The organism is Actinotalea lenta (assembly GCF_030586465.1).
Taxonomy (GTDB): domain Bacteria; phylum Actinomycetota; class Actinomycetes; order Actinomycetales; family Cellulomonadaceae; genus Actinotalea; species Actinotalea lenta.
Genome location: NZ_JAUQYP010000001.1, coordinates 342,115 through 398,875 on the forward strand (window position 1 = coordinate 342,115; position 56,761 = coordinate 398,875).

The following is a 56,761-nucleotide window of genomic DNA, read 5'->3' on the forward strand; positions in this document are numbered from 1 at the left end:
ACGTAGAGCCCGCGGTAGCCGCCGGTGCGATGGTCGGCCGTGACCACACCGTCCACCACCACGGTCTGGTCCAGCATGGGGCTGGTGTCGCCGGTGCCCTGCACCTGCGCGATGGTGGTCGTGCTCTCGGCGCCCTGCGCCGGCACGACGACGGCTGCGGTCAGCGCCAACGCGCCGGCAGCTGCGGCGAAGAGACGTCCCGGACGTCCCTGCACGTGTGTCTTCACCCGTTCCCCCTTCTCCGCCCGGGTGCTACGGGCACCCGGGACCGTCGGGGTGCGGACCACACCCCGACGTGTGGTGCGGGGACCGGACGACCCCCGCTCTGCGCACGCTAGGCGCCCACCACCGGCCTGACCAGAGTCCTCCGCACCCTCGCACCGGGCTCGTCGGGTGCTGGGGCGGGACTCCTGCCCTGAGTTGGCTCCCAGGTACGTGAACTACCGTGGCGCCAGCCCCACCGTCGAGGAGGAGACCCGGATGAGCGCAGATGCTCGAGGCGGCCCGCACAGCCACGGCCACGGCCACGGCATCGGTGCGGTACGACCGGAGGGCTTCGTGTACTCACGGGCCCCGATGATCGTCTACTGGGAGGTCACGACGGCCTGTGGCCTCGCGTGCCGGCACTGCCGCGCCACCGCGATGCCCGAGCCGGCACCGGGCCAGCTCAGCACCGACGAGGGACTGCGGCTGCTCGACCAGATCACCGCCTTCGGGGATCCGATGCCGCACGTGGTCCTGACCGGCGGGGACCCGCTGCGCCGGCCCGACCTGGACCTGCTCATCGCCGAGGCGGGAGCCCGCGGGATCGGCGTCTCCCTCGCGCCGGCCGTGACTCCGCTGCTCACGCGCGAGCGCCTCGCCGGAGTCCGGGAGGCCGGTGTGCAGGCCATCTCACTGAGCCTCGACGGCTCGGACGCCGCCCACCACGACGGGGTCCGCGGCGTCGCCGGCACGTTCGACGCCACCGTCCGCGCACTCGACGACGCCGCCGCGCTCGGCATCCCGGTCCAGGTCAACACCCTCGTGGCCGAGCAGACCGTGGACGACCTGCCGGCGGTGTTCGAGCTGCTCACGGGCCACACCCTGATGCGCTGGAGCCTGTTCTTCCTCATCTCCGTGGGCCGTGGCGCGCAGCTGACCGAGCTGGAGCCCGGCGCCGCCGAACGTCTCATGCACTGGCTCGACGGCCTGCGCGGTCAGGCGGACTTCCAGGTCAAGACCGTCGAGGCCATGTCGCACCGCCGGGTCGTGGCCCAGCAGATGCGCCGCGGCGGCATGACCGACGCGCAGATCGAGGCGAGCCCGTTCGGCCGGGGCTTCGGCATCCGGGACGGCAACGGCATCGTGTTCGTGGCCCACGACGGCACCGTGCACCCGTCCGGGTTCATGCCCTCGGGCCTCGGCAACGTCCGCGAGACCAGCCTCGTGGAGATCTACCGCCACCACCCCGGGCTCGTCGCCCTCCGCGACGTGTCGCAGTACAAGGGCCGGTGCGGACGTTGCGAGTATGCGCGGTGGTGCGGAGGCTCCCGCGCCCGAGCGCTCGCGTGGACCGGGGACCCGCTGGAGTCCGACCCGCTGTGCCCGTACGTGCCTCGCGTCCCGCACCGCGAGCGCTCACGGCTCGTGGCCGGCGCCGAGTGAGGCCGGTGGCATGACCCGGCCCTTCCTCGTCGTCGGCGCTGGCATCACGGGCCTGGCGGCGGCCTTCGAGCTCGCCGGTTCCGGGCACGACGTCGTACTCGTCGAACGAGACCGCCTCGGCGGCCGGATCCGCACCGAGCGCATCGACGGTTTCCTCATCGAGCACGGCCCCGACTCGTTCGTCGCCTACCGGCCCGGGGCCGTACGGCTGGCCGACGCGCTCGGGATCGGCGACGACGTGGTCCCCGTGGTCCCGCCACGGTCCGTGCACCTGCGGGTGCACGGACGGATGGAACCGATGCCCGCGGGTATGGGCATGGTCCTGCCCACCCGGATCGGCCCGTTCGCCCGGACGCGCATCCTGAGCTGGCCGCAGAAGCTGCGCGCCGTCGCGGACCTGGTCATGCCCCGCGTCCTGGGGCCGCAGGACATGGCGATCGGCGCGCTGCTGCGGCGCCGGGTGGGCCCCGGTGTGGTCGCCCGGTTCGCCGACCCCCTGGTGGGAGGCATCTACGGCGCGAGCGTCGACGACCTGAGCATCGACGCGGTGCTGCCGATGCTGCGCGACTACGAGCGCAAGCACCGCTCTCTCGTGCTCGCCTCGCTCGCTCAGGGCCGCACCGCGTCACGTCCGGGCGACCCCGAGGGCTCTCCGTTCCGCAGCATGCGAGGTGGCATGGGTCAGCTCGTCGACGCCCTCGTGGCCGCGCTCGACGCGCTCGGGGTGCAGCCGCGCGTCGGGGTGAGCGTGCTGTCGCTGGCCCCGTCCGCGGAGGGCGCCCGCGCGGCCCTCTCGGACGGCACCGAGCTGGAGGTCGCAGGGGTCGTCCTCGCCGGCGGCGCCCCGTCCAGCGCGGACCTGCTCGCCGAGATCGCCCCCGACGCCGCTCGTACGCTGCGCCAGGTGCGGTACGGGTCCACCCGATCCGTTCACCTGGCCTACGACGAAGACGCGTTCGACACCCCGCCGACCGGGCACGGGTACCTCGAGGCCGGTCCCGAGCGGACGCCGGTGACCGGTGTCACGCTGGCATCGCGCAAGTGGCCGGGCCGCGCGCCCGACGGCTCCGTCCTGGTCCGTGCGTTCGTCCCCGACCGGGTGGGGGCGGCCGCCTCGCTCGGTGACGACGACCTGCTGGACACCGTCGCGGCGCACGTGGGTCGAGTGCTCGGTGCCACGCGGAGCCCCCGGCTGCGCCACCTCGTGCGGTGGACCGATGCGATGCCCACGTACACGGTGGGGCACCGGTCCAGGGCCCGGTCCGTCTCCGACGCCCTCGCGCACACCCCGGTCCGCGTCGCGGGCTCGGCGCTCAACGGTGTCGGCGTCCCGGACTGCATCGCGGACGGCCGACGCCTGGCCGCGGAGCTCGCCACGCAGATGGTCGGCGTCGCCTGACCGGCTGACCGGCGACGCACGCCGGTCGGTGCTGACGCTCAGCGCCGGCGCAGGACCGCCTCCACGGCGACCGCCACCAGGCCACCCAGCAGAGCCCCGATCGACGCGAGCCCGAGTCCCACCGCCGCGATCGCCCAGCCGGCACCCGGCGTCGGTCGGTCCGCCGTGAGGATCGCCAGGACGAGGGTGGCGACCAGCCCCACCACGACACCGGTGACGATGAACGCGCGGTACCGCGGCACCCGCCGCACGGTCACCGGGGTCGCGATCCGCTCGAGCTCGGCGAGGTCCGGGACGTCACCGGGCGCACCCTCGGCGCTCTGCGGTCCGCCGGCCGCGGTCCCCGGCTCGTCCTGCTGCGCGGCGTCGTCGGACGGATGCTGCGTGCTCACGGCCGACACCCTACGCAGCAGGTGGCCCCCCGCGCCCGACGGGCGTGGGGGACCACCGCCTGCCGGTCAGCTCAGTGCTCGATGGCGCACTGCTGGCCGTTCAGCTCGACCGTCGCCGGCTCGACGAGCCCGTGCCGGGCCTTGCCCAGCATCAGGAAGGTCGCCGACTCGCCCGGGGACAGGTCGGGGTTCCACCACGGTGCGAGCGCCGTCACGTGCGAGCCGCGCTGCCGCACGGTCGCACCGATGCCGAAGCGCACGCGCTCGTGGTTCGTCCAGTCCCAGGTGAGCTTCCAGCCCTGGACCGTCGCGTCGGTGTCGTTGGTCACCCGGACCGAGCTGAGGAAGGTCCAGCCCGACTGCACCGTCTGGTACTGCACGGTGCAGGGGAACGCGGCGACCGGGATCGTGAACGACGACGTCGTGCCCGTCGACGGCACGCTCACCGCGACCGCGAGCGGACCGGGCTCGGCGTCGGCCGGGACGGTGAGCTCGACGGTGGCGCGGCCGCTCTCGTCGGTCGTGTCGACGATCGACGGGTCGATGGTCGCGGTTCCCACCTGCTGCCCGTCCACGGTCAGCACGACCGTGTCACCCTGCCCCTCGGCGTTCGAGAAGAGCAGGGAGGACAGGTCCACGCTGAGGGTCGACCCCGGCAGGTACCCGTCCGTCGGCGGCTCGGGCAGCACGACGCCGACCGAGCGCTGGGCGAGGTCCGGGCTGACCGGGCTCTTCTCACCGAGGTAGGCCACCATCGCCTGCAGGTCGATCTGACCGGTGTCGGTGACCTCGGACCCGTCGGCCAGGGTGGCGAAGTTGTCGCCCCCGGCGGCCAGGAACGAGTTGGCGATCACCCGGTAGGTCGCCGACGTGTCCAGCGGCTGGTCCCCCACCCATGCCTGGGTGATGTGCGAGCCGGCCGCGGCGGTCGGGTCGTACGTGTAGGTCAGCCCGGCGACCCCGAGCTTGAGGAACGGTCGGCTCGCGCCGTCCGGCTGCCACTGCTCCTCGAGCACCTGGAGCACCTGGGCGCCCGTCAGGTTCTCGGCCACCAGCGTGTTGGCGAACGGCTGGACGTCGGCCGCCTCCCGATAGGTGACGTTGCCGTCGGGATCGCCCTCACCCGAGGACGCGTACAGCAGGTCCTGGCGCAGGCCGCCGGGGTTCATGAACGCGATCTGTCCGCCGGCGGACTGGCCCGCCCACAGCTGCACGTCGGCGACCAGGTTGCCCAGGGTCGACTCGCCACCCCGGTTCTCCGTGCCGCCGGACTGCACCGCGCGCTTGAGGTCGGCCGTGATGTCGCCCAGCGAGACGCTGCCGGGACCTTCGGCCGCAGCCACGGCGTCGTCGACGATCGCCTGGACGGTCGGGTCGGCCGGGTAGTTGCCTGCGAGCGGCAGCACCTCGGAGGAGTTGGACGTCACCGTCTTGGTCACCGGGTCCACCACGAGCTGCACGTGGTCGACGTTCACGCCGTAGGAGCCGGACTGCACCACCGGCCGCGTCAGGCCGGCCGGCCAACCGTCCACCGGGATCTGGTGGGCGAACGCCTGGTGGGTGTGCCCGGAGAACACCGCGTCGACGTTGGTGTCCAGGCCCGCCACCAACGTCCCGAACACCGAGTCGTCGGTGGAGTCGGCCAGGTCGGGCGAGTCGGGGCCCTCGTGCACGAGCAGCACGACGACGTCGGCCTCACCGTTGGCGGTGTCACCGTCGGAGAGCTGGTCGGCCACCGCGTTGACCGAGTCCACGATCGGCGCGACCCGGAGGGTGGAGATCCCGGCCGGGCTGACCAGCTCGGGCAGGTACTCGGTCACGGCACCGACGAACCCGACGCGGACGCCGTCGACGTCGGTCACCCAGTACTGGTCGAAGGCGGGCTCGCCGGTCGCGGCTTCGACGAGGTTCGCCGCCAGGTACGGGAAGTCCGCCCGGGGTGCGAGGTGGTCGTCGACGTCGGTGCGGCCCTTGTCGAACTCGTGGTTGCCCAGTGCGGACACGTCCAGCCCTGCGGCGTTCAGGGCGTCGATGGTCGGGTTGTCGTCCTGGATGAACGACGTGAAGGTGGACGCCCCCACGTTGTCCCCGGCGGAGACGAACAGGGTGTTCGGGTTGGCGGCCCGGAACTGGCCGATCGCCCCGGCAAGGACCGCGGCGCCGGCCACCCCGTAGCTCCCGGCCTCGATGCGGCCGTGGAAGTCGTTGATCCCGTACAGGTCGATCGTGACATCGCCGTCGGCCGCTGATGCGGCAGGGGCGACGCCCGCGGTGAGCGCCAGGGCTCCCGCGGCCGCAACTGGGAGGCGCCATGGACGGCGCCGAGTGGTGAGCATCAGCACGGACCTCCGTGGACGCGGCGCCACCGCTGGGCGGGCGCCGCTCAGTGGTTGGTGGTGGGCGGCGGACCCCGCCCGATCGCAACCTAGACACCGGCGGACGCCTTGACCAGGTTTCTGCACGAACGTCCCGACATGGGTGCTGGACCGTCTCGAAAACGGCGAGCGCCGTGCGGCCGGCAGCCACCCGCCGCCGATGCCTCAGCGGCGCCGAGCAGCCTGGAGGGGCAGGTAGTCACGCAGGTCGGCGCGCTCACCGGACGCCGACACCCGGCCGTCGGCCACCGCGTCGGTCCACGCGACGCCGCCCGTCACGAGGCCCAGCCACGTGGCAGGGTCAGTCTCCACGACGTTCGGAGGCGTGCCGCGCGTGTGCCGCGGGCCCGGCACCGCCTGCACCGCACCGTCCGGCGGTACCCGGACCTCCACGGCGTGCCCGGGCGCCACGTCGGCGAGCTCCTCGAGCGTGAACCGGACCGCGGTGCGCACGGTGCCGCGCGCGCAGGCGTCCGGGTCCTCGACCCAGGCGCGCAGCGCAGCACGCCCCTCGGCGGGGTCGGTACGGCGTCGCGCTGGCACGCCCCGATTCTGCCGCGTGCCGGCACCCGCGCCCACCCGCGAGCGCGGCCCCTCAGGCGAAGTGCGCGGGCAACGTCCTGCGGGACGCCTCGACGAGGTCGGCCAGCGGCACGCGGAACAGACCGTCGACCACCAGGGCCGGGCCGTCCGCGCCGTCGGGGGCGTCGGGGTCCACCTCGTCGGTGACGCCGATCGCGAGCGCCGGCACCCCGCGCGCCGTGCACAGGTCCTGGAAACGCACCTCCTCGGTGCGGGGAACCGCGACCACGGCGCGGGCGGTCGACTCGCTGAACAGTGCCTCGAACGGGGTGATCCGATCCCGGGTGCACAGCTCGGCCAGCCGGATCCGCGCGCCGGTGCCGAACCGGGTGCACGCCTCGGCCAGGGCTATGGCCAGACCGCCCTCGGACAGGTCGTGCGCGGCGTCGACCAGCGTGTCCCGGGCCGCGTTGACCAGCACACCGGCGAGCGCGCGCTCGGCGGCGAGGTCGACCGTCGGCGGGGTGCCGCCCAGGTGGGAGTGCACCACGTCGGCCCAGGCCGAGCCGTCCAGCTCCCCGCGGGTGGTCCCCAGCAGGTAGATCACCTGGCCGGGGGTGCGCCAGCCGGACGGGGTCACGCGCCGCACGTCGTCGACGACGCCCAGGACCCCGACGACCGGCGTCGGGTGGATCGAGGCGTCGACGCCGCCGGGCTCGCCGCTGGTGTTGTAGAGCGAGACGTTGCCGCCCGTCACCGGCACGGCGAGGTCACGGCACGCATCGGCGAGCCCGGTGACGACCTGCACCAGCTGCCACATGGAGTCCGGGTGCTCCGGGGTGCCGAGGTTGAGGCAGTCGGTCACGGCCATCGGCCGGGCACCCACCGTGGCGACGTTGCGGTACGCCTCGGCGAGCGCGAGCTGGGCGCCCGCGTACGGGTCGAGCTTGGCGTACCGGCCGTTGGCGTCCGTCGAGAGCGCGACCCCGAGCCCCGTGGCCTCGTCGACCCGGACCACGCCGGCGTCGTCGGGCTGGGCGAGCGCGGTGTTGCCCTGCACGAACCGGTCGTACTGGTCGGTCACCCACGCCTTCGAGGAGAGGTTGGGCGAGGCGAGGAGGGTGAGCAGCGTCGCGCGCAGGTCCGCCCCGGAGGCTGGTCGCGAGCGACGATCGCGGCCGGCGTCCCCGGAGATCGTGTCCGCCTGGAGATCGTCCTGCCACGCAGGGCGTGCGTACGGACGGTCGTACACCGGGGAGTCGACCGCGACGGTGCGCGGCTCGACGTCCACGATCCGGCGGCCGTGGTGGTCGATGGTGAGGCGTCCGGTGTCGGTCACCTCGCCGATCACGGCGGTCTCCACGTCCCACTTCGCGGTGATCGCGGTGAACTCCTCGAGCCGGTCGGGGCGGACGATCGCCATCATCCGCTCCTGGGACTCCGACATGAGGATCTCGCCGGCCGTCAAGGTCGGGTCGCGCAGCAGCACGTTCTCGAGGTCGACGTGCATGCCGCCGTCACCCGCGGACGCCATCTCGCTCGTCGCGCAGGAGATGCCCGCCGCGCCGAGGTCCTGGATGCCCTCGACCACCCCCGCGGCGTACAGCTCGAGGCAGCACTCGATGAGCACCTTCTCCATGAACGGGTCGCCCACCTGGACGCTCGGCCGCTTGGACGGCTTGGAGTCGTCGAACGTCTCGCTCGCCAGGATCGACGCGCCGCCGATGCCGTCGCCGCCGGTGCGGGCGCCGAACAGGATCACCTTGTTGCCGGCACCGCGTGCGGCGGCAGTCTGCAGCTCGTCGTGCCGCAGCACGCCCAGGCACAGCGCGTTGACCAGCGGGTTGCCCTGGTAGGCCGGGTCGAACACCACCTCGCCGCCGATGTTCGGCAGGCCCAGGCTGTTGCCGTAGCCGCCGACCCCGGAGACCACCCCGTGCACGACGCGCGCCGTGTCCGGGTGGTCGACGGCCCCGAACCGCAGCTGGTCCATCACCGCGACCGGGCGCGCGCCCATCGCCATGATGTCGCGCACGATCCCGCCGACCCCGGTGGCCGCACCCTGGTAGGGCTCGACGAAGCTCGGGTGGTTGTGGGACTCGACCTTGAACGTCACAGCCCAGCCGTCACCGATGTCGACGACGCCGGCGTTCTCGCCCATGCCGGCCAGCAGGTGCTCGCGCATGGCTTCGGTGGTCTTGGTGCCGAACTGGCGCAGGTGCAGCTTGGAGGACTTGTACGAGCAGTGCTCGGACCACATCACGGAGTACATCGCGAGCTCCGCGGTGGTCGGGCGACGACCGAGCAGCCCGACGATGCGCTCGTACTCGTCCGCCTTGAGGCCCAGCTCCGCCCAGGGCATCGCCTGGTCGGACGTGGCCGCGGCGTGCTCGACGGTGTCGTAGGCCTGGTCGGGAGCCGGAGCCTGGTCGGGAGCCTGCTCAGGGGTGCTCATCGGTTGCGGTCGTCCCCAACGTCGCAGTGGCGCTGACGGAGGTCAGGCTACCCGGGCGCGGTCGCCGCCAGTCCCGGCGTCTCGGTACCACCCTCCCCGACTCGCGTCCTGGTCGGAGACTCGGGCATGACCCAGGGCATGGAGGCGTCCCGCCAGCGCCTCGAGAACCCCGGCCTGACGGGCGCCGCGGGTGCGGCACTCGCGCGCGCCCACGGCGGCCAGCACACTGTGACGATGGAGCTGCCGGTGATGCCGCCCGTACGCCCGATGCTGGCCAAGGCGGTCCCCGACATCCCCCCTGGCCAGCACTACGAGCCCAAGTGGGACGGGTTCCGGGCGATCGTCTACCGAGACGGCGGGGAGGTCGAGATCGGCAGCCGGAACACCAAGCCCATCACGCGGTACTTCCCCGAGGTCGTGGCCGCCGTGCTCCGTGAGCTGCCGGATCGCTGCGTCGTGGACGGCGAGATCGTCATCGCCACGCCGGACGCCGCGGCGCTGGACTTCGAGGCGCTGCTGCAGCGCATCCACCCGGCCGAGTCGCGCGTCCGGCTGCTCGCCCAGCGGACCCCGGCCGTCCTGGTGGCGTTCGACCTGCTCGCGCTCGACGACGAGGACTGCACGGTCCTGCCGTACGCCGAGCGCCGCGCACGCCTGGAGGCCGCGGTCCCCGGCACGGGGCCCGGCGTCTACCGCACCCCGATGACCACCGACCTGACCGAGGCGCAGCGCTGGTTCGAGGCGTTCGAGGGTGCCGGCCTGGACGGCGTCGTCGCCAAGCGCGCGGACCTCACCTACCAGCCCGACAAGCGGGTGATGTCCAAGATCAAGCACGAGCGCACCGCGGACTGCGTCGTGGCGGGGTACCGGACGCACAAGACGGACGACCACGCCGTCGGCTCGCTGCTGCTGGGGCTGTACGACGACGCGGGGCACCTGGCGTCGGTCGGGGTCACGTCGAGCTTCCCGATGGCCCGCCGACGCGAGCTGTTCGACGACCTCCAGCCCCTGGTCGCCACCGGGGCGGATCTCGACGCGCACCCGTGGACGGAGGCTGCGCAGGCGTCCGGCTCCCGCACCCCCCGCGAGGCGGAAGGGTCGCGGTGGAACGCCGGGAAGGACCTCTCGTTCACCCCGCTGCGGCCGGAGCGGGTCGTCGAGGTGCGCTACGACCACATGGAGGGTCCCCGCTTCCGGCACACCACCCAGCTGGTGCGGTGGCGCCCGGACCGGGACCCCACGAGCTGCACGTATGCCCAGCTCGAGACTCCGGTCGGCTTCGACCTCGCCCAGGTCCTGGCGGGCTGACCGCGACCCGGCGGCGCGGGTCAGCGACGCTGAGGCTTGGGCTCGGGGCGCGGAGCGGAGCCGCTCGCGCGCTCGGCTCGGGCGTGCGCGCGGGCCTCGTCCTGGCGCGCCGCCTCAGCACCGCTCGCGATCGCGGCACGCACGTGCTCGGGGCCGTACCCGAAGGCGTCCACCAGGTCCTGGGCGTGCGGGCGCAGCCGCTCGAGCAGCCGGTCCACGTAGGGCGCGACCACCCGCGCTCGCCCGGCCGACAGCCGCCCGTGGATGAGGTACCACGCCAGGTTCTGCTCGATCAGGGTGAGGCCGAAGAGGTCCCGCAGCCACGTCAGCACGCGCCGCGTACCGGCGTCCTCGACCTTCGCCAGGCCCGCCGTGAACGCCTCCCACTGCAGCAGGTCGGCGTGCGCCCGGGCGGCGTCGACCATCTGGTGCTGGTGCGCGTTGAGCAGCTCCGCCGCCTCGGAGCGGGACGCCTTGCCCGCCGGGCGGAGCGCACCGGCGAGCTCGGTGACCATGGTCTCGACGCGGTCGGTGAGCAGCTCGCGCTGCGCCTCGGTGGAGCGCAGCTGGCCCACCGAGCGCCGCGCGTCGCCCCCGTCGGCGAGGGTCTGCACGACACGGGTCAGCGGGGTCCGGTGCAGCGCGACGTCGGCGGCACGCTCGGCGACGAGCCGCGCCATGGTCCCGGCGTCGACGTTCGCGAGCTCCTTGGCGACGTCCGCGAGCAGCCGCTTGGCCACCAGCTGGAGCAGGACGGTGTTGTCGCCCTCGAAGGTGACGTACACGTCCAGGTCCGCGCGCAGCGAGGTGAGCCGGTTCTCGGTGAGGTAGCCCGCGCCGCCGCACGCCTCGCGGGCAGCCTGCAGCGTGTCCAGCGCGTGCCAGGTCGACGCGGACTTCAGGGCTGCCGCGATCGTCTCCAGGTCCTGGCGGTCCTCGTCGGTGTCGGCGCGTCCGGAGAACACGTCGTCGAACGTGGCCAGCAGCCGCTCGTGCGCGAACGCCTGGGCGTAGGTCTGGGCCAGCCTCGGCAGCAGGCGGCGCTGGTGCTCCTGACGGTCCAGCAGCACGACCTCGTCGGTGTCCGAGGCCGCGGTGAACTGGCGACGCTGGTTGGCGTACGTGACCGCGATGATCAGTGCGAGCTTGCTCGCGTTGACCGCGGCGCCGTCCAGCGACACCCGGCCCTGGACGAGGGTCGACAGCATCGTGAAGAAGCGCCTGCCCGGGCTCGCGATCGGCGAGGAGTAGCTTCCGTCGGCGGCGACGTCGCCGTACCTGTTCAGCAGGTCCCGACGGGGCACCCGGACATGGTCGAAGTGCAGCCGGCCGTTGTCGATGCCGTTGAGCCCACCCTTGAGCCCGTCGTCGTCACCGCCGACGCCCGGGAGGAACCCCCCGGTCCGCGGGTCGCGGATCGGCACGTAGAACGCGTGCACGCCGTGGTTGACCGGCCCGCCGTCCGCCGGTGTGACGAGCTGGGCGAACACCACGGCGGCGTGCCCGTGCAGGGCAGCGTTTCCCAGGTAGTCCTTCCACGCCGCCCGGAACGGGGTGTGGAGGACGAACTCCTCGGTCGCGGGGTCGTAGGTCGCGGTGGTCGCGATGCTCGCGACGTCCGAGCCGTGCCCGGTCTCGGTCATCGCGAACGCTCCCGGCACCTCCAGCGACATCGCCCCCGGCAGCAGCCGGTGGTGGTGGTCCTGCGTGCCCAGGTGCAGCAGCGCGGAGGCGAACAGCCCCCACTGCACCCCGGACTTGATCTGCAGCGAGGGGTCCGCGGCGACCAGCTCCTCGAACCGCGCGAGCGAACCCCCGTGGTCGTCGGCACCCCCGAGCTCGGTCGGGAACGCGCGCAGCACCTCTCCCTCGGCGACCAGCAGCCTGAGCTGGTCCAGTACCCGTTCGCGGTGCTCGGTGAGCGAGAGGCCATCCACCTTGTGGAACCGCGGATCGGTGATCAGGTCCCGGGTCGCACGGCGCAGGTCACCCCATCGTCCGAGCACGACCCGCTCGAGCGCGGCGACGTCCACGGCCGCCTCGGGCGCGGTGGCCTGCGCGCGGTCTGTCACGGGTGCGGTCATGACGGCTCCTCGTCCTCGAGAGCCGGGGTGCCCGGCGACATCCCCGGCAGGTTTCGTGCGAGCGCGCTGACCGGTCCGGTCCACAGCCAGGCGGTCACGCGCTCGGCGAGCTCCTCGCGGCTCGGCGCGTCCTGTTCGCTGCGGTGCCCGAGCCACCACTCGCCCGCACCGCGGACGAAGCCCACGGCTCCGCTGCCCCACAGGTCCGCCATGGCGGCGGGCTCGTCGCCGTCGGCGCCCGCCACCAGCCGGGCGAACGGTTGGGCGACGAGCGTCGCCACCGCGTCCATGAAGTGTCCCAGCGGGGCCGACGCGCTCTCGCCGCCCGGCCGGGTGACGAACCAGTAGACGTTCGGGGATGCCTCGATCATCGCCAGGTACGCGTCGATCATGGCGCGCAGCGCTCCGCGGGGCGTCGAGGCCTCCCGGCTCGCGACGTCGAGCGCCGCGTGGATGTCGGTGACCACGGCCTGCCCGACGGCGGCCTGCAGGCCGGGCTTGTCGATGAAGTAGCGGTACACGATCGACTTGGAGGTCCCGGCCGCGGCAGCGATCTCCTCCATGGACACGTCGGGCCCCAGTCGGTGGACCGCCCGTCGTGCCGCGCGGGCGAGCTCGGAGCGGCGGGCGGACCGGTGCTCGGCCCACCGGGTCGAGCGCCCGTCCGAACCGATTCGAGGCGCGTCGGACCCCCGCTCCCGCGGGGCTCCCTCGGTCGTCCGCTCTGATCGACTCACAGTACCGACGGTATCAAGTACCCGTAGTTTCGGGCACACCCTCCCGGCCGTCGCCGTGATGGGAGCGGTCCCATCGCCGTGGCTGCAATCGCTTGCAATCGTTACCGAAGCGTGTCCTGACCGCCTTGCCCAGCCCGAGTGGGCGGGCAATGATCGGGAATGTTCACCCCCGTGCGGACTCGTCCGCGTCGGGACAACGAAGTCAGACGAGGAGAGAACATGAGGTCAAACGGTCGTCGGCGCGTGATGCTCGCCGGCTCCGCCGTGGCAGCGGCAGGCTTGCTGCTCACGGCCTGTTCGAGCAACGGCTCGAGCAGCTCGTCCAGCTCGGACACCGGCTCCAGCAGCCCCAGTGCCTCGCTCAGCGCAGAGTGCCAGCCCTACGCCAACTACATGGGCCATGACGGCACGACGGTGACGATGTTCGGCTCCATCCTCAGCCCGGAGTCCGACTCGCTCGAGAAGTCCTGGGCAGACTTCTCCAAGTGCACCGGCATCACGATCCAGTACGAGGGCACGAACGAGTTCGAGTCCCAGCTGCCGGTGCGCGTCCAGGGCGGCCAGGCACCCGACCTCGCGATCATCCCGCAGCCGGGTCTGCTGGCCCGCCTCGCGGCGAGCGCCAAGCCCGCCCCGCAGGCCGTGTCGGACAACGTGGACAAGTACTGGGCCGCTGGCTGGAAGGGCTACGCCACGGTCGACGGCAAGTTCTACGGCGCCCCGATGAGCGCGAACATGAAGTCGTTCGTCTGGTACTCGCCCAAGATGTTCTCGGACAAGGGCTACCAGGTTCCCAGCACGTGGGACGACATGATGAAGCTCTCCGACACCATCGCCAACAACGGTGACGGCATCAAGCCGTGGTGCGGTGGCATCGGGTCCGGTACGGCGACCGGTTGGCCGGCCACCGACTGGCTCGAGGAGATCGTCATGCGCAACTCCGGGCCGGACGTCTACGACCAGTGGGTCAACCACGACGTGAAGTTCGACTCCCCGCAGATCAAGGACGCCATGGGCATCCTCGAGAAGTGGATGAAGAACCCGAACTACGTCAACGGTGGCTACGGTGACGTCTCGTCGATCGCGACCACGACGTTCCAGGACGCCGGTCTGCCGATCCTCAAGGGCCAGTGCTACATGCTGCAGCAGGCGTCGTTCTACGCCGCCCAGTGGCCCGACGGCACCAAGGTCGGCCCGGACGGCGACGTGTGGGCCTTCTACCTGCCTCAGATGAACGACAAGTACGGCGTCCCGGTCGAGGGTGGTGGCGAGTTCCTCACCGCGTTCGCCGACCGTCCCGAGGTCCAGGCCGTGCAGACCTACCTGTCGACCCCTGAGTGGGCGACCAGCCGGGTCAAGGTGGCGAGCGGCTGGGTGTCCGCGAACAACGGCGTTCCCGCCGACGCGTACACGAGCCCGATCGACCAGCTCTCCGCGAAGTACCTGACGGACCCGAAGGCGACCTTCCGGTTCGACGCCTCCGACCTGATGCCGGCTGCTGTCGGTGCGGGCGAGGAGTGGAGCCAGTTCACCTCCTGGTTCGCCGGCACCACGTCGACCGACGCGATGCTGAAGGCGATCGACGCCGCCTGGCCGACCAGCTGATCGTGCCCACGGCCTAGCGCACAATCGCCCGGGTCCGACTAGTCGGGCCCGGGCGATTGTGCTGTGCTGACCCTGAGACATCCCCGGCCGACGCTGCAGCGTTGCAGCTCGGCGCTTCCCGAAGGAGGGACGCGTGTCCGACCTACTCTCCTCGACGCTGGCCAAGCTCGGCCAAGGGGGTCTGGCGATCCTCGTGGTGTTCGCCGTGATCCTCATCGTCTTCTTCGCCGCCGGACGAGCCACCGGCCGACTCAGCAAACCCCTCGGCATCGTCGTCTTCCTCGGCCCCGCCGCCGTCCTCATGATCGTCGGACTGGTGATCCCGGCCATCCGCACGTTCTTCTACAGCTTCTACGGCCCCGTCGGCACCAAGTACGTCGGGACGGACAACTACAGCTGGGCGTTCACCAACCCGGGGATGCGCACGGTGCTGATCAACACGGTGCTGTGGATCATCCTCGCCCCCCTGGTCTCCACCGCGTTCGGGCTCGTGCTGGCCCTCCTCGCCGACCGGATGGGCGCGACCAGCGAGAAGGTCACGAAGTCGCTGATCTTCATGCCGATGGCGATCTCGTTCGTCGGCGCGAGCGTGATCTGGAAGTTCGTCTACCAGTACGTCCAGCCGGGCCAGCCCCAGATCGGCCTGCTGGAGCAGGTCGCGCTCTGGCTCGGCTGGAGCAACCCCCCCAACTGGTTGCTGTCCGCGCCGCTGAACACCTTCCTGCTGATCGTCATCATGATCTGGGTGCAGACCGGGTTCGCCATGGTCGTCCTCTCCGCGGCGATCAAGGCGATCCCCGGTGACGTCCTCGAAGCGGCCGCCCTGGACGGCGCGAGCGGCTTCAAGATGTTCACCCGCGTGACGATCCCGATGATTCGCGGAACCCTCGTCGTGGTCCTCACCACGATCATGATCGCGGTCCTGAAGATCTTCGACATCGTCCGGACGATGACCGGGGGCAACTTCAAGACCAGCGTGCTCGCCAACGAGATGTACTCCCAGACGTTCGTCCAAGGGGACAACGGCCACGGCTCCGCACTCGCCGTGATCCTGTTCATCGGCGTGGTCCCCCTGATCATCTACAACGTCCGGCAGCTGCGAAAGGAGCACGCGGTCCGATGAGCACCGTCGAGGCACCGGAAGTCGTCCCGGTCAAGACGCCCATTCGCGGCGACAAGGCGACCCGCATCCGCAAGTCCTTCTCCAGCCGGCTGGCATCCCTGCTCGTGGTGCTGCTCACCATCCTGTGGACCATCCCGACCTTCGGGCTGCTCGTCACGTCGCTGCGCCCGCAGGCCGACGTCGGCACCTCCGGGTGGTGGGAGGTCTTCACCCACCCGAGCTTCACCCTGGAGAACTACCAGACCGTGCTCTTCTCGGGTGGGTACAACGTGCAGGGCGGCCTGATGCCGTTCGTCGTCAACTCGCTCGTGGTGTCGATCCCCGGGACGCTCTTCCCGCTCGCGATCGCGGCCATGGCGGCCTACGCGCTGGCCTGGGTCCCGTTCCGCGGGTCGAACTTCCTGTTCTTCACGATCTTCGCGCTCCAGGTCGTGCCGCTCCAGCTCGCGCTCGTCCCACTGCTGCGGCTGTTCAACACCGGGGTCCACATCGGCAGCGTGCCGGTGTTCCCGGCGCTGGGGATCACCGGCAACTTCGCCTCCCTGTGGGTGACGCACACGATCTTCGCCATGCCGCTGGCGATCTTCCTGCTGCACAACTTCATGGCGCAGCTCCCGCGCGACGTCATGGAGGCTGCCACGGTCGACGGGGCGAACGTCTTCCTGACGTTCCGCCGGATCGTGCTCCCCCTGTCGATGCCGTCGATCGCGGCATTCGCGATCTTCCAGTTCCTGTGGGTCTGGAACGACCTGCTGATCAGCCTGACGTTCGTCGGTGCGGGCAAGGACTCCGTGTCCCCGCTGACCACCCGGCTGTCTCAGCTGGTCGGCAACTTCGGTTCGCACTGGGAGCTGCTGGCGCCGTCGGCGTTCGTCGCGATCGTCATCCCGCTCATCGTGTTCTTCGCGTTGCAGCGGTACTTCGTGCGAGGACTGCTGGCCGGTTCCGTCAAGGGCTGATCCCGGCCGGGATCGAAGGGGCGTCGCGTCACGCGGCGCCCCTTCGTCGTGCCCGGGACGGGCAGTCTCGTGGCCCCCGTGCAGAACGCGGCTGCCAACCACCTGTGCGGTACCGCAGGTATCAGGTACCGTGGGTTCCAGGCATTACCACGCGGAGGCGTCCTGCACCTGAGGCGGACGTCCCGGAGAGCGAGGAGGCTCCCTTGGCACCTGGACGTCCCGTCGTCGTCGGCGGAAACCGGACCCCGTTCGCACGCGCGGGCGGCCACTACGCGCACGCCTCGAACCTCGACCTGCTCACCGCGGCCCTCGACGGCCTGGTGGCCCGGTTCGGGCTCGCGGGCGAGCGCCTCGGAGAGGTCGCCGCGGGCGCGGTGCTCAAGCACAGCCGTGACTTCAACCTCACCCGGGAGACCGTCCTGGGCTCCGCCCTGGCGAACGACACACCCGCCTACGACGTGCAGATGGCGTGCGCGACGGGCATGGAGACGGTGATGTCCCTCGCGGACAAGATCCGACTGGGCCGCGTGGAGGCGGCCGTGGCCGGTGGCGTGGACTCCGCGTCCGACGCGCCGATCGTGGTCTCCGAGCAGCTGCGCGCCGCACTCCTCGAGGCGAACCGCGCCCGGTCCACCGCAGCGCGCCTCAAGGCGTTGAGCCGCATCCGCCCCTCGCACCTGGCCCCGGTCGCCCCCGACGTCGCCGAGCCCCGCACCGGGCTGTCCATGGGCGAGCACCAGGCGCTGACCACCGCGGAGTGGGGCATCGGCCGCGAGGAGCAGGACGCGCTCACGCTGGCCAGCCACCAGCGCCTGGCCGCCGCCTACGACGCCGGCTTCTTCGACGACCTCATCACGCCGTACCGCGGACTGGTCCGGGACGCGAACCTCCGACCGGACACCTCCATGGAGAAGCTGGGCGCTCTCAAGCCCGTGTTCGGCAAGCGCCTGGACACCCCCGCGACCATGACCGCCGGGAACTCGACGCCGCTCAGCGACGGCGCCTCGACCGTGCTGCTCGCCGAGCAGGCGTGGGCGGCGGCGCGGGGCCTGCCCGCCCTGGCCGAGGTGGTCGACGCCGAGGCCGGCGCGGTCGACTTCGTGCACGGCAAGGACGGCCTGCTGATGGCCCCGGTGTACGCCGTACCACGCCTGCTCGCCCGGCACGGCATGAGCCTGGCCGACTTCGAGATCGTCGAGATCCATGAGGCGTTCGCCGCGACCGTGCTGGCCACCCTCAAGGCGTGGGAGGACGAGGACTTCGGCCGCACCCGCCTGGGGCTGGACGGCGCGTTCGGGTCGGTGCACCGTGACCGCCTCAACGTGCACGGCTCGTCCCTCGCGGCGGGGCACCCGTTCGCCGCGACCGGCGGGCGGATCGTGGCGACCGCGGCCAAGGAGCTCGCGAACCGCGGCTCCGGGGCGCGGGCGCTGGTGTCGGTGTGCGCTGCCGGGGGGCAGGGCGTCGTGGCGATCCTGGAGGCGGTGTGAGCGACACGTACCTCGAGCTGGTCAACTCGGGCTTCACCGCGCAGCTCGCCAAGCGACTCGGGCTGCCCCGCCCGGCCCGGCTGCGCCGCTACGCGCCGGACGAACAGCTGGCGCCCGGACCGATCCTGGTGCTGGCCGACGCCGCCGCCGGGGCCGACGCCGACCGGGTCGCCCAGGCGCTGCTCGGCTGGGACCTGGACGTGCGGCGCCAGCCCGAGCCCGAGCAGCGCTGGGGCGCGGTCGTCGTGGTGCTGACCGGCGTGACGGCACCCGCGGATCTCGCGGCACCCGCGCTCGAGCTCGGCGGCGTGCTGCGGCGGCTCGTACCCGGTGGCCGGGTCGTCACCGTGTCGCGGACGGTCGAGGAGGGGCTGGCCCCTCCGCTGGCCGCCGCGCGCCAGGGCGTCGACGGGTTCCTGCGGTCGCTCGCCAAGGAGCTGCGCGGCGGGGCGACCGGCAACGGCGTGCTGCTCCACGACGGCGTCGGTGTGGAGTCGCCGTCCGCGCTGGGCGCGCTGGAGTTCTTCCTGTCCGCGAAGTCGGCATTCGTCGACGGACAGCTCCTGACGGTCTCGGGCCCGGGCGGGGACGCACCGCAGGACCCGTCTCATCCGCTCGCCGGACGGGTGGCCCTCGTCACCGGGGCGGCGCGCGGCATCGGCGCGGCGATCGCCAGGACCCTGGCCCGCGACGGGGCGCAGCTGCTGCTGGTCGACGTGCCGGCCGCGGGCGACGGCCTCACCGCCGTGGCCAACGAGACCCACGGCACCGCGCTCCAGCTCGACCTGACCGCTGCCGATGCGCCCGAACGGCTGGTCGAGCACGTCCGCGGCCGGCTCGGCCGCCTCGACGTCGTGGTGCACAACGCGGGGATCACCCGCGACAAGCTGTTGGTCAACATGAAGCCGGACCGGTTCGAGTCCGTGCTCGCGGTCAATGTCGGCGCCCCGCTGCGGGTCACCGAAGCCCTGCTGGACGCCGGGTTGCTGGGCGAGGCGCCACGCGTCGTCTGCCTCGCGTCGACCAGCGGCATCGCGGGCAACCGCGGGCAGACGAACTACGCCGCGTCCAAGGCCGGTGTGATCGGCATGGTGCGCGCGCAGGCTCCGCTGCTCGCGGCCGCCGGCGGCACGGTTAACGCCGTGGCGCCGGGCTTCATCGAGACCGAGATGACCGCCCGCATCCCGGCCGTCACTCGCCAGGTCGCCCGGCGGCTCAACTCGCTCCAGCAGGGCGGCCAGCCGGTCGACGTCGCCGAGGCGATCGCCTTCCTCGCGTCGCCGCAGGCCGGCGGCGTGAACGGCGAGGTGCTGCGGGTCTGCGGGCAGAACATGGTGGGCGCGTGAGCGCGCCGGAGGCGGGCGGCGCCGACGCGGCCGGTTCCACGCTCGTCGAGGAGCTCGCAGAGGTCCCGCCGCTGAGCACCTCCCTGCGCCGCGGGCTGGTTGCGTCCACCGTGGCCGCGGTTCGCCACGACCGGGGCCTGACGCCCTTCGACCTCCCGGCGGTACGGCTGGCCGCACGCGGGCTGGCGGCCGATGCGGTGCGGCTCACCGCTTACGAGCACCTGGTGGGTGCGACCGCGTCGGACGACCTGCCTGCCGGGTTCGTGCACGTCCTCGCGTTCCCCGTGATGACCGCGCTCATGGTGCGCCCGGAGTTCCCACTGCCGCTGCTGGGCATGGTCCACCTCGCCAACACCGTGACCCAGCGCCGCCCGGTGCGCCTGGACGAGGCACTCGACGTCGAGGTGCACGCCGAACGGCTCGCCGCCCATCACCGCGGCGTCAGCGTCGACCTCGTCGCCGAGGTGAGCGTCGCCGACGAGCCCGTGTGGCGCGGGGTCTCGACGTACCTGGCCAAGGGCTACGCGCTCGCGGGCGAGTCCGCCGAACGGGTCGAACGGCCCGACTGGCGGGCCCCGACCCCGACCGGGGCCTGGCGCCTGCCGGCGGACCTGGGCCGGCGGTACGCCGCAGTCTCCGGGGACCACAACCCGATCCACACGTCGACGCTCGCGGCGAAGGCGTTCGGCTTCCCGCGCACCATCGCGCACGGGATGTACACCGCCGCCCGCGCGCTCGCGGAGATCGGCGAGCCGGACGCGTTCACGTGGCACGCGGAGTTCTTCGCACCCGTGGTGCTCCCCGGAACGGCCTCGGTGCGCATCGCGAAGGAGGGCAACGGGGGGGTCCTGGACGCGTGGGGCAAGCGCCACCACCTGCACGTCTCAGTCACCGCCCCCTGACGCGACGCAGCCGACACCCCGCGCGCAAACGCGCCCTCGCGCAGAACGCGGCCCCGCGCGCAGGTCGCGGCGGCCCGGACGCCGCGACCCACGCCTCACGCCGCGACCCGTGCCGCACGCCGCGGCACGGGGCCTAGGGTCGGGGGGTGAACGAGGACGCCGCGGTGGTCCGCGAGCCCTTCAGGGGCGCACTCGAGGTCGAGGGCGACTACGAGCTCGTGACGTTCGACGGCGCCGACCTGTCCGGGCAGGACGGCCGGGAGAGCCGGTTCGTCGACTGCGTGCTGACCCGGTGCACGCTGGACGAGACCCGCCTGGACAGGTCACACCTGGTGGAGACCATGCTGGACGGCGCGCATGCCACCACCGTGCACCTGCGCGACGGCTCGTGGCGGCAGGTCACGTGGGCCGACTGTCGGCTCGGTGCGCTCGTGGCCACCGGAGCGCGGCTGGACGACGTCACGATCCGCGGCGGCAAGATCGACTTCCTCGCTCTGGCGGGTGCGACGGTGCACCAGCTCCGCCTGGAGGGCGTGACGATCGGAGAGCTGGGACTGGGCGGCGCGAACGTCCGGCGCCTGGACCTGGTGGACTGCCGAGTGGACCGGCTCGACGCCGCCGGGGCGACTCTGCGCGAGTGCGACCTGCGCGGCGCCGAGATCGCAGTGGTCGACGGGATCGCCGCGCTGGGCGGCGCGACGATCAGCCCGGACCAGGCCGTGGCCCTCGCCCCCGCGCTCGCGGCGGCCCTGCGCATCCGCGTGGAGTGAATCGGCCCCTTGGCCGACGCCGGCCGCGGGCACGAGTTCCTTGATCACGGCCTTCGAGCGGGCAGGGATTCCTTGATCACCACCTGGGGGGTGGGTGGGGGTGGGTCAGGGGTGGAGGAGGGTGTTGAGGGCGCTCGTGAAGACCCTCAGGCCGTCCGTCCCCGTGCGGGGACCCTGAGGACCGTCGGGGCCGAAGCCGGGTTCGACCGCGTGCTCGGGGTGCGGCATGAGGCCCACGACGTTGCCGGCGGCGTTGGTGATCCCGGCGATGTCGCGGCGCGAACCGTTGGGGTTCCACCCGACGTAGCGGAACACCACCCGCCCCTCGCCCTCGAGCTCGTCGAGGGTGCGTTCGTCGGCGACGAACTGCCCGTCCTGGTTCTTCAGCGGGACGGTGATCTCGTCGCCCGGGCGGAACTCGTGCGTCCACGCCGTGTCGACGTTCTCCACCCGCAGGCGCTGCTCGCGGCAGATGAACGTGCGGTGGTCGTTCTTGATCATCGCGCCGGGCAGCAGGTGCGCCTCAGCGAGGATCTGGAAGCCGTTGCAGATGCCCAGCACGGGCATCCCGCCGCGCGCCGCGTCCACCACGGACTCCATGACGGCGGCAAACCGGCTGATGGCTCCCGCACGCAGGTAGTCGCCGTAGGAGAACCCGCCCGGCAGCACCACGGCGTCGACGCCGTGCAGGTCCGCGTCAGCGTGCCAGAGGCTCACGGGCTTGGCCCCGGCCAGCCGCACGGCGCGCGCGGCATCCCGGTCGTCCAGCGTCCCGGGGAAGGTCACGACGCCGATGCGCGCGTCGGTCGCCGACCGCGTCGGGCTCGGTGGAGGCGCGGCCACGTGGCTCACGCGGGTGTCCCCTCGTCCAGCGGCTCGGCGGCCTCGGCGACCTCGGCCACCCGGACGACGTCCTCGATCACCGGGTTGGACAGCAACGTCACGGCCGCCTCACGCACGGTGGCCAGGACCTCGTCGGTCACGGGCCCGTCCACGGTGAGCTCGAACCGCCGGCCCTGACGCACGCCGGTGAACCCGGTGAACCCCAGCCGGGGCAGCGCGGACGCGACGGCCTTGCCCTGCGGGTCGAGGATCTCCGGCTTGGGCATGACATCGACGACGACTCGTCCCACGGGCGCTCCCTGGTTCGCGGTGGTGGGGTGCAGCGTTCGGCCTCAGCGTACCTAGCGCACCGGGCCGCCCGGCGCACGGACCGCGGTCCGGACCGGCCAGGCCGACAGGGCCCGCACGACTCGCCCTGGCAGTCGGCGGCCACCAACCCTGGCGGCCATCTCGGCGGCCACCCACCTCGGGCGTCGAGATCCGGGCCGGGTGGGGGTCAGGGGAGGACGACGGTCATGCGGGGGTGCACCGCAGAGCCGACGTCCACCAGGGCGGCCGGGGCGTCGTCGAGGCCGACGGTGCGACCCAGCAGCCGGGCGGGGTCGAGCGCGCCGGACGCCACCCGGGCGAGCATCGCCGGGTACTCGTGCGCGGCCATCCCATGGCTGCCGTACACCTCGAGCTCCCACGCCACGACCCGGTCCATGGGAAGCGCGGTCCGCGCGTGCCGGGCCAGCAGCAGGCCCACCTGCACGTGCCGGCCGCGGCGACGCAGCCCGAGCACCGAGCCGACCGCGGCGTCGGGGTGCCCGAGTGCGTCCAGCGACACCGCGGCACCGCCGTCCGTGGCGCGCACCACCGCCTCGCCGACGTCCTCGGGCGACATCCCCGTAGGGTCGATCACGGCCACCGCGCCCAGCTCGGCCGCGGCCGCGCGCGCCGCCGGGCTCGGATCCACGGCCACCACACGGGCACCACCCGCCGCCCCGATCATCACCGCCGAGAGCCCGACGCCGCCGCACCCGTGCACCGCGAGCGCCTCGCCCGCCCGCACCCGGCCGTGCACACCCAGGGCGCGGTAGGCCGTGGCGAACCGGCACCCGAGCGACGCCGCGACCGCCGGCGTCATCCCGTCGGGCAGCGCGACCAGGTTCACATCGGCGTGCCGCAACGCGACCGACTCGGCGTAGGAGCCCCAGTGCGTGAAGCCGGGCTGGGTCTGGCGCTCGCACACCTGGTGCTCGCCGACCCGGCACGCCGCACAGTCCCCGCAGGCGCACACGAACGGGACCGTGACCCGGTCCCCCGACCGCCACCGCCGGACGTCGGTCCCGACCTCGACGACGGTCCCGGCGAGCTCGTGCCCGGGCACGTGCGGCCAGACGACGTCCGGGTCGTGGCCCTGCCAGGCGTGCCAGTCGCTGCGGCACACGCCGGTCGCCTCGACCCGGACGACGACCCCGTCGGCGGCGCAGTCCGGCTCCGGGAGCTCCGCGACGCGGGGTGCGGCACCGGGCCCGTCCAGCAGGACGCCGCGCATCACGGCCGCAGCAGCACCTTGGTCGCGCGGCGCTCGTCCATCGCCGCGTATCCCTGCGGCGCCTGCTCGAGCGGCAGCTCCAGGTCGAACACCGGCGACGGGTCGATCGTCCCGTCCAGGACGTCGGTCAGGAGCTCGGGCAAGTAGGCGCGGGCCGGGGCCACGCCACCGGCGATCGTGACGTTGCGGCGGAAGATCCGGCTGAGGTCCAGGCCCTCGTGCACCCCGTTGGGCACGCCGACGTAGCCGATCGAACCACCGGCCCGCACGATGCCGAGCGCGGTGTCCCAGGAGCCCTGCATGCCCACGCACTCCATGACGTGCGGCACGCCCCGCCCGTCTCCGAGCGCGAGCACGGCCTGCACGGCCGCGTCACCGCGCTCAGCCACCACGTCCGTCGCGCCGAACGCCCGGCCGATCGCGGCACGGTCCTCGTGGCTCGAGAGCAGGAGGATCCGCTCGGCGCCGAGCCGGCGCGCCGCGAGCACCCCGCACAGCCCGACTGCGCCGTCACCGATCACCGCGACGTGGGCCCCGGGGCCGACCCCGGCGTTCACCGCCGCGTGGTGGCCGGTGGCCATGACGTCGGACAGGGTCAGCAGGGCCGGCAGGCGGGGGTCGTCCTGGCCGACCGGGGCCGACACCAGCGTGCCGTCCGCGAGCGGCACCCGGACCCGCTCGCCCTGGCCGCCGCCGACGTCCTCGGCGCCGTAGAACCCGCCGCGGACGCAGGAGGTCTGCAGGCCCGCCAGGCAGAACTCGCACTCGCCGCACGAGTACATGAACGGCGCGATGACGAGGTCGCCGACCGCGAGCGTCCGGACCTGCGGCCCGACCTGCTCGACCACCCCGACGAACTCGTGGCCGATCCGACGGGGCTCGTCGGGAGAGGTCGGGTTGCGGTACGGCCACAGGTCCGACCCGCAGATGCAGGCCAGGGTCACCCGGACCAGGGCGTCGGTCGGCTCGATCAGGACGGGGTCGGGCACGGTCGCCACGCGCACGTCGCGCAGCCCGTGGTGCAGAACGGCTCTCATGGGATCATTCTGGCCCGTCCGGCGGCCCTCACGCGCGACGCCGACGACGCCGGGCGGAGCCACCGGCCGGACCGCCTCCGAACACGAACGACAGGCCCAGCAGGAACCCGAAGTCGTACCAGCCCCCGTTGTTGTGCACCTCGTAGATGCCCACCGAGTGGTTGAACAGCGAGACGACGAACGTGATCGGGGCGATGAGGCCGTGCCACAGACCCCACCAGAAGCCGACGGTCCCGCGCGCCTCCGCCACGGTCCCGACGTACTCGTTGCCGCTCGCCGCGCACGCCGCCAGCAGCACCACGACCGCGGCGCCCAGCAGCACGGCGCGGACCGCCTGGGACCGGTGCACGTCATCCATGCCGACGATCCTGCCGGTCCGGACCGTCCGGCGTGGGAGATCTGGCTCAGAAATGTTCCGCCATCGCGGCGGTGAACGCGGGCAGGTCGTCAGGCCTGCGGCTGCTGACGAGCGGGCCTGGCCCGGCCGTGCACACCACCACCTCCTCGTCCACCCACCGGGCGCCGGCATTGCGCAGGTCGGTCTGCAGGCTCGGCCACGACGTCAGCGTGCGGCCCCGGACCACGTCGGCCTCGATGAGGGTCCACGGACCGTGGCAGATGACGGCAACCGGCTTGCCGGCGTCCACGAAGCCCTTCGCGAACGACACCGCGGCGGGGACCGTCCGCAGGAAGTCCGGGTTGGCGACGCCGCCCGGGAGCACCAGGCCGTCGTATTCGTCGTGCGTGAGGACGTCGGCGGTGGCGTCGACCGGGAACGTGTCTGCCTTGTCGAGGTGGTGGAAGCCCTGCACCTGGCCGGGGTCGGTGGAGACGAGCACGGGGGTGCCGCCCGCCTCCTCGACCGCCGTCCACGGTTCGGTGAGCTCCACCTGCTCCACGCCTTCTGGGGCGACGAGGAATGCGATGGTCGAGCCGTTGAGCGTCATGTCATGCCTTCCGATCGGGTGTCCGTCCACCCTCGGGGGCCCGTCCCATGAACGCATCCCCAGCCGCTACCCGGCCCGGAAGGTCCACCGCCCGGCGAGCATCGTCCCGGCGACGGGCATGGTCCGCAGCCCTGCGGGGTCGGCCAGGGGGTCGGCATCCAGGACCACCAGGTCGGCCGGTTCCCCGGGAGCCAGCCGGGACCGCACCGACGACGCGAGCGCGACCGCGGTCGGCACGGTCTGCTCCGGGTGCCAGGGCGCGCGACCGTCGCGCGCCCTGGTCGCCGCTGCGGAGATCGCCAGCCACGGATCCATCGGCGCGACCGGGGCGTCGGAGCCCAGCACCAGCCGCGCGCCCGCCTCGTGCAGCGAGCGCAGCGGGTAGCACCGACCGGCCCGGTCCGCCCAGGTCGCGTCGATCGCGTCGCGGTCGTCCAGCAGGTGCTCGGGCTGGACGCTCGCGGCCACGCCCAGGGCGGCGAACCGCGGCACGTCCGCAGGTGCGAGCAGCTGGGCGTGCTCGATGGAACCGCGGGCGCCGGTCCGCTCGAAGGCGTCCAGCGCGAGCGTGTTCGCGCGGTCCCCGATCGCGTGGATCGCCGCGTGCACGCCGTGCCGCGCGGCGGCGGCCATCAGGGGCTCGAGCTCATCCGGCGGCACGTTGAGGACACCGTGCGTCAATGCACCCCCCGGACCCGGATACGCGTCGTGGCAGTACGCGGTGCGGGTGTTCAGCGACCCGTCGGTGATCACCTTCAACGGCCCCTGGGACAGCAGGCCCGAGGTCCCCTCGATCACGTCGCCGGTCGCCAGCTCGCGGGCCAGGACCCCGTCCAGGTAGTCCGGCCAGACGCCCGCCGACACCCGGAGCCAGGTGTGGCCGGCCCCGATCCGGCGCTGCCAGGCCCGCAGGTTGTCCGTCATCTCGACGTCCAGGACACCGACCAGGCCGCGGGCCGCCGCCGCCCGGGTCGCCTCGGCGACCCAGCCGTCCAGGGTCGCCTCGTCCGGGTCGAGCCGACCCGCCACGGCGAACCACGGCTCCTCGCGCAGCACCCCCGGCGACAGGCCGAGCACGGCTGCCGCGACCCCGGAGATCCATCCGCTGTGCAGGTCCCCGCACACCAGCACCACGCCGACGTCGGGCGCCCCGGCCGCGCGGGCGGCCTCGTCCAGGACATCGGCGTCGGTCGGCTCGTCCCACAGCACGTCGCGATAGCCGTAGCCGACGAGCAGCGACCCGGCAGCCTGGGGCTGTGCCCGCAACCGCTCGGTGACCAGCGCACCCGCCTCGCGCGCTGATCGCGCCGTGGACACGTCCAGCCGGCGCCGGACCGTGGCCCACTGGCCGACGTGCGCGTGCGCGTCCCACAGCCCGGGGAGCAGCCACCGACCCTCGAGGTCGACGACCTCGTCGCGCCCGGGCGCGAGCCCCGGACCCACCTCGGCCAGCACGCCGTCCAGGACACGGAGGTCCACCGGTCCGGCCGCCGCCCCGCCGTCCAGCGGGACGAGGCGCGCTCCGCTCAGCAGTGTCACGGCCGCGAGCCTAGGCAGCAGGTGGCTCCACGAGCCACCGTGCCGGTCCACTCAGGTCGCCGCCGCAGCTCGTTCCGGTGACGCGGACCGGCCCGGCGTCCCGAGCATCGTGCCCGCCTCGGCGCCGGGCATGGCTTTGCCGTACAGCCAGCCCTGCGCCTTGCTGCACCCCATCGAGCGCAGCAGGCGCTCCTGCGCCGGGGTCTCGACGCACTCGGCGACCACGTCGAGCCCGAGCGCGCGGCCGAGCTCGAGGATCACGGTGACCAGCTCCGCGAGCTGCGGGTCGGACTCCATGCCGCGCACGAACCCGCCGTCGATCTTGAGCACGTCGACCGCGAACTCGCGCAGGGTGTGCAGCGAGGACTGGCCGGTGCCGAAGTCGTCGATGGACAGCCGCACCCCGATCGTGCGCAGGTCGGACATCACCCGGCGGGCGGCCTCCACGTCGGTGAGCATGACCGTCTCGGTGATCTCCAGGACCAGGTTGTGCGCGGACAGCCCGTGCCGGCGCAGGGTGCGTGCCACGCTCTCGGCCAGCCCCGGGTTCCAGAACTCCCGGTGCGAGAGGTTCACCGCCACGCTGGCGTCGTGCCCCGCGGCGCGCCACGTCGCGATCTGCGCCCCGACCTGGTCCAGGATCCAGGTCCCCAGCTCGACCATGCCCGGGCCGGACTCCAGTGCCGGGAGGAAGGCGCCGGGCAGCAGCAGACCGCGCTCCGGGTGCTGCCAGCGCACCAGCGCCTCGTAGTGCGTCACGGGTGAGCCGTCCAGCGGCACGATGGGCTGGTAGTGGACCACGAACTGCTCCTCGGTCAGGGCGATCCGCAGCTCGTTGAGCAGCCGGAGCCGGTCCCCGGCCTCGGCGTGCATCGTCCGGTCGAAGAACGCCACCGACCCGCGGTCGGTCGCCTTCGCGTGGTACATGGCGGCGTCGGCCTCGCGCAGCAGGGCCTCCGCCTCCCGCACCTGCGCGCCGGAGACCGTGATCCCGACGCTCGCGGTGACGCTGACCTGCTGGCCCTCGATGAGCACGGGCTCGCGGACGCGCTGCTGGATGCGGCCGGCGATCATCGCCAGGTCCCCCTCGTCCGGGTCGACGAGGAGGACGGCGAACTCGTCGCCGCCGAACCGGGCGGCGGTGTCGGTGGAGCGGATCTCGGCGGTCAGCCGGCGCGCGACGACCCCGAGCAGCTCGTCCCCGTGCAGGTGGCCCAGCGAGTCGTTGACCAGCTTGAAGCCGTCCAGGTCGAGGAACAGCACGGCGCAGCTGCGGCTCGGGCGCCGCCGGATCTGGTTGAGCACGGACGTCAGCCGGTCCAGGAACAGCCGGCGGTTCGGCAGGCCGGTCACGTGATCGAACATCGCGGCCTCGCGCAGCTGCTCCTCGAGCAGCCGGCGCTGGTGCACGTCCGCCACCGAGCACACCAGCCGACTCACCGGCGCGGTGCCCTCCGCGGTGCCGACGGCCGTGAGCTGGAGCCAGCGGTGGTCACCTCCGCGGTCGGCGCGGAACTCGATGCGCACCGGCTCGTCCCGGCGCGACAGGGCCTGCCCCAGCGCGGTGGACACGATCGCCTGGTCGTCGGGGTGCGCCCAGCCGAGCTCGTCGAGCGCGGGAAGCGCGGACGCCCCCAGGCCCAGCAGGGAACGGGCGCGGTCGCTGATCCACGCCGGGCCCCCGGTCAGGTCCCACTCCCACAGCCCGTCGTTGGAGGCGCGGGCGGCGTCCGCATAGCGCTTCTCGCTGTCGCCGAGCGCTGCCTGGAGCTCCTGAGCGTCGAGGGCGGCGCCGAGCAGCGCGGACCAGTGGTGGTAGGTCCCCCGGGTCGCGGCGAGGTCCGTCTCCGCCTCGATCGCCAGGAGGCCCAGTCGCGCTCGGGTGTACGGACCGGCAGCACGACGCAGACCCGGTGCGCCCTCAGGCGCACACCGTCGATGAGCGCCGCCGGCGGGAAGCTCGCGGCATGCACCACGGCGCCGACCAGGCCCGTGCTCCGGGCCTCCTCCCCCTGCGCACCGACGACCCGGAGGAAACCTTCGCCGGGGTCGCCCTCCCACAGCGCGAGCAGCCCGAACGAGGACGCGACGTCGGTCAGCCACCCCAGCTCGCGGGGATCCCCGTCGCCCCCGAGCAACCCGGCGTCGATCGCCGCCTGGGCGTCGATCGCGGAGCCGAACGCGGCAGCCTCGGCCACGGAGCACGCCTCTTCCATCCACCGCACGACGCTGTCCAGCGCGTCGGCACGTGCGCGCGAGCCGCCGGCTCGCGCGTAGCTGATCACCCGGCGCAGGATGCTGCGCAGCGCGTACGGGGACAGCTCACCCCGTGCCAGGGTCATGAGCACGCCCGCGGACGACTCCGCGTCCGCCTCGGTGGTCGCCGCCGTGAGCGCGTCGACGGCGTCCAGGACCTCGGCCGCCCGGGCCCGAAGCTCGGCGACGTCGGTGCACCTCGGGGACAGCAGCATGGGCGCCAGGCGGTCCACCACGTCGGCCCGGTCCTGGGGGGTGCTGGTGCCCTCGGCCCGGGCCGGGTCGCAGCCGCAGCTGTCGCGGCGCACCAGGTGAGCAGGGGTCCGGTGCGGCCCGGACGCGACGTCCGCACCGGCGAGCTGGGCGAGCGCCAGGCGCGCGGCGGTCACGCCGAGGTCGAAGAACGGCTGCGCGACGGTGGTCAGCGGCGGGTCGCAGTAGGCCGTGCGTTCGATGCCGTCGAAGCCGACCAGGGCGACGTCCTGCGGCACCCGGACACCGGCTGCGGTGAGCTCTCGCAGCACACCGAGCGCGGTGAGGTCGGTCCCGACCAGGAGCGCGGTGGGCAGCGACCCCTCGGCCATTCTGCGCCGCACGGCGTCCGCCCCGGCTCTGGCGTCGAAGCTCGTGGCCACCACCACGTCGGCCGGGTCGACGTCCAGGCCGCACTCGGCCATCCGGCCGAGGAAGGCCGCCTTGCGCTCCTGGACGTCGGGCACCTCGAGGTGGCCGATGAAGCCGATCCGGGTGTGGCCGTGCTCGATGAGGTGGTCCGTGGCGGCTCGCGTGCCGCGCACGTTGTCCGGGAGCGCCCACGGGACGTCGAGGGACTCGGGGTGATCGCCGACCAGCACCACGGGCCGACCGGTCGAGCGGTAGCGCTCCAGGTAGGACTCGGGAACGGCCCCCGTGAGGGCGACGAGCGCGTCGGAGCGGTCCCAGGCGAGCGGGGCGTCGGACTGCAGGCGGGAGGTTGGCTGCTCACCGCCGACCTCGGGGTCGTCGGTCAGCACGACGACCGCCTCGCCGCCGGCCATGGCCACCTGCCGGGTGATCCCGGCGATGACGGCACCGTAGAAGTGCCCCCCGCTCGCCGGGGTCAGCACGAGCACGCAGCCTTCCCGCACCGACCTGCCTCCTCGTCGCGACACCTGGAGTCTGATTCGGCGCCGTTGGACCGGGGTTGAGCACTGTGCGGGATCCGCCCGCTCCCGATGGCCTAGATCACCCGCATGGCCCACGGTCGGGGCCTCCGGCTCAGCCGAGCTCGAGTTCGGCAGCAAGGTGTGATCCGCTGAGTCAAACCGCCCGGGCGGCGCTCACCGCGGTCCGGGTGCGACCAGCGGCGCGCCGCGATCCGTCCGGACCTGGCCGGAGAGCGGCATGAACTCCGCTGTCGCGCCCTCGGTCCCCGCCGCTGACTCCTCGCAGCCTTCGGCCGCCCGATCGCGTGGGTCCGCCTGAAGGCTGAAGCGTTAGCGTCGAATGGCGACGGAAACGCTTCAGACTTGGCCCCAGCCCAGGCTGCCCGCCACCTCATGGCACCGATGGTCGACGTTCCACGCCGCGATCCGCAACGCGGCGCCGTCAAAGCGGGTCAGGGTGTCCACGTCGTTCGCTCGAGCGCCATGGAGTGCCCGCAGCGTCGTCTGCTCATGGCCGCTGATGGCACAGCAGCATGGCGTCGTCGCTCACTGCGGACACGAACCGCCAACCGAGCGACAACGGCGAGTTTGACCCATCCAGCACACCTTGCTGCCGAACTCAGCCGAGCGCGAGCTCGCGCCCGGTGATCAGGCGGAACGCCTCGAGGTAGCGCTCACGGGTCCGGGCGACCACCTCGTCGGGCAGCGGCGGCGGAGGCGTGTCCGACGACCGGTCCCACCCCGACGCGGGCGAGGTCAGCCAGTCGCGGACGTACTGCTTGTCGAAGCTCGGCTGGGAGCGCCCCGGCAGCCACCGGTCCGCGGGCCAGAACCGGGACGAGTCGGGGGTGAGGACCTCGTCGCCCAGCACCAGGCGGCCGGCGGCCGGTCCGTCGCTCGGGCGGCCGAACTCCAGCTTGGTGTCGGCGAGGATGACGCCCCGCTCACGCGCGATCTGCTCGGCCCGCGAGTAGACCGCCAGCGTGAGGTCGCGGGCCGCCGCGGCGTCCGCGGGTCCGACCCGCGCCGCCACCTGGTCGAAGGTGACGTTCTCGTCGTGCTCGCCCAGCTCCGCCTTGGTGGCGGGGGTGAAGATCGCCTCCGGCAGTCGCGACCCGTCCTGCAGCCCCGGGGGGAGCGCCACGCCGCACACCGCCCCGGCGGCGCGATACTCGACCAGCCCGGACCCGGTGAGGTAGCCGCGGGCCACGCACTCGACCGGGAGCATCGTCAGCCTGCGGCACACCATCGCCCGCCCGGCGACCTCGGGGGGGACGCCGCCGGGGCCCGACTCTGCCGTGACGAGGTGGTGCGGGACGAGGTCGGCGAGCAGGTCGAACCACCACAGGCTCAGCTGCGTCAGCACCACGCCCTTGTCCGGGACGGGCGTGGCGAGCACGTGGTCGTAGGCGCTGATCCGGTCGCTGGCCACCACGAGCACGACGTCGCCCGACGGGTGCGGGTCGGCGGGGGCGTACAGGTCGCGGACCTTCCCCGAGTAGACGTGGGTCCAGCCCGCCAGGCCCGGCGCGGTGCTCATCGCAGCTCATCCGAACCGAGGACGGTCGAGATGTCGTCCCGCTGGTCGTCGCTGCGGGACTCGACGACGAGCGGGACGTCCGGCCGCGGCGGCAGGTGCGCGGCGATGTCGGTCCGATGGTGGGACCCGCGCAGGGCGATCGCGGTCACGCCGGCGTAGGCGCGGTCCCGCGCCTCGGCGACGTCGGCCCCCAGCCCCACCACGGAGAGCACCCGGCCACCGGCCGAGACCAGGGCGCCGTCGCTGCTGCGCGCGGTCCCGGCGTGCAGGACGTGAACGCCCGGCAGGCCCTCGGCCGCGGCGACACCCTCGATCTCGTCACCGGCACGCACCGTCCCCGGGTACCCGTGCGCGGCGACCACCACGGTGACCGCCGCCTCGTCGCGCCAGCGCAGCGCGGGCAGGGCCTCGAGCTCCCCGGTGGCCGCGGCGAGCAGCACCTCGGCCAGAGGGGTGGCCAGGCGCGCCAGGACCACCTGGGTCTCCGGGTCACCGAAGCGCACGTTGAACTCCACGACGCGCACACCCCGCGAGGTCAGCGCGAGCCCGCAGTAGAGCACGCCGACGAAGGGCGTCCCCCGCCGTCGCATCTCGTCGACCGTAGGGCGCGCGACCCGCGTGAGGACCTCGTCGACCAGGTCCGGAGGTGCCCAGGGCAACGGGGAGTAGGCGCCCATGCCGCCGGTGTTGGGCCCCTCGTCGCCGTCCAGCGCACGCTTGAAGTCCTGCGCGGGCGCGAGCGGCACCACGTGCTGTCCGTCGCACACGCAGAACAGCGAGACCTCGGGGCCGTCGAGGTACTCCTCGACCACGACGGCGGGGCGGTCGCCGGCTGACACGCGCCGTTCCAGGCAGGCCCGGCCGTGCTCGAGGGCCACGTCCCGGTCCTGCGTGACGACGACGCCCTTGCCGGCCGCCAGTCCGTCGTCCTTGACGACGTAGGGGGCGCCGAACACGTCGAGCGCCTCGGCGAGCTCGTCCTGCGTGGTGCACACCCGAGCCATCGCCGTCGGCACGGCGGCGGCGGCCATGACCTCCTTGGCGAAGGCCTTCGAGCCCTCCAGAGCCGCGGCCTCGGCGCCCGGCCCGAAGCACGGGATGCCGACGCCGCGCACCGCGTCGGCGACCCCGGCGACCAGCGGGACCTCAGGCCCGACGACCACGAGGTCGGCCCCGATCGCGCGGGCGAGGTCCGCCACGGCCTCCCCGTCGGTGGGGGACACGTCGTGCAGGGTGGCCAGCCGGCCGATGCCGGGGTTGCCCGGCACGGCGTGCAGCTCGTGCTCCCGGCCCTGGGCCAGCGCGCGGACGATGGCGTGCTCGCGCGCGCCGGAGCCGATGACGACGATCCTCACGGGCCGCCAGCCTAGCCGCCGTGGGGCCGCTACCCGTCGGTATCGCCTGGGTCGCCCTCGTCGTCCGGCGGCAACGGGAACGCGTCCAGATACACGCGCACGCGACGTCGCACAGCGCTGTCGCCGCTGTCTCTGTGTGCCTTGGCCGCCGCGAGGTGACGCGCCAGGGTGTCCTCGAGGTCGGTGGTGAGACGGTCGAGCTCCTCGGCGGTCAGCCACGTGCTGCCCTCGGTCGCCATGCCCGCCCGCCGCCACGACGGGTCGTCCGAGCCGAGGCCGTCCAGCCAGCGCTGCTGCAGCGCGACGCGGGCGGCCATCCGCGTCCCGAGCAGCGACGTGACCGCCCGGCGGACGTCGTCGTCGGCCAGGTCGTCGCCGTCCACCGTGAAGCTGACCGGGCGCCACCACCGCTCCCGTCCGCCGGCGTGGCCGGGGTCGTCCTCGACGAACCCGTGCCGGGCGAGCTGGCGCAGGTGGTAGCTCGTCTGGCCCGTGCTCTCGCCGAGGGCCTGCGCGAGCTGCGTCGCCGTGGCAGGACCGTGGTCGCGGAGCCTGTCGAACATCGCCACCCGCAAGGGGTGCACGAAGGCCTTCAGCGCCTCCGGCCCTGGGCGAGGAGGGGTTGCGTCACTCATGATTGCAGAACTACCTTTGCAGAGTCTTCTTTGCATCGGAGTCTTTGCAGACTCTCGCCCCAGCCTAGTGAGGTCCGATGAGCACCGACCTGCACAGCCACGCCACGGCTCCGGCCGAGCCCGCGACCCGCGAGCCGCTCGGGCCGCGCTTCCGCGCGCTGCTCACCTCGACCGGGATGGCGAACCTCGCCGACGGCGTCGTGCAGGTCGGCCTGCCCCTGTACGCCGTCACACTGACCCGGTCCCCCGTGCAGATCTCGCTGCTGTCCGCCGCGGCCTGGCTGCCATGGCTGCTCCTGGCACTGGTGGGCGGCGCCGCCGTCGACCGCAGCGACCGCAGGACGGTCCAGGTGGCGGCCCTCGCGGTGCGCGCCGCCTTGCTGCTGGCCGGTGCCGTGGCGGTCACCACCGGACGGATGACGGTCGAGGTCCTCATCGCCCTAGCGCTGCTCTACGGGGCGACCGACGTCATGATCGACCTCGCGGAGACCGCCCTGGTCCCGGACGTGACGCCCCGCAGCCGGCTGCGCGCCGCGTACGGGCGCATCCAGGCCACGCAGATGGTGATGGCCGCCTTCGTCGGCGCCCCGATCGCCGGTCTGCTGCTGGGGTTCGGCGCGGCGCAGCTGCTCGGCACCGCCGCCGCGCTGGCCGGACTGGGGGCACTCGTGCTCGCGCTGGGCGTCCGCGGTGACTACGGCCGCGCGGGCGACCCACCCCCGGGGACGACGCACGGTCTCGTGGCGACCCTGCGCTCCACCGTGGGCGACGTCCGGCAAGGCCTGGCCACGCTCGTGCACCACCCCGTGCTCCGCCCCCTCACCCTCGCCGGGGCGCTGTTCAACATGGCGAGCACCGGCTACACCGCGCTGCTCGTGCTGTGGGCTGTCGGCGCTGGCTCCCGGATCGGGCTGACGCCGGGGCAGTACGTCTGGATCGGCGTCGCGCAAGCCGTCGGAGCAGTCATCGGTGCCACCGCCGTCGAGCGTGTGGTCCGGCGCGTCCCCGAGCTGCACGCCATGGTCACCGGGTGGTGGGCTGCCGCTGCGTGCCTGCTCGCCCCGGTCCTCGCTCCGAGGCCGTGGGTGCTGTTCGCCGCGGTCCTCGTGGTCGGCGCAGGCGCGGCCGCCTCGAACGTGCTGTCCGTCACGGTGCGCCAACGGCTCGTCCAGCCGGGCATGCTGGGACGGGTGACCGGCGCGTCACGGACGCTCGGCTACGGCCTGATGCCCCTCGGGGCGCTGCTCGCCGGTGCCGCCGCCGACCGCTGGGGCCTGGGCCCCGTCCTGCTCGCGGCCTGCGCGCTCATGCTGGCGACCCCGCTGCTGCCCGCGCTCGCCGTGCGCCGGGACATGCTCGTCGACGCCGACGCCTGACCGCGTCGCCCCGCCGGTCCGCCCCGTCAGTCCAGCAGGTCGTGCCGAGCGATCGTCGCCTCGCGACCGGGACCGACGCCGATCGCGGAGATCCGGGTGCCGCTGAGCTCCTCCAGCGCGAGCACGTAGCGCTGGGCGGCCGCCGGGAGCTCGTCGAAGCTCCGGCAGCCGGAGATGTCCTGCGACCAGCCGTCGAGCTCCTCGTAGACCGGCTTCGCGTGGTGGAACTGCGTCTGATCGGTGGGCACCTCGTCGGTGCGCACGCCATCCACCTCGTACCCCACGCACACGGGGATGCGCTCCCGACCCGTGAGCACGTCCATCTTGGTCAGGACGAGGTCGGTCAGCCCGTTGATCCGCGAGGCGTACCGCGCGACGACCGCGTCGTACCAGCCGCAGCGGCGCGGACGACCCGTCGTGGTGCCGTACTCGCCACCGGTCTCGCGCAGCCAGTCCCCGTCCGCGTCGAACAGCTCGGTGGGGAACGGCCCCTCGCCCACCCGCGTGACGTAGGCCTTGGCGACGCCGACGACGCGGTCGATACGGGTGGGACCGACCCCGGTTCCCGTGCACGCGCCACCGGCGGTCGCGGACGACGACGTGACGAAGGGGTACGTCCCGTGGTCGATGTCGAGCATCGTCGCCTGGCCGGCCTCGAACAGGAGCGTCTGGTGCCGGTCCAGCGCGTCGTTGAGCACCACGGACGTGTCGGCCACCATCGGGCGCAGCCGCTCGGCGTACTGCAGCAGGTCCTCGACGGTCTCCTCGACCGTGATCGCGCGCCGGTTGTAGACCTTGACCAGCAGGTGGTTCTTCTGGTCCAGGGCGCCCTCGACCTTCTGGGTGAGGATGTGCTCGTCGAAGAGGTCCCACACGCGCAGGCCGACGCGGTTGATCTTGTCCGCGTACGCAGGCCCGATCCCCCGCCCGGTCGTCCCGATCCGACGCTTGCCGAGGAACCTCTCGGACACCTTGTCGATGGTCCGGTGGTACGGCGCGATGAGGTGCGCGCTGCCGGACACCAGCAGGCGCGACGCGTCGATCCCGCGCGCGGTGATCGCCTCCAGCTCCCGGAACAGCACCTCGAGGTCGACGACGACCCCGTTGCCGATCACCGGGGTCACCCCCGGGCTCAGGATGCCCGACGGCAGCAGGTGCAGCGCGTACTTCTCACCGTCGATGACGACGGTGTGCCCGGCGTTGTTGCCGCCGTTGAACTTCACGACGTACTCCACGCGCGAGCCGAGCTGGTCGGTGGCCTTGCCCTTGCCCTCGTCGCCCCACTGGGCGCCGAGCACGACGACAGCTGGCATGTCTCCTCCGGATCCCGCTGGGGTTCGCCCCTGACGGCGGCCGCACCGAGGTTACCCGGTCCCCCTCCGCGGCGAGCGGGACGATGCGGGCGGGGCACCGGTCGGGGCGCTCGCCGTGCGCGCTTGCGGGGCCCTGGCTACAGTCGGCCCGTCCGGCCGAACGGAGTCCCACCATGCTCGAGATCGCGATGTCGTCGAGCGCGACGACCCTGACGATCTCCGGCGACCTCGACCTGGCCGAGCGCGACCAGTTCCCGGAGGTCGCCGCGAGGGTGACGGGACTGCGACGCCAGCTCCTGGTCATCGACATGTGCCGGGTGACGTTCCTGGACTCCACCGGGGCCGCGTTCCTGATCTCGCTGGCGGACTCGATCCGCCGCCGCGGCGGAGCCGCAGTGCTGCGGGGGGCGTCCGACCGGGACCTGTTCGTGCTCGAGGTCTGCGGGGCGCTCCCGATATTCCGGCTGGACCGGGCGCACTCGTGCGCCGACGCCGAGTGGTCGGCACGCGACCAGGAGGTCGACGCGGACTGAGCGGTCGGGCTCCGGCCCGCTCCCGCCGCTCAGCCCGGCCCCGGGGCCCCGACGGCCGGGTCGACCTCGGCCCACACCAGCTTGCCGTGCGCGGTGGGCTCCCAACCCCAGCGGGCCAGCCGCTCGACGATCCGCATCCCGTAGCCACCGACCCGGCCGGTGTGCCCGTCGACACTGACCGGTGGAGCAGGGTTGGCGTCCTCGACCTCGATGCGCAGCGCGCCGCCGACGTCGAAGAGCCGCAGCACCAGGTGTCCCCACCCGTGCAGCACGGCGTTGGCCACCAGCTCCGAGACCACGAGCTCGGCACTCTGGCGTCCGGGGATCCCCCATGCCTCGCAGGCCCGCAGCACCGCGTGCCGGGACCGGGCGATCGACCCCGGCTCGCTGGGCAGGGACCACCGCCGCCGGCGGCCGCGCTCGTCCTCGGCGGCCGGGGCCGAGCCCGGGTCGGGCACCCGCACGACGACCACGGCCACGTCGTCCTCGGGCGCGTCGGCGAACGAGGCGAGCAGCGCCTCGCCGACGCCCGCGGCGTCCAGGCCGCCGAGCGGTGCGACCACGTCGAGCAGCGCGCCCAGCCCCTCACGCAGGGTCCGTTCACGCCGCTCGATCAGCCCGTCGGTGAAGAGCACCAGGAGGTCCCCGGGGCCGACGACGCGCTCCCCGCTGCCCCGCCCACCGACGCCGAAGCCGATCATCGGCCCGGAGGCCTCGGCGAGCGGCTCCGCGCGCCCCTCGCGCACCAGCACGGCCGGCAGATGGCCGCCGCGAGCCCACTGCAGCCGCCAGCCGTCCGCCTCCCGGGTCATGGAGACCAGCACCAGGCTCGCCGGTCGCGCCAGCCGGACGCCGCCGACGTGCTGGTCGACCCGATCGAGCACGGCACCCGGGGCAGCGTCGTCGTGCGCGTAGGCCCGCACCACCGAGCGGAGCTGACCCATCACGGCAGCCGCTTCGACATCGTGGCCCACGACGTCGCCGATCACGAGGACGACATGGTCCGGCGACACCTCGAGCACGTCGTACCAGTCGCCGCCCACCTGGGCGTGCCCCGAGCTCGGGGCGTAGTACGTCCACACGTCCAGGCCGCGGATCTCGGCCTGCTCGGGAAGCATCGCGCGCTGCAGCGTCTCGGCCAGGCGGTGCTCGCGGGCGTAGAGCCGGACGTTGTCCGCGGCCATCCCGACGCGGCGGACCACCAGGTACAGCACCGTGAGGTCGTGCGGGGAGTACCCGGCGAGGCCGCTGCCGTGCCGGGGTGCAGTGACCAGCACACCCTGCACCAACCGCCGCCCGGTCACCGGGTGCACGACCACCGCGTCGGCCTGCGTGCGGCCCGAGCGGACCGGCTCCAGCAGGTCGTCCACCAGGTGCTGCGTCGTCGGGCCCAGGCCCCGCGCGTCCAGCCGGACCTCGACCGGGTCGTGACGCACACCGTCGAGCAGGTCCTGAACGGGGTCGGGCGCGCCACCGGCCCGCCGCCGTCGGCGCGCAGCGCCCTCGAACCGCGGTCCGGCGTCGATGCCGGAGGTGGCACGCAGGTCCCCGTCGTCGACGAAGAAGCCGGCCCAGCCCACGACCTCGAGCTCGAGCAGCGCGGCGATCTCCCGCAGCACGTACGGGTCGTCCAGGTCGGCCAGCAGGTCCGAGACCCGGGACACCATCGCCAGCCCGGCGCGGGCGCGGCGCTCCTCACGGATGGAGGCGGCCTGCGCATCGGCGCGCTCGACCTGGTCGGTCACGTCGACCTGGATGCCGACCCAGTGCCCGATCCGGCCGTCCTCGTCCAGGACCGGGGAGATCGACACCTGGTTCCAGAACTCCGTGCCGTCCTTGCGGTAGTTGAGCACCGTGGCCGTGGCGGGCTCCCCGGCCGCGACCGCCTCGGCGAGCCGCCGTGCCACGCTGTGGTCCGTCCCGGGACCGTGCAGCAGGCTCGGGTTGCGGCCCTGGACCTCCTCCAGCCGCCAGCCGGTGACTCGGGTGTAGGCGTCGTTCGCCCAGATGATCGGGGTGCCGGCGTCGCGGGGTCCCGTGATCACCACGGAGACCGTGGTGGCGCGGATCGCACGGTCGCGGACGGCCGCGAGATCCAAGTCCTCCCCGCGGTTCTTGGCCATGAGCACCGCCGATCGTCTAGCGTTCCTCGCAGACCCACCGGTGACCTGACCGTGAGCAGGGGTCCGTGCGGAGGGTAGGGACGTGCGAGACGGTAACAGCAGAGAGTCGGCGGGGCCCGGCGACGGGTCCGGAGTAGCGGACGCCATCGAACCCGCATCGGTGCACGTGATCGTGCAGGAGGACCGCATCCGCATGGTGCTGTCCGGGGAGGTCGACGCGGACCTCGCCGGTGATCTCGCGGAGGCGACCACCGCCGCCGAGGAGGCGGGGCTGCCGATCGACATCGACGCCGGTCACGTCACGTTCATGGACTCCTCGGGCATCGCGTTCCTGGCCAGGCTCGCGACCCGGGTGCAGCAGCCCGTGCGGGTGCTGCGCGCCCCCGAACCCGTGCGGTTCCTGCTCGACGTGACGCGGATCCACGAGCTGCTCGAGGTCGTCACGGACGAGGCCGCGCCCGGGGAAGCCGAGCCGGATCCGACCCCGCCGGACCTCATCGCCTGACGCCCGCACGAGCGAGGCCCCGCCGAACACTCGGCGGGGCCTCGCTCGTGGTGGCGTCAGGTCACATCTTGTGGCCGGCCGAGCGCAGCTGCTGGCAGGCCTCGACCACGCGGGCGGCCATGCCGGCCTCGGCGAGCTTGCCCCAGGCGCGCGGGTCGTACATCTTCTTGTTCCCGACCTCGCCGTCGATCCTCAGCACGCCGTCGTAGTTGCGGAACATGTGCTCCACGACCGGCCGGGTGAAGGCGTACTGGGTGTCGGTGTCCACGTTCATCTTGATGACGCCGTTGTCCACGGCCTCGGAGATCTCCTCGGCGGTCGAGCCCGAGCCGCCGTGGAACACCAGGTCGAAGGGCTTGTCCTTGCCGACCTCGGCCCCGACCGCGTCCTGGATCTCCTTGAGGATGCCCGGCCGCAGCTTGACGGCCCCGGGCTTGTACACGCCGTGCACGTTGCCGAACGTCAGGGCCGTCATGTAGCGGCCCTTCTCGCCCAGACCCAGCGCCTTGACGGTCTTCAGGCCGTCCTCGGCCGTGGTGTAGAGCTTCTCGTTGATCGCGGCCTCGTGGCCGTCCTCCTCGCCGCCGACCACGCCGACCTCGATCTCGAGGATCGTGCGGGCCGCCTGCGACAGCTCGAGCAGCTCGGCGGCGATGACCAGGTTCTCCTCCAGCGGGATGTCCGAGCCGTCGAACATGTGCGACTGGAAGGTGGGCTGCTCGCCGCGCTTGACCTGCTCGGCCTCGAGCGCGAGCAGCGGCCGCACCCAGGAGTCCAGGTTCTTCTTCACGCAGTGGTCGGTGTGCAGGACGATGTTGACCGGGTAGTTCTTGGCGACCTCACGGGCGTACGCGGCCAGCGCGAGGGACCCGGCGACCCGGTCCTTGATGGTCGACCCGGACGCGTACTCGCCGCCGCCGACCGAGACCTGGATGATGCCGTCGCTCTCGGCCTCGGCGAATCCCTGGATCGCCGCGGTGACGGTCTGCGAGGACGTGATGTTGATCGCCGGGTAGGCGAACGAGCCGGCCTTGGCCCGGTCGAGCATCTCGGCGTAGACCTCGGGGGTGGCGATGGGCATGGAGTCTCCTGGGAGTGCTGGACGTCTGTCGTCCCCATGGTGGCACGAAAGTCCCGGGACCCTCGGGGACCTCTCGCCCGCCGGTCAGCGGGCCGTCAGCCGGCGAACCGGTCCGTCGCGGTGATCAGGGAGTCCAGGATCCCCGGCTCGTCGAACGAGTGCCCGGCGTCCGGCACGATGACCAGCTCGGCACTCGGCAGCGCGCGGTGCAGGTCCCAGGCGGTGGTGGCGGGCGTGCACGCGTCGTAACGTCCCTGGACGATCACCGTCGGGATCTCCGCGAGGCGCGGCGCGTTCGCGATCAGCTGCCCTTCCTCGAACCAGCCACCGTGCACGAAGAAGTGGTTCTCGATCCGGGCGAAGGCCACCGCGTGCTTCGCCTCGGCCATCTCCGCGACCAGCTCGGGCCGGGGCAGCAGCGTGACCGTCGAGGCCTCCCACGTGGTCCATGCCACCCCGGCGGGCTCGTGCACGGCCGGGTCCGGGTCGCTCAGCGCACGACGGTAGGCCTGCATCATCGAGCCGCGTTCCGCGGGCGGGATCGGGGCGACGAAGCCCTCCCACAGGTCCGGGAACAGCGCCGCAGCCCCGCCCTCGTAGTACCAGTCCAGCTCGCGGCGCCGAAGCGTGAAGATGCCGCGCAGCACCAGCTCGGTGACCCGCTCCGGGTGCGTCTGTGCGTACGCCAGCGCGAGGGTCGAGCCCCACGAGCCGCCGAACACCTGCCACCGGGCCACGCCCAGGTGCTCGCGGAGCAGCTCGAGGTCGGCCACGAGGTGCCACGTGGTGTTCGCGGACAGGTCCGCGTCGGGCTCGGCGGCGTGCGGTGTGGACCGTCCGCACATCCGCTGGTCGAGCAGGACGATGCGGTAGCGGTCCGGGTCGAACAGCCGCCTGTGCTTGGGGCCGCTCCCGCCGCCCGGGCCGCCGTGCAGGAACACCACGGGCTTGCCCTCCGGGTTCCCGGACGTCTCCCAGTAGACCGCGTGCCCGTCGCCCACGGGGAGCATGCCGGACGCGTAGGGCTCGATCTCGGGATACAGGGTGCGCACGACCCGCGACCCTACCGCTGGCGACCCGGACCGAGCTCGCCGCGCACAGCCAGCGAGGTCAGGGGTGATGGGTGGCCCACGCGTACATCGCGATCGCTGCGGCGGCGCCCAGGTTGAGCGAGCGCGTCGAGCCGTGCTGGGTGATGTGCAGGACGGCCTGCGCGCCCCCGACCGCCGCCGGCGACAGGCCGCTGGACTCGGTACCGAACAGCAGCACGCAGTCCCGCGGCATCGGGTACGTCTCGATCGGGACCGATCCCGGCACGTTGTCGATCCCCAGGACCGGAAGACCGTGCTCCTGCGCCCAGGTCAGCAGGTCCGTCACGTCGGCGTGGTGGTGCACGTGCAGGTACCGATCCGTCACCATCGCACCGCGCCGGTTCCACCGCCGCCGACCCACGACGTGCACACCGGCCACGTTGTAGGCGTTCGCGGTGCGCACCAAGGACCCGACGTTCAAGTCGTGCTCGACGTTCTCGAAAGCCACGTGCAGCGGGTGTCTGCGGGCGTCGAGGTCCGCGACGATCGCCTCGACCGTCCAGTACCGGTAGCCGTCGAGGACGTTGCGCCGGTCGCCGTGCGCCAGCAGCTCGGGGTCGTACCGCGGGTCGATCCCGCCGCCCGGTCCGCCGGGCAGCCGGGGCCACGCGTCCGGCCCGCCGGGCCATGGGCCGACGCCCACCTCGCGCTGCTCGACTGGCTCCGTCCCGTCCTGCACGACCCCATCCTGCCGCGCGCGGTGCGTCGACCGCCCGCAGCTGCCGACCCGCCGGCGACGCGTTTCGCCTGGTGCGACACCTGTGCCAGGGTCGGCGCATGCCGTGGCAGACCTCCTCGAGCCGCACCGTCTACGCCAACCCATGGATCGAGGTCCGCGAGGACGCCGTCATCCGTCCGGACGGCGCCGACGGCATCTACGGGGTGGTCCGGTTGCAGCGCCCCGCGGTCTTCGTCGTCCCGATCACCGACGACGACCAGGTGGTGCTCGTCGACGTGGACCGCTACACCGTGGGGCGGTCCCTCGAGGTCCCCGCCGGCGGCACCGACGGTGAGGACCTCCTGGTCGCCGCCGCCCGGGAGCTGCGTGAGGAGACCGGACTCACCGCCGCGCAGCTGGAGCCGGTGGGCCGCACGTTCGCCCTCAACGGGGTGTGCGTCGCCCCGGAGCACGTGGTGCTCGCGACGGGCCTGACCGAAGCCGGGTCGGCCCACGACTCCCAGCACGAAGAGGGCATCACGGCGGTCCACCGAGTGCCGTGGCGCACCGCCATGGAGCTGGTGCGGGACGGCACGATCACGGACGGCGAGTCGGTGACGGCGCTCATGCTGGTCGCCCTCGCCACCGGCCGGGTGGGCTGACCAGACGCGAGTAGCCCCCCACCCGGATCGGTGTCCGGTCTCAGCTCGCCACGCGGGCCGCCCGACGGCGCACGCCGGCGGTCACGACACGCAGCGCCGGGTGGCAGTCGGCTCGGTTCGCCAACGCCCCACGGAGCAGATGCCCTCAGCCGAGGGTGACGGTCAGCGCCTCGGCGGCCGCGACCGCGCGGGCCCGCGCCTCGGCCACGTCCGCTCCCCGCGCCAGGGTGACGGCGACCCGACGACGCCCACGCACCTCCGGCTTCCCGAACAGCCGGAGCTGGGCAGTGGGCACCGCGAGCGCCGCGTCCACCCCGGAGAACGCCGGCACGCCGTACCCCTCCGCGAGCACCGCGCACGACGCCGCCGCCCCTTGCGCGGGGCCGCCGATGCGCAGCACCTCGCCCACCGGCAGGCCGAGGACCGCGCGGGCGTGCAGCGCGAACTCGGACAGGTCCTGGGACACCAACGTGACCAGGCCGGTGTCGTGCGGTCGCGGGGACACCTCGGAGAACAGCACCTGGTCCCCCACCACGAACAGCTCGACGCCGAACACCCCCCACCCGCCCAACGCCTGCGTCACCGTCCGCGCGACGTCCTGGGCCCGGGCCAGCACGCCGTCCGGCAGCACGGCGGGCTGCCAGGACTCGCGGTAGTCGCCGTCGCTCTGGACGTGCCCGATCGGCTCGCAGAACGAGGTCCCGCCGGTGTGACGCACGGTCAGCAGCGTGATCTCCGAGTCGAACTCGACGAGCTCCTCGACGATCACCCGCACCGAGGCGTCCGGATCCGCCGTGACACGTCCCGCGGTGCGGGCGTGCCGCCAGGCGTCGTCGAGCTGGTCGGGCCGGCGCACCACCGACTGCCCCTTGCCCGACGAGCTCATGACGGGCTTGACCACGCACGGCAGACCGAGCGCGTTCGCGGCGGCGTGCAGCTCCTCGCGGCTGTCCGCGAACCGATACGCCGACGTCGGCAGTCCGAGCTCCTCACCGACGAGCCGCCGGATGCCTTCACGGTCCATGGTGAGCTGGGTGGCCCGCGCGGTCGGCACCACGCGCGTGCCAGGCCGGGCGACCTCGTCGAGCACGTCGGTGGCGATCGCCTCGATCTCCGGAACGACCAGGTGGGGGCGCTCCAGCGCCACCACGCGCCGCAGCGCGTCGCCATCCAGCATGTCGACGACGTGCGCCCGGTGCGCGACCTGCATCGCCGGCGTGTTCGGGTAGCGGTCCGCGACGACGACCTCGACACCGAGCCGCTGCAGCTCGATGGCCACCTCCTTGCCGAGCTCCCCGCCGCCCAGGAGCAACGCGCGCGTGGCCCCCGGGCTCAACGGGGTCCCGATGCCTCCGTCGGTGGGGGGTGTCGGCTCGCTCATCGGCCCGCCCGCCAGGCCTGCATCGCCTTGAGCCGGGACGAGGTGTGCAGCAGCGAGCCCTCGTACAGCCGGGCCCCCACCAGCACGAAGACCACCCCGGTGAGCAGCACCACCGACGCGGAGACCACCGGCTCCCACGCCGCGGCGTTCCCGAGCACCACACGCGCCGGCATCAGCAGCGGCGCGGTGAACGGCACGTAGGACAGCACTCGCTGGACGGGCCCAGGCTCCATCGCGAACAGCGCCGCGAAGAACGGCACGATGACCAGCACCTGCATCACCACGGTGGTGGCCTGCAGGTCCTCGATGCGGGACGCGAGCGAGCCCGCCACGGCCCACAGGCACGCGAGCATCACGAACCCGAGCAGGAAGAACGCGACGAACCAGCCGGATGCGCCCAGCACCTGGCTGACGACCTGCCCCTGCCCGGCGAGGGTCGCCCCCGCGAGGCCGGCGCCCAGGATCACCACGATCTGCCCGAGCGCCATCACGGTGTTGCCCAGGACCTTCCCGGTCAGCAGCCATCGCACCGGCAGCGCTGCGACCAACAGCTCGATCACGCGGGACTGCTTCTCCTCGACGACGCTCTGCGCGATCGACATCCCGAAGGTCAGGACGGAGAGGTAGAACAGGAACGCGAAGACCAGCACCAGGAGCTGCGGCGGGACCTCACCGGTCGGGTTCGCGTCCAGCAGCACGGTCACGGGCATCGCAGGGCTGGTCAGTGCGGTGACCTGGTCCGGCGAGAGCCCGGCCCGTGTCGCTGCGTCCGACACCTGGATCTCGCTCGCCGCCGCGCGGACCAGCACGTCGAGCTCGCTGGGTACGCCCTGGGCCCCCAGCATCGTCAGGTGGGCCAGGTCCGCCCCCACCAGCGCGGCGTCCACGTCGTGGTTCCTCACCAGGGTGTCGACCGAACCGTCCTGAGTCACCTCCACGGTCGAGATGTCCGCCGAGGGCAGGCCGCCCTCACCGAACACCGCGAGGGCGGGCGGCAGCGACGTCCCGGACTCCTGAGCCTGGCGCCCGAGCTCGGCGGCGCGCTCGACCACCTGTGCCGCGGCGGCCCCCTGCACGGCCACCCGCACCGACGGCACGCGTTGCTGGATGAGCACCGGGATCAGAGTCGCCGCGGTCACCAGCACGAGCATGAACACCGTGGAGCCGATGAACGCCCTGTCCCGCAGCTTCACGGAGATCTCGCGGCCGGCGATCACCCGGATCGCCTGCCAGGCGGACAGCGCGTCGTTCACCGGACCACCTCGCGGAAGATCTCCGCCAGCGTCGGCCGGACCACCGCGAACTCGCGCAGCACGCCCTGCGCCTGGACGGTGGACAGCAGCGCCTGGTCGTCGACGCTGTCGTCCAGCTCGACCAGGACGGTGTCGGCGTCACCGCGCACGACGGTGACTCCGGTGATGCCGCCGACCAGGTCCGCCACGGGCGAGGCGCCTTCGACCTGGATGCGGTAGCGGCGCCCGCTGCGACGCGCGCGGACGTCGTCAGCCGACCCCATGCTGACCACCCGGCCGTCGCTGATGATCACCACGTCGTCGCACAGCTGCTCGACCAGCTCGAGCTGGTGGGAGCTGAACAGCACCGGCACGCCCGCCGCGGCGTGCGAGCGCAACAGGTCGCCCATCGCGTCGATGGCCAGCGGGTCCAGACCGGAGAACGGCTCGTCCAGGACCAGGAGCCGTGGTTCGTGCAGCACCGCCGCCGCCACCTGCACGCGCTGCTGGTTGCCCAGGGACAGCGTCTGGAGCGGGTCGTGGCTGCGCTCGGCGAGTCCGAGCTGGTCGAGCAGGCCCGCAGCCCGCTCCGAGGCAGCCGCGCGGGACATGCCGTGCACCCGCCCCAGGTGGACCAGCTGGTCGAGCACGCGCATCCGGGGGTACAGGCCACGCTCCTCCGGCATGTAACCGAAGGTGCGACGCACCTCACGCGTCAGCGGCCGCCCGTCGAACGTGACCTCGCCGGACGTGGGCGCCAGCACGCCCATGATGATCCGCATGGCGGTCGTCTTCCCCGCACCGTTCGCGCCGACGAAGCCGGTCATCCGTCCAGGCCGCACGGTGAAGGACACGTCGTCCAGCGCTCGCCGTTCGTCGTACGTGCGGGTCACGTGCTCCAGGGCGAGCACCATCGACGTCCTCCCTCGGGTTTCGCCGCCGCCTGCGACTCACGACCCTATCGAGGCGGGTCCGCGCTCGGCAGGGGACGTTCACGCGGACGACACAGCGCCGACCCGCCGTTCCCACAGGTGGCCCCGTAGGCTTGCCCGGTGATCTCGACTCAGCTGGCCGGCGCCCTGGCGGCGGGACCCGTGGCGACCCTCGGACCCGACTGGCTCAACGCGCAGACGCTCATCGAGCGGTTCGGCGCCTACGCGCTCATCGGCGTGGTCATCGTGGTGTTCATCGAGACGGGCCTGCTGTTCCCGCTCCTGCCCGGCGACTCGCTGCTGTTCACCGCCGGTGCCCTCGTCGCCCAGGACGAGCTGCACTTCCCGCTGTGGCTGCTGTGCCTGATGGTCTTCGCGGCCGCGTTCGCCGGAGACCAGAACGCCTACTGGATCGGGCGCCGGCTCGGGCCGAAGGTGTTCAACCGACCCGACTCACGGTTCTTCCGTCGCGAGCACATCGACGAGACGTACCGGTACTTCGACCGGTACGGCGGCATGACGGTGATCATCGCCCGCTTCGTGCCGTTCGTGCGCACCTACGCCTCGGTCGCCGCCGGGGTCGGCCGGATGCACTACCGGAGGTTCGTGACCTTCGACCTGGTGGGCGCCCTGCTGTGGGGCGTCGGCGTGACGATGCTCGGCTACCTGCTGGGCAACATCACCTTCGTCAAGGACCACATCGAGCTGCTGCTCGTGGGGATCGTCGCGCTCTCGGTCGTCCCGGTCGCCATCGGCTGGCTCCGGGCCTGGCGGAACCGGCGCTCCGGAGCGCCGGAGGAGGTCGACCGCTACGAGGACCCCGCGGAGCGGCGCCGGGTGGAGCGCGAGGACATCCGCACCGAGGTGCAGGACGGCTGAACCGAGGAGGACCCGATGACGGACCGCGAGATCCACTCGTGGCTCACCGACATGGACGGCGTGCTGGTGCACGAGGGCGCCGCGCTGCCAGGCGCCGCGGAGTTCATCCGGGCGTTGCGTGACGCCGGCCGACCGTTCCTCATCCTGACGAACAACTCGATCTACACGCCGCGGGACCTGCGCGCCCGCCTGCACGGCGCAGGGCTGGACGTGCCCGAGGACGCCATCTGGACGTCGGCGCTGGCCACCGCGACGTTCCTGGCGGAGCAGGAGCCCGGAGGATCGGCCTACGCGATCGGGGAGGCGGGGCTGACCACGGCGCTGCACGAGGCGGGCTACACGCTGACCGAGTCCGATCCGGACTACGTCGTGCTGGGCGAGACCAGGACGTACTCGTTCGAGGCGCTGACCAAGGCGATCCGGCTGGTGCAGGCCGGCGCGAAGTTCATCGGCACCAACCCGGACGTCACGGGCCCGTCGGCCGAAGGCGACCTGCCGGCCACCGGTGCGGTCGCCGCGATGATCAGCGCGGCTGCCGGTCGCAAGCCTTACTACGTCGGCAAGCCGAACCCGATGATGTTCCGTTCCGCCCTGAACCGGATCGAGGCCCACTCGGAGACCACCGCCATGGTCGGCGACCGGATGGACACCGACATCGTCGCGGGCATCGAGGCGGGCCTGCAGACCTTCCTGGTGCTGTCCGGCTCCACCCGACGCGAGGACCTGGACCGCTTCCCGTTCCGGCCGAACCACGTGGTGGACTCCGTCGCAGACCTGGTGGACCGGGCCGCGCAGTGAGGCCGTCGGCGGCCGCCCCGACGGGACGCCCGGCACGCCGACGCTCCCCGGGCTGGGTGCCACAGCAGCACGGCGCCTGGGCGATGCTCGTGGTGCCGCTGGCGGCGGGCGTCGTGCTGGCCGGGCCACATCCCTGGCACGTGCTGCTCGCGCTCGCCTGGCTGGTGGGCTACCTGGCGTTCCAGGCCGGTGGTCTGCTCCTCAAGGCCAGGGGCCGGGCCCGCTACCGCCGCCCGGTGCAGGTGTACGGCTCTGTGGCCGCGCTGCTCGTCGTGGCGCTCGTCGCGGTGCGACCGACGCTGGCGTGGTGGGCAGCGGCGTACACCCCGCTGCTCACCGTCGGCCTCGTGTCCGCCTGGCGCCGCGCCGAGCGGTCGTGGTGGAACGACGCGGCGACGGTGTCCGCCGCGTGTCTGCTCGCCGCCGTCGCCCACACCCCGGCGTCGGTCGCGGCGCCTCCCGGGCCGCTGGCCCTGGTCGGCGGGTCCGTGGGCGCCTGGCAGGCCGTCGGCCTGCTGGCGCTGTACTTCTTGGGCACGGTCGCCTACGTCAAGACGATGATCCGCGAGCGCGGCAACCGCGCGGTGCTCGCCGGATCGTTGGTGTGGCACGTGCTGGCCGTGCCGGTGGCGGCCGTGCTCCTGGCGGCGGACGGACCGGGTCGGCTGAGCCCTACGGTCACGGTGCCGACGCTCGCGCTCTTCGCCCTGCTCGCGGCGCGCGCCGCGGTCGTCCCGCGTCGGTGGCCGCACGCGACCCCGATGGCGATCGGTCTGGGCGAGATCGCGGCGAGCGCAGCGCTGACTGCGCTCCTGGTCGTCGCCTGACGCCTGGGCTCAGGCGCCGAAGTCGACCTGCGGTGCCCGACGCACCGCGGGGTCGGTGACCTCGAAGTACTCGGCCCGCGTGAACGCGAACATGCCCGCGATGACGTTCGCGGGGAAGCTCTCGACCTTGGTGTTCAGGGCGCGGACGTTGGCGTTGTAGAACCGCCGGCCGGCCGCGATGCGGTCCTCGGTGGTGGACAGCTCGGTCTGCAGCTGGGAGAAGTTCTCGCTCGCGCGCAGCACCGGGTAGTTCTCGGCGACGGCGAACAGCCGCCCGAGGGCCGACGTCAGTGCGTTCTCCTGGGCCGCCTGCTCGGCCACCCCGGAGCCGGGAGCCGCCGCGAGCGCGCGGGCCTGGGTGACCTCGTCGAACACGCCGCGCTCGTGCGCCGCGTAGCCCTTGACGGTCTCCACCAGGTTCGGGATGAGGTCGTGCCGCCGGTGCAGCTCGACGTCGATCTGACGCCAGGACTCCTGGACGAGGTTCCGCAGCCGGACGAGACCGTTGTACGTCGCGACCGCCCACAGCCCGACGACCAGGGCGACGACGAGCAGGACGGTGAGGACGATGATCAGGGCTTCCATGTCTCTCCGAGGTCGGTGCGGATCGATGCTGGATCGTAGCCGTGGTCGAGCCAGACGTACCGAGGAATTCCGTCGATCAGGGCCCGCATCACACCGAGCCGGGACGCCAGGGCGGCGGTGTCCGGCAACCCCTGGCTCCAGCACAGCAGGTCACTGCCCTCGATGCGCAGGTTCAGCCCGACCGCGTCCGGGCGCACGAGCCGCTCGAGGGTGCGTGGGTGGAGCACGTCGTGGGCGAACTTCGCGTCGCGCGCCTCCACCCGCCACGCGGCGTTGAAGTCCTCGGACTCGAACTCGAGGTCCTGGCCGCCGAAGGTCGTCACGATGCGGGCGCCGAGGCCCTGGTGGGTGAGCTGCAGTCCCGGCAGCCACGTCGGCATGCCCATCGTGACCACCCAGTACGTGTGGGTCCTGCGGTTCTTGCCCGACCCGGTGGTGTACCGGTACGCGAAGGACGACGCGGGGCGCTCGCCGTAGGCGCCGGCGATCAGCTCGCCGACCCGGCGCGAGCGTCCCTCGCCGAAGGGCGCACGCTGCCAGCGTGCCGGCAGGCCCGGGTCCGTGCCGTAGTACGTCCAGCCGATCCTGGCCGCCCATGCCCGCGTCGCCTTCTCGCGCTGCCGGCCGTACCACCAGCCGAAGACAGCACCGGCACCGACGACCGCCACGAGCAGCACGTACACCAGCGCCGACCCGCCCGTGCTGCCGGAGAGCGCACCGGCGAGCACGAGCAGAGCACCGGTCGACAGGGCGACGACGGGCGTGACGGCGGCGAGGCGGCGGTCGGGCACCTTCCGGTCATCGGCAGGTGCCCGACGGGCCATGAGCGGCGTCAGGTCCGCGGCGTGGCACGGCGCAGCAGGAGGTATCCCAGAGCTCCGCACAGGACCGCGACCGGCAGGGTCCAGCTGACGACGGTTGCGGGCTCGTGCGTCGACAGGTAGCGACCCAGCGGCGCCCAGGAGCTCGTCACACCCATCAGCCACGCCGCACCGATCAGCAGCAGGGCGGTGAGGAAGAAGAACGCGTAGAGCCCCGTCGCCTTCCACCGCACCCACACCGCCGCGGCAACCGTCCCGATCATCGCGAGCAGCAGCCCGACGACGGTGTTGAGGTACCAGAGCTGCCACGCCGGCAGGTCGGCCAGGAACCACGGCGCGAAGAAGCGCCCACCCAGACCCCAGCCGTCGGTGAGCCGTTCGACCTGGGCGAGCACGGCGATCCCGGCGGCGTACATCACGGCGAGCAGTCCCAGGTACGCGACGGTGCCGAGGTAGTAGTCCCGGCGCGTCATCCCCAGGCCCAGGGCGAAGCGGAAGGTCAGGCTCATCGCCTGGACGGCCATCACCAGCAGGAAGACCAGCACCCAGGTCACGCCACCGTTGTAGTCGAAGGCGTCGGCGTCCAGGTTCTGCTTGCCGCCCGCAGCGGTCGCCACGATGTACCAGATGGCGAGGTTCAGGCCGAAGACGCCGGCGAACACGAGCCACGGCGTGATGAGCGTGGGCCACGGGTTGGCCACGTGCAGCCGGATGGCGTTGCCGAGCCGCCGGGGCAAGGGCGGTGCCGGGACCGCAGCGGGAAGTGCGACGACGGTCACGATGCGACCTCCTGACGGGCGGTGCCGCGCGTGCGGCCGATGACGAGCTGCTGCAGGGAGACGGGCCCGACCTCGAGCCCGGCCGCCGCGGCGGCGGCCCGCTCGGACGGGGTGAGCCCCGTGACGGTGACCGAGGCGAATGCGCCCACGACGTCGGTCTGGAGCACGTCGCGGCCTCGCGCGAACTGCTCGACGTCCGCCTGCCTGCCGGAGACCGTGGTGGCCGAGCCGCGCAGGTCCTCGGCGGCGGCGTCGATGATGAGGCGCCCCTCGTCGATCACCAGGACGTGCTCGAGCAGGTCCGCCACCTCGTCGATCAGGTGCGTGGACAAGACGATCGTGCGCGGGTGCTCGGCGTAGTCCGCGAGCAGGCGGTCGTAGAACGCCCGGCGCGCGACGGCGTCCAGGCCGGCGTACGGCTCGTCGAAGATCGTCAGCTCGGCGCGCGACGCGAGGCCGACGACGACGCCGATCGCCGAGGCCTGGCCCCGGGACATCTTCTTCATCCGGCGGTCCAGCGGTACGCGGAACTCGGCGACGAGGTCGCGGGCGAGCGCGCCGTCCCAGTGCGGGAACACCCACGACGCGACGCGCAGGACGTGCTCGCCCTTGAAGCCGTCGGGATAGGTCTGGGACTCCTTGATGAAGCAGGTGCGGCTCAGGACGGCAGCGTTCTCCAGCGGGGGCTGACCGAACAGCCGGATCGTGCCGGACGTGACGAACTCCTGGCCGGTGATGAGCTGCATGAGGGTCGTCTTCCCGGCGCCGTTGCGGCCCAGCAGGCCCGTGATGGCGTGCTCGCGCACGACGAACGAGACGTCGTCCACGGCGGCCAACGAGCCGTAGCGCTTGGTGAGGTCCGAGACCTCGACGATGGCGGTCATCGACCGGCCTCCTTGTCGGTGGTGCGCCACCGCTGGGCGGCGAGCGCCGGGACTGCCTGGCGGCGGATCATCGCCGCAAGCTCATCGGAACCGATGCCGAGCTTGGCGGCCTCGGCGACGAGCGGACGCACGTACTGCTCGCTGAACGCTTCGCGGCGCTGGTCGAGCAGTCGCGAGCGCGCGCCGTCGGCCACGAACATCCCGATGCCTCGCTGCTTGAAGAGCAGACCGGCGTCGACGAGCCGGGTGATGCCCTTGAGTGCGGTCGCTGGGTTGATCCGGTGGAAGGCGGCGAGCTCGTTGATCGACGGCACCTGGGCTCCCTCGGGCATCGCGCCGTCGATGATCTGGTTCTCGATCAGCTCGGCGACCTGAAGGAAGATCGGGCGCTCGTCGTCCATCGGCCCTCCTGGTTCATTGGTTATCTACTGATGTAACTAACCAACCAGCCCCGGCCCGCCCTGTCAACCCCCACCCCCGCCGAACGGCGCACCTTCAGGCGAGAGGTGCACCTGGAGGCACACCCCTCGCCTGGAAGTGCGCCCCTCGGGCGGGCTCGCAGGGCGAGGTCGCACGGGCGGGCGGGGCGGCCGCGCAGGGCGGCCGGGTGGGGCGGGGCGAGGTGGGGCGGGGCGGTCAGGCCAGGCCGAGGTCGCTCAGGCCGAAGAGGGAGAGGTAGGGCAGGCCCTCGGACTCGATGCGCTCGCGGGCCCCGGTCGCACGGTCCACGATGACCGCGACGGCGACCACCTGCGCTCCGGCCTCGCGCAGCGCGTCCACGGCCGTCATCACCGAGCCCCCGGTGGTGGAGGTGTCCTCCACGGCCACCACCCGCCGTCCGGCGACGTCCGGGCCCTCGATGCGGCGCTGCATGCCGTGCGCCTTGCCCTCCTTGCGCACGACGAAGGCGTCCACGTCCACCCCGCGGGAGGCGGCGGCGTGCAGCACGGCGGTCGCCACGGGGTCCGCCCCCAGAGTCAGACCACCGACGGCGTCGATCTCACCGGGACCGAACCCCTGCTCCTCGAGCAGGTCCAGCATCAGGTGGCCGACCAACGGCGCCGCGCCGTGGTGCAGCGTCACGCGGCGCAGGTCGACGTAGTAGTCGGCTTCCTTGCCCGAGGCGAGCGTGACCCGACCGCGCACCACGGCAAGCTCGGAGATCAGGGCCTGGAGCTGCTCGCGTGGCGTTGGCATGCGACCAGGCTAGTAGGACTCCTCGGCCAGGGTCGCGGCGCCGCTGAGGTCGGACAGCCGCCGGATCGCCGCACGCGGCAGCAACCTCGCGACCTCGGAGATCACCCCGTAGCGCAGGCTCGGCGTGGAGATCACCGCCCCGCGGCGCACGTCGGCCAGAGCCGCGGCGACGACGTCGTCGGCGTTCAACCAGGCGAGCTCGGGGAACCGGCTGCGGTCCACGCCCGCCCGCTCGTGGAACTCCGTGTGGGTCAGACCGGGGCACAGCGCAGTCGCCGTGACCCCCGTCCCGCGCAGCTCGACGGCGAGCCCCTCGGTGAACACCCGGACCCAAGCCTTGTGCGCCGAGTACGGACCGGCGGTGGTCAGGGCGGCGACGGAGGACACGTTGAGGATCGCGCCGCGGCCGCGCTCGGTCATCGCAGACGCCGCTGCGTGCGACAGCACCAGGACCGCCCGCACCATGACGTCCAGCGCCTGCTCGTGGAACGCGAGGTCCGAGCCCACGAAGCTGTCACCGGTGCTGTACCCGGCGTTGTTGACCAGCAGACCGACGGGGCGCTCGTCCTGGCGCAGCCGGTCCGCCACCCGCTCGACGTCCTCGCGGCGGGAGAGGTCGGCCGGGAGCACCTCGGCGCGGACGCCTGCGGCGGCGTTCAGCTGGCCGGCCAACCTCTCCAGGCGCTCCGCGTCCCGGGCGACCAGCACGACGTCGTGCCGTGCGGTGGCGAGCTGCCATGCGAACTCCAGGCCCAGCCCCGCGCTGGCCCCGGTGACGAGTGCGGTACCCATGGCGCCAGCGTAGGCGCCCGACGGCCGGATCGCGGCCGAAGGCGCGGGCGTGCCGGGGTAGCGTGCAGGCCATGCGGATCGCGACGTGGAACGTCAACTCCGTCCGGGCGAGAGCCGACCGGGTGGTCGCCTGGCTGGAACGGACCGGGACCGACGTGCTCGCGATCCAGGAGACCAAGTGCGCGGACGACAAGTTCCCGTACAGCGTGTTCGAGGCGGCGGGCTACGAGGTCGCCCACACCGGCTTCCACCAGTGGAACGGCGTCGCGGTGCTGTCCCGCGTCGGGCTGGCCGACGTCGAGCCCGCGTTCCCCGGACAGCCGGGCTACGGCGACGAGCCGGCGATCGAGGCCCGCGCTCTGGGGGCGACGTGCGACGGCGTGCGCATCTGGAGCCTGTACGTGCCGCACGGTCGCTCGCCGGACCACCCCCACTACACCTACAAGCTGCGCTGGCTGGAGCAGCTGCGCACCGCGGCCGCAGCGTGGCACGACGCGGACCCGCAGGCGCAGATCGCGCTGCTGGGCGACTGGAACGTGATCCCGCTGGACACCGACGTCTACGACGTCGCTGACTTCGCGGGCCATACGCATGTCACCCCGGCCGAGCGCGAGGCGTTCTTCGCCTTCGAGCAGGCCGGGTACACCGAGGTCAGTCGGGTGCACGTGCCGGCCGAGCACACCTACACCTACTGGGACTACCAGCAGCTGGCGTTCCCCAAGAACCGCGGCCTGCGCATCGACTTCGCGTATGCGAGCCCTGCCCTCGCGGCACGGGTGGAAGGCGTGCGCATCGACCGCGAGGAGCGCAAGGGCAAGGGTGCGTCCGACCACGTGCCGGTGATCCTCGACCTGGAGAACCGATGACCGAGGGACCCCGCGAGGACCGCGAAGACGCCCCCGACCAGGCCAGGCCGGACGCCGACCCGGACCGGCCTGCGGGGGCCGGACCGGGAGAGCCCGCGGGGTCCGCCGTGCCCGAGAGGCCGTGGGCGTCCCCCGGCTGGACACCACCCGGCGCACGGCCACCGCGGCCCGGCCCGTACCAGGCACCCCAGTACCCACCACCCCAGTACCAAGGACCCCAGTACCAAGGACCCCAGGGCAGCGTCACCCCACCGCCCGGCTACCCGCAGCCCTACTACGGACCGGGGTGGCGGGGACCGGTCACCCCGCCCCCGCGGCGCCGCAACACCGCCGGGACCGTCCTGGTGGTCCTGGCCGGGGTGGCCGCCGCGGTCCTCGTGGTCGGCGGCGTGATCGGCACACGCTACTGGCTCGAGACCAGGCCCCTGGGCACCGTGGACCACGCCATGACGGTGCACGCCGGCCGGCTGGGCACCGGCCACTGCCTCGCGGAGCTGCCGCAGGACGGGACTGTGAGCTCGGTGCGTGTCGTGCCGTGCAGTGAGCCGCACGTCGCCGAGGTCGTGGGCTCGCGCCCGATCGGCGGCTCGGCGTGGCCGGGCAGGGGGCAGGTCACGGACGAGCTCGTCGCGTGGTGCGAGATGGACACGGCCGAGGCGAAGCTCGGGCTCCGGCCCGTGATCTGGGAGCCGACCCGGCAGGGCTGGGCTCAGGGCGACCGGAGCGGGCTGTGCCTGGCGTGGTCGCCGGACGGCGCGATCACGGGCTCGTTCGTGGCGGGCGACCAGGTCGCGAAGGACTGACGCCCCGACTGCTCAGCGGTTCCGGCCGGTGTGGTGCGGCACGGACGCAGTGATCACCGTCCCGTCGGCGCGCAGCGTCCCGCGGAGCGCCGTCGCCTCGGGCACACCGCCGATCCTGGGTCCCTGGTCGCGCAGCGCCACGGTCACCGGGTGCACGGGCGTCACGGTGACGCGGCTCCCGAGCACCGCCACGGTGATCTGCTCGCCGTCCTCCACCGCGAGGTCCATGGTCTCCTGGCGCACCGTCACGCGCAGGCGCGTCCCCCGCAGCGTGACCCGGAACGTCAGGGACGGCCACGACATCGGCAGCCTGGGGGCGAAGGTCAGCTCCTCACCGTGGTGCCGCATCCCGCCGAAGCCGTAGACCAGGGCGCTCCACACCCCGCCCGCGGATGCGACGTGGACGCCGTCGGCGGTGTTGCCGTGCAGGTCGGCGAGGTCCACGAACAACGAGTCGTGGAAGTACCGCAGCGCGAGCTCGTGGTAGCCGACCTCCGCCGCGATGATCGACTGCACGACCCCGGACAGGGTCGAGTCCCCTGTCGTGATGCCGTCGTAGTAGTCGAAGTCCGCGCGCTTCTCCTCGAGCGTGAAGTGCTCGCCCTGGAGGAACAGCGCCAGCACGACGTCCGCCTGCTTGAGCACCTGGAACCGGTAGATCACCAACGGGTGGTAGTGCAGCAGCAGCGGCA

Annotated in this window: 54 protein-coding genes (2 of these 54 running past the window's edge); 19 read left to right on the forward strand and 35 right to left on the reverse strand. The window is 72.9% G+C overall.

The window, feature by feature from the left end:
* Positions 1-227, reverse strand: the beginning of a protein-coding gene (locus Q6348_RS01585; RefSeq protein WP_304599583.1) for an ExeM/NucH family extracellular endonuclease. The gene continues 1,909 nt to the left of window position 1, outside the view; only the first 227 of its 2,136 coding nucleotides appear in the window; it begins with the start codon at positions 225-227; its stop codon lies beyond the left edge, outside the window.
* A 253-nt stretch (positions 228-480) separates the two neighbouring features.
* Between Q6348_RS01585 and Q6348_RS01590 the strand changes: the two genes are divergently transcribed.
* Together Q6348_RS01590 and hemG are read left to right on the forward strand one after the other, a co-directional pair.
* The gene (locus tag Q6348_RS01590) at positions 481-1,647 is read left to right on the forward strand and encodes a TIGR04053 family radical SAM/SPASM domain-containing protein (protein ID WP_304599584.1); all 1,167 of its coding nucleotides are present in this window, start codon (positions 481-483) and stop codon (positions 1,645-1,647) included.
* A 10-nt stretch (positions 1,648-1,657) separates the two neighbouring features.
* Entirely contained in the window at positions 1,658-3,046 is a 1,389-nt protein-coding gene (gene hemG / locus Q6348_RS01595; protein WP_304599585.1) for a protoporphyrinogen oxidase, read from the forward strand.
* 38 nt (positions 3,047-3,084) lie between these two features.
* On the opposite strand, the gene Q6348_RS01600 is transcribed toward hemG, so the two are convergent.
* The 4 genes from Q6348_RS01600 to purL form a co-directional block, all read right to left on the reverse strand.
* The gene (locus Q6348_RS01600; RefSeq protein ID WP_304599586.1) at positions 3,085-3,438 is read right to left on the reverse strand and encodes an MFS transporter; all 354 of its coding nucleotides are present in this window, start codon (positions 3,436-3,438) and stop codon (positions 3,085-3,087) included.
* Between the two features lie 71 nt (positions 3,439-3,509).
* Positions 3,510-5,774 (reverse strand): 5'-nucleotidase C-terminal domain-containing protein, encoded by a 2,265-nt coding sequence (locus Q6348_RS01605; protein ID WP_304599587.1) that lies wholly within the window; start codon positions 5,772-5,774, stop codon positions 3,510-3,512.
* 204 nt (positions 5,775-5,978) lie between these two features.
* A complete protein-coding gene (locus tag Q6348_RS01610; RefSeq protein WP_304599588.1) occupies positions 5,979-6,356 on the reverse strand; it encodes a sterol carrier family protein in 378 nt (125 codons plus the stop codon).
* Between the two features lie 52 nt (positions 6,357-6,408).
* Positions 6,409-8,790, reverse strand: a complete 2,382-nt coding sequence (gene purL / locus Q6348_RS01615) for a phosphoribosylformylglycinamidine synthase subunit PurL (RefSeq protein WP_304599589.1) — start codon at positions 8,788-8,790, stop codon at positions 6,409-6,411.
* A gap of 234 nt (positions 8,791-9,024) precedes the next feature.
* Here purL and Q6348_RS01620 point away from each other — a divergent pair, with 234 nt between their 5' ends.
* Positions 9,025-10,098 carry an ATP-dependent DNA ligase gene (locus Q6348_RS01620; protein ID WP_304601882.1) on the forward strand — a complete coding sequence of 358 codons (1,074 nt, stop codon included), beginning with the start codon at positions 9,025-9,027 and terminating at the stop codon, positions 10,096-10,098.
* Between the two features lie 20 nt (positions 10,099-10,118).
* On the opposite strand, the gene Q6348_RS01625 is transcribed toward Q6348_RS01620, so the two are convergent.
* Both Q6348_RS01625 and Q6348_RS01630 read right to left on the reverse strand, forming a co-directional pair.
* A complete protein-coding gene (locus Q6348_RS01625) occupies positions 10,119-12,182 on the reverse strand; it encodes an acyl-CoA dehydrogenase family protein (protein ID WP_304599590.1) in 2,064 nt (687 codons plus the stop codon).
* Positions 12,179-12,919 carry a TetR family transcriptional regulator gene (locus tag Q6348_RS01630; protein ID WP_350339631.1) on the reverse strand — a complete coding sequence of 247 codons (741 nt, stop codon included), beginning with the start codon at positions 12,917-12,919 and terminating at the stop codon, positions 12,179-12,181. The genes Q6348_RS01625 and Q6348_RS01630 overlap by 4 nt, the downstream gene beginning before the upstream one ends.
* 219 nt (positions 12,920-13,138) lie before the next feature.
* Here Q6348_RS01630 and Q6348_RS01635 point away from each other — a divergent pair, with 219 nt between their 5' ends.
* From Q6348_RS01635 to Q6348_RS01665, 7 genes are all read left to right on the forward strand, one after another.
* The gene (locus Q6348_RS01635; protein WP_304599591.1) at positions 13,139-14,524 is read left to right on the forward strand and encodes an ABC transporter substrate-binding protein; all 1,386 of its coding nucleotides are present in this window, start codon (positions 13,139-13,141) and stop codon (positions 14,522-14,524) included.
* 133 nt (positions 14,525-14,657) lie between these two features.
* On the forward strand, positions 14,658-15,647 hold the full coding sequence (locus tag Q6348_RS01640) for a carbohydrate ABC transporter permease (protein ID WP_304599592.1): 990 nt from the start codon (positions 14,658-14,660) through the stop codon (positions 15,645-15,647).
* Entirely contained in the window at positions 15,644-16,606 is a 963-nt protein-coding gene (locus Q6348_RS01645; protein WP_304599593.1) for a carbohydrate ABC transporter permease, read from the forward strand. Before Q6348_RS01640 ends, Q6348_RS01645 begins: the two co-directional genes overlap by 4 nt.
* A gap of 203 nt (positions 16,607-16,809) precedes the next feature.
* Complete coding sequence (locus Q6348_RS01650) at positions 16,810-18,096, forward strand: acetyl-CoA C-acetyltransferase (protein WP_304599594.1); 1,287 nt, start codon at positions 16,810-16,812, stop codon at positions 18,094-18,096.
* Positions 18,093-19,442, forward strand: a complete 1,350-nt coding sequence (locus tag Q6348_RS01655) for a 3-oxoacyl-ACP reductase (protein ID WP_304599595.1) — start codon at positions 18,093-18,095, stop codon at positions 19,440-19,442. Before Q6348_RS01650 ends, Q6348_RS01655 begins: the two co-directional genes overlap by 4 nt.
* The gene (locus Q6348_RS01660; RefSeq protein ID WP_304599596.1) at positions 19,439-20,344 is read left to right on the forward strand and encodes a MaoC/PaaZ C-terminal domain-containing protein; all 906 of its coding nucleotides are present in this window, start codon (positions 19,439-19,441) and stop codon (positions 20,342-20,344) included. Before Q6348_RS01655 ends, Q6348_RS01660 begins: the two co-directional genes overlap by 4 nt.
* A gap of 146 nt (positions 20,345-20,490) precedes the next feature.
* The gene (locus tag Q6348_RS01665; RefSeq protein ID WP_304599597.1) at positions 20,491-21,114 is read left to right on the forward strand and encodes a pentapeptide repeat-containing protein; all 624 of its coding nucleotides are present in this window, start codon (positions 20,491-20,493) and stop codon (positions 21,112-21,114) included.
* 105 nt (positions 21,115-21,219) lie between these two features.
* On the opposite strand, the gene purQ is transcribed toward Q6348_RS01665, so the two are convergent.
* From purQ to Q6348_RS01725, 12 genes are all read right to left on the reverse strand, one after another.
* Positions 21,220-21,966, reverse strand: a complete 747-nt coding sequence (gene purQ / locus Q6348_RS01670; protein ID WP_434062035.1) for a phosphoribosylformylglycinamidine synthase subunit PurQ — start codon at positions 21,964-21,966, stop codon at positions 21,220-21,222.
* A complete protein-coding gene (gene purS, locus Q6348_RS01675; RefSeq protein ID WP_304599598.1) occupies positions 21,963-22,247 on the reverse strand; it encodes a phosphoribosylformylglycinamidine synthase subunit PurS in 285 nt (94 codons plus the stop codon). The genes purQ and purS overlap by 4 nt, the downstream gene beginning before the upstream one ends.
* A 206-nt stretch (positions 22,248-22,453) precedes the next feature.
* Positions 22,454-23,497, reverse strand: coding sequence for a zinc-dependent alcohol dehydrogenase family protein (locus tag Q6348_RS01680; RefSeq protein ID WP_304601885.1), 1,044 nt, complete (start codon positions 23,495-23,497; stop codon positions 22,454-22,456).
* Positions 23,497-24,534: a zinc-dependent alcohol dehydrogenase family protein gene (locus Q6348_RS01685; protein ID WP_304599599.1), complete on the reverse strand. Its 1,038-nt coding sequence runs from the start codon at positions 24,532-24,534 to the stop codon at positions 23,497-23,499. The genes Q6348_RS01680 and Q6348_RS01685 overlap by 1 nt, the downstream gene beginning before the upstream one ends.
* A 28-nt stretch (positions 24,535-24,562) precedes the next feature.
* The gene (locus tag Q6348_RS01690) at positions 24,563-24,892 is read right to left on the reverse strand and encodes a hypothetical protein (protein WP_304599600.1); all 330 of its coding nucleotides are present in this window, start codon (positions 24,890-24,892) and stop codon (positions 24,563-24,565) included.
* Positions 24,893-24,938: 46 nt separating this feature from the next.
* A complete protein-coding gene (locus Q6348_RS01695; protein ID WP_304599601.1) occupies positions 24,939-25,481 on the reverse strand; it encodes a type 1 glutamine amidotransferase domain-containing protein in 543 nt (180 codons plus the stop codon).
* Between the two features lie 66 nt (positions 25,482-25,547).
* On the reverse strand, positions 25,548-27,020 hold the full coding sequence (locus tag Q6348_RS01700; protein ID WP_304599602.1) for an amidohydrolase: 1,473 nt from the start codon (positions 27,018-27,020) through the stop codon (positions 25,548-25,550).
* A gap of 51 nt (positions 27,021-27,071) precedes the next feature.
* Entirely contained in the window at positions 27,072-28,820 is a 1,749-nt protein-coding gene (locus tag Q6348_RS01705; RefSeq protein WP_304601886.1) for a putative bifunctional diguanylate cyclase/phosphodiesterase, read from the reverse strand.
* Positions 28,706-30,388 (reverse strand): substrate-binding domain-containing protein, encoded by a 1,683-nt coding sequence (locus Q6348_RS01710; protein WP_304599603.1) that lies wholly within the window; start codon positions 30,386-30,388, stop codon positions 28,706-28,708. Before Q6348_RS01710 ends, Q6348_RS01705 begins: the two co-directional genes overlap by 115 nt.
* Positions 30,389-31,040: 652 nt before the next feature.
* Complete coding sequence (locus Q6348_RS01715; RefSeq protein WP_304599604.1) at positions 31,041-31,961, reverse strand: phosphoribosylaminoimidazolesuccinocarboxamide synthase; 921 nt, start codon at positions 31,959-31,961, stop codon at positions 31,041-31,043.
* On the reverse strand, positions 31,958-33,316 hold the full coding sequence (gene purD, locus Q6348_RS01720) for a phosphoribosylamine--glycine ligase (protein WP_304599605.1): 1,359 nt from the start codon (positions 33,314-33,316) through the stop codon (positions 31,958-31,960). Before purD ends, Q6348_RS01715 begins: the two co-directional genes overlap by 4 nt.
* 29 nt (positions 33,317-33,345) lie before the next feature.
* A complete protein-coding gene (locus Q6348_RS01725) occupies positions 33,346-33,951 on the reverse strand; it encodes a winged helix-turn-helix domain-containing protein (RefSeq protein WP_304599606.1) in 606 nt (201 codons plus the stop codon).
* Between the two features lie 77 nt (positions 33,952-34,028).
* Between Q6348_RS01725 and Q6348_RS01730 the strand changes: the two genes are divergently transcribed.
* Positions 34,029-35,327, forward strand: coding sequence for an MFS transporter (locus Q6348_RS01730; protein WP_304599607.1), 1,299 nt, complete (start codon positions 34,029-34,031; stop codon positions 35,325-35,327).
* Positions 35,328-35,353: 26 nt separating this feature from the next.
* On the opposite strand, the gene Q6348_RS01735 is transcribed toward Q6348_RS01730, so the two are convergent.
* Complete coding sequence (locus Q6348_RS01735) at positions 35,354-36,640, reverse strand: adenylosuccinate synthase (RefSeq protein WP_304599608.1); 1,287 nt, start codon at positions 36,638-36,640, stop codon at positions 35,354-35,356.
* A gap of 173 nt (positions 36,641-36,813) precedes the next feature.
* On the opposite strand from Q6348_RS01735, the gene Q6348_RS01740 reads away from it, so the two are divergent.
* Entirely contained in the window at positions 36,814-37,173 is a 360-nt protein-coding gene (locus Q6348_RS01740; RefSeq protein WP_304599609.1) for an STAS domain-containing protein, read from the forward strand.
* Positions 37,174-37,202: 29 nt separating this feature from the next.
* Here Q6348_RS01740 and Q6348_RS01745 read toward each other — a convergent pair whose 3' ends face one another.
* Complete coding sequence (locus Q6348_RS01745) at positions 37,203-39,296, reverse strand: SpoIIE family protein phosphatase (protein WP_304599610.1); 2,094 nt, start codon at positions 39,294-39,296, stop codon at positions 37,203-37,205.
* 82 nt (positions 39,297-39,378) lie between these two features.
* Between Q6348_RS01745 and Q6348_RS01750 the strand changes: the two genes are divergently transcribed.
* Positions 39,379-39,801, forward strand: coding sequence for an STAS domain-containing protein (locus Q6348_RS01750; protein ID WP_350339632.1), 423 nt, complete (start codon positions 39,379-39,381; stop codon positions 39,799-39,801).
* Between the two features lie 61 nt (positions 39,802-39,862).
* On the opposite strand, the gene fbaA is transcribed toward Q6348_RS01750, so the two are convergent.
* The 3 genes from fbaA to Q6348_RS01765 form a co-directional block, all read right to left on the reverse strand.
* On the reverse strand, positions 39,863-40,882 hold the full coding sequence (fbaA, locus tag Q6348_RS01755) for a class II fructose-bisphosphate aldolase (protein WP_304599611.1): 1,020 nt from the start codon (positions 40,880-40,882) through the stop codon (positions 39,863-39,865).
* Positions 40,883-40,977: 95 nt separating this feature from the next.
* On the reverse strand, positions 40,978-41,934 hold the full coding sequence (pip, locus tag Q6348_RS01760) for a prolyl aminopeptidase (RefSeq protein ID WP_304599612.1): 957 nt from the start codon (positions 41,932-41,934) through the stop codon (positions 40,978-40,980).
* Positions 41,935-41,992: 58 nt separating this feature from the next.
* Positions 41,993-42,652: a TrmH family RNA methyltransferase gene (locus Q6348_RS01765; protein ID WP_304599613.1), complete on the reverse strand. Its 660-nt coding sequence runs from the start codon at positions 42,650-42,652 to the stop codon at positions 41,993-41,995.
* Between the two features lie 98 nt (positions 42,653-42,750).
* Here Q6348_RS01765 and Q6348_RS01770 point away from each other — a divergent pair, with 98 nt between their 5' ends.
* Positions 42,751-43,293, forward strand: coding sequence for an NUDIX domain-containing protein (locus Q6348_RS01770; RefSeq protein ID WP_304599614.1), 543 nt, complete (start codon positions 42,751-42,753; stop codon positions 43,291-43,293).
* Between the two features lie 145 nt (positions 43,294-43,438).
* On the opposite strand, the gene purT is transcribed toward Q6348_RS01770, so the two are convergent.
* The 3 genes from purT to Q6348_RS01785 are packed head-to-tail and all read right to left on the reverse strand — an operon-like array spanning position 43,439 to position 46,820.
* Complete coding sequence (purT, locus tag Q6348_RS01775; RefSeq protein ID WP_304599615.1) at positions 43,439-44,674, reverse strand: formate-dependent phosphoribosylglycinamide formyltransferase; 1,236 nt, start codon at positions 44,672-44,674, stop codon at positions 43,439-43,441.
* Positions 44,671-45,927 carry an ABC transporter permease gene (locus Q6348_RS01780; RefSeq protein ID WP_304599616.1) on the reverse strand — a complete coding sequence of 419 codons (1,257 nt, stop codon included), beginning with the start codon at positions 45,925-45,927 and terminating at the stop codon, positions 44,671-44,673. Before Q6348_RS01780 ends, purT begins: the two co-directional genes overlap by 4 nt.
* Entirely contained in the window at positions 45,924-46,820 is an 897-nt protein-coding gene (locus Q6348_RS01785; RefSeq protein WP_350339633.1) for an ABC transporter ATP-binding protein, read from the reverse strand. The genes Q6348_RS01780 and Q6348_RS01785 overlap by 4 nt, the downstream gene beginning before the upstream one ends.
* Positions 46,821-46,958: 138 nt before the next feature.
* Here Q6348_RS01785 and Q6348_RS01790 point away from each other — a divergent pair, with 138 nt between their 5' ends.
* Genes Q6348_RS01790 through Q6348_RS01800 form a run of 3 tightly spaced genes read left to right on the forward strand, consistent with a single transcriptional unit; the run spans position 46,959 to position 49,342 of the window.
* A complete protein-coding gene (locus Q6348_RS01790) occupies positions 46,959-47,717 on the forward strand; it encodes a DedA family protein (RefSeq protein WP_304599617.1) in 759 nt (252 codons plus the stop codon).
* 15 nt (positions 47,718-47,732) lie between these two features.
* Positions 47,733-48,515: an HAD-IIA family hydrolase gene (locus tag Q6348_RS01795; RefSeq protein WP_304599618.1), complete on the forward strand. Its 783-nt coding sequence runs from the start codon at positions 47,733-47,735 to the stop codon at positions 48,513-48,515.
* A gap of 56 nt (positions 48,516-48,571) precedes the next feature.
* Complete coding sequence (locus Q6348_RS01800; protein ID WP_304599619.1) at positions 48,572-49,342, forward strand: YwiC-like family protein; 771 nt, start codon at positions 48,572-48,574, stop codon at positions 49,340-49,342.
* A gap of 9 nt (positions 49,343-49,351) precedes the next feature.
* Here the strand turns inward: Q6348_RS01800 and Q6348_RS01805 are convergent, their stop codons facing one another.
* The 7 genes from Q6348_RS01805 to Q6348_RS01835 all read right to left on the reverse strand — a co-directional run bounded on the left by Q6348_RS01805 (position 49,352) and on the right by Q6348_RS01835 (position 54,400).
* The gene (locus Q6348_RS01805; RefSeq protein ID WP_304599620.1) at positions 49,352-49,927 is read right to left on the reverse strand and encodes a LemA family protein; all 576 of its coding nucleotides are present in this window, start codon (positions 49,925-49,927) and stop codon (positions 49,352-49,354) included.
* Positions 49,915-50,718: a type III secretion system chaperone family protein gene (locus Q6348_RS01810; protein ID WP_304599621.1), complete on the reverse strand. Its 804-nt coding sequence runs from the start codon at positions 50,716-50,718 to the stop codon at positions 49,915-49,917. The genes Q6348_RS01805 and Q6348_RS01810 overlap by 13 nt, the downstream gene beginning before the upstream one ends.
* Positions 50,719-50,759: 41 nt before the next feature.
* Positions 50,760-51,527: an ABC transporter permease gene (locus Q6348_RS01815; RefSeq protein WP_304599622.1), complete on the reverse strand. Its 768-nt coding sequence runs from the start codon at positions 51,525-51,527 to the stop codon at positions 50,760-50,762.
* Entirely contained in the window at positions 51,524-52,411 is an 888-nt protein-coding gene (locus tag Q6348_RS01820; protein WP_304599623.1) for an ABC transporter ATP-binding protein, read from the reverse strand. The genes Q6348_RS01815 and Q6348_RS01820 overlap by 4 nt, the downstream gene beginning before the upstream one ends.
* Positions 52,408-52,812 carry a GntR family transcriptional regulator gene (locus tag Q6348_RS01825; protein ID WP_304599624.1) on the reverse strand — a complete coding sequence of 135 codons (405 nt, stop codon included), beginning with the start codon at positions 52,810-52,812 and terminating at the stop codon, positions 52,408-52,410. The genes Q6348_RS01820 and Q6348_RS01825 overlap by 4 nt, the downstream gene beginning before the upstream one ends.
* 235 nt (positions 52,813-53,047) lie before the next feature.
* Complete coding sequence (gene pyrE / locus Q6348_RS01830; protein WP_304599625.1) at positions 53,048-53,608, reverse strand: orotate phosphoribosyltransferase; 561 nt, start codon at positions 53,606-53,608, stop codon at positions 53,048-53,050.
* Between the two features lie 9 nt (positions 53,609-53,617).
* Positions 53,618-54,400, reverse strand: coding sequence for an SDR family NAD(P)-dependent oxidoreductase (locus Q6348_RS01835; protein ID WP_304599626.1), 783 nt, complete (start codon positions 54,398-54,400; stop codon positions 53,618-53,620).
* Positions 54,401-54,471: 71 nt separating this feature from the next.
* On the opposite strand from Q6348_RS01835, the gene Q6348_RS01840 reads away from it, so the two are divergent.
* Both Q6348_RS01840 and Q6348_RS01845 read left to right on the forward strand, forming a co-directional pair.
* Entirely contained in the window at positions 54,472-55,266 is a 795-nt protein-coding gene (locus Q6348_RS01840) for an exodeoxyribonuclease III (RefSeq protein ID WP_304599627.1), read from the forward strand.
* Positions 55,263-56,069, forward strand: coding sequence for a hypothetical protein (locus Q6348_RS01845; RefSeq protein WP_304599628.1), 807 nt, complete (start codon positions 55,263-55,265; stop codon positions 56,067-56,069). Before Q6348_RS01840 ends, Q6348_RS01845 begins: the two co-directional genes overlap by 4 nt.
* Before the next feature lie 12 nt (positions 56,070-56,081).
* On the opposite strand, the gene Q6348_RS01850 is transcribed toward Q6348_RS01845, so the two are convergent.
* On the reverse strand, positions 56,082-56,761 hold the final stretch of the coding sequence (locus Q6348_RS01850; RefSeq protein ID WP_304599629.1) for a glycoside hydrolase family 65 protein. 1,819 nt of this gene lie beyond the right edge of the window; 680 of the gene's 2,499 nt are visible here — the last part of the coding sequence; the start codon falls outside the window, past its right edge; the stop codon is at positions 56,082-56,084.

What these genes read in the sequence shown, in the direction of transcription:
- Q6348_RS01785 (WP_350339633.1), bottom strand. Translation starts at nt 46,820, where the DNA reads ATGGTGCTCGCCCTGGAGCACGTGACCCGCACGTACGACGAACGGCGA.
- Q6348_RS01645 (WP_304599593.1), top strand. Translation starts at nt 15,644, where the DNA reads ATGAGCACCGTCGAGGCACCGGAAGTCGTCCCGGTCAAGACGCCCATT.
- Q6348_RS01695 (WP_304599601.1), bottom strand. Translation starts at nt 25,481, where the DNA reads ATGACGCTCAACGGCTCGACCATCGCATTCCTCGTCGCCCCAGAAGGC.
- Q6348_RS01835 (WP_304599626.1), bottom strand. Translation starts at nt 54,400, where the DNA reads ATGGGTACCGCACTCGTCACCGGGGCCAGCGCGGGGCTGGGCCTGGAG.
- Q6348_RS01680 (WP_304601885.1), bottom strand. Translation starts at nt 23,497, where the DNA reads ATGCGCGGCGTCCTGCTGGACGGGCCCGGTGCCGCACCCCGCGTCGCG.
- Q6348_RS01745 (WP_304599610.1), bottom strand. Translation starts at nt 39,296, where the DNA reads ATGGCCAAGAACCGCGGGGAGGACTTGGATCTCGCGGCCGTCCGCGAC.
- Q6348_RS01840 (WP_304599627.1), top strand. Translation starts at nt 54,472, where the DNA reads ATGCGGATCGCGACGTGGAACGTCAACTCCGTCCGGGCGAGAGCCGAC.
- pyrE (WP_304599625.1), bottom strand. Translation starts at nt 53,608, where the DNA reads ATGCCAACGCCACGCGAGCAGCTCCAGGCCCTGATCTCCGAGCTTGCC.
- Q6348_RS01820 (WP_304599623.1), bottom strand. Translation starts at nt 52,411, where the DNA reads ATGACCGCCATCGTCGAGGTCTCGGACCTCACCAAGCGCTACGGCTCG.
- Q6348_RS01730 (WP_304599607.1), top strand. Translation starts at nt 34,029, where the DNA reads ATGAGCACCGACCTGCACAGCCACGCCACGGCTCCGGCCGAGCCCGCG.
- Q6348_RS01690 (WP_304599600.1), bottom strand. Translation starts at nt 24,892, where the DNA reads ATGGATGACGTGCACCGGTCCCAGGCGGTCCGCGCCGTGCTGCTGGGC.
- purT (WP_304599615.1), bottom strand. Translation starts at nt 44,674, where the DNA reads ATGAGCGAGCCGACACCCCCCACCGACGGAGGCATCGGGACCCCGTTG.
- Q6348_RS01805 (WP_304599620.1), bottom strand. Translation starts at nt 49,927, where the DNA reads ATGGAAGCCCTGATCATCGTCCTCACCGTCCTGCTCGTCGTCGCCCTG.
- Q6348_RS01795 (WP_304599618.1), top strand. Translation starts at nt 47,733, where the DNA reads ATGACGGACCGCGAGATCCACTCGTGGCTCACCGACATGGACGGCGTG.
- Q6348_RS01605 (WP_304599587.1), bottom strand. Translation starts at nt 5,774, where the DNA reads ATGCTCACCACTCGGCGCCGTCCATGGCGCCTCCCAGTTGCGGCCGCG.
- purL (WP_304599589.1), bottom strand. Translation starts at nt 8,790, where the DNA reads ATGAGCACCCCTGAGCAGGCTCCCGACCAGGCTCCGGCTCCCGACCAG.
- Q6348_RS01620 (WP_304601882.1), top strand. Translation starts at nt 9,025, where the DNA reads ATGGAGCTGCCGGTGATGCCGCCCGTACGCCCGATGCTGGCCAAGGCG.
- Q6348_RS01715 (WP_304599604.1), bottom strand. Translation starts at nt 31,961, where the DNA reads ATGAGCACCGCGCCGGGCCTGGCGGGCTGGACCCACGTCTACTCGGGG.
- fbaA (WP_304599611.1), bottom strand. Translation starts at nt 40,882, where the DNA reads ATGCCCATCGCCACCCCCGAGGTCTACGCCGAGATGCTCGACCGGGCC.
- Q6348_RS01625 (WP_304599590.1), bottom strand. Translation starts at nt 12,182, where the DNA reads ATGACCGCACCCGTGACAGACCGCGCGCAGGCCACCGCGCCCGAGGCG.
- Q6348_RS01725 (WP_304599606.1), bottom strand. Translation starts at nt 33,951, where the DNA reads ATGAGTGACGCAACCCCTCCTCGCCCAGGGCCGGAGGCGCTGAAGGCC.
- Q6348_RS01685 (WP_304599599.1), bottom strand. Translation starts at nt 24,534, where the DNA reads ATGAGAGCCGTTCTGCACCACGGGCTGCGCGACGTGCGCGTGGCGACC.
- Q6348_RS01635 (WP_304599591.1), top strand. Translation starts at nt 13,139, where the DNA reads ATGAGGTCAAACGGTCGTCGGCGCGTGATGCTCGCCGGCTCCGCCGTG.
- Q6348_RS01825 (WP_304599624.1), bottom strand. Translation starts at nt 52,812, where the DNA reads ATGGACGACGAGCGCCCGATCTTCCTTCAGGTCGCCGAGCTGATCGAG.
- Q6348_RS01770 (WP_304599614.1), top strand. Translation starts at nt 42,751, where the DNA reads ATGCCGTGGCAGACCTCCTCGAGCCGCACCGTCTACGCCAACCCATGG.
- Q6348_RS01845 (WP_304599628.1), top strand. Translation starts at nt 55,263, where the DNA reads ATGACCGAGGGACCCCGCGAGGACCGCGAAGACGCCCCCGACCAGGCC.
- Q6348_RS01740 (WP_304599609.1), top strand. Translation starts at nt 36,814, where the DNA reads ATGCTCGAGATCGCGATGTCGTCGAGCGCGACGACCCTGACGATCTCC.
- hemG (WP_304599585.1), top strand. Translation starts at nt 1,658, where the DNA reads ATGACCCGGCCCTTCCTCGTCGTCGGCGCTGGCATCACGGGCCTGGCG.
- Q6348_RS01735 (WP_304599608.1), bottom strand. Translation starts at nt 36,640, where the DNA reads ATGCCAGCTGTCGTCGTGCTCGGCGCCCAGTGGGGCGACGAGGGCAAG.
- Q6348_RS01590 (WP_304599584.1), top strand. Translation starts at nt 481, where the DNA reads ATGAGCGCAGATGCTCGAGGCGGCCCGCACAGCCACGGCCACGGCCAC.